The 56,472-nt window shown below is 71.9% G+C and carries 49 protein-coding genes, 2 pseudogenes and 1 riboswitch (1 of these 52 only partly in view); of the genes and pseudogenes, 35 read left to right on the plus strand and 16 right to left on the minus strand.

Annotated features, from left to right (window positions below):
* The first annotated feature begins 13 nt into the window (after positions 1-13).
* The gene (locus tag AB0J06_RS07465; RefSeq protein ID WP_357425974.1) at positions 14-1,330 is read left to right on the plus strand and encodes a pitrilysin family protein; all 1,317 of its coding nucleotides are present in this window, start codon (positions 14-16) and stop codon (positions 1,328-1,330) included.
* 224 nt (positions 1,331-1,554) lie between these two features.
* On the plus strand, positions 1,555-2,313 hold the full coding sequence (gene dapB / locus AB0J06_RS07470; protein ID WP_357425715.1) for a 4-hydroxy-tetrahydrodipicolinate reductase: 759 nt from the start codon (positions 1,555-1,557) through the stop codon (positions 2,311-2,313).
* A 262-nt stretch (positions 2,314-2,575) separates the two neighbouring features.
* On the opposite strand, the gene AB0J06_RS07475 is transcribed toward dapB, so the two are convergent.
* Positions 2,576-3,145, minus strand: a complete 570-nt coding sequence (locus AB0J06_RS07475) for a GNAT family N-acetyltransferase (protein WP_357425717.1) — start codon at positions 3,143-3,145, stop codon at positions 2,576-2,578.
* A 34-nt stretch (positions 3,146-3,179) separates the two neighbouring features.
* On the opposite strand from AB0J06_RS07475, the gene AB0J06_RS07480 reads away from it, so the two are divergent.
* The gene (locus tag AB0J06_RS07480; protein ID WP_357425719.1) at positions 3,180-4,517 is read left to right on the plus strand and encodes a glycosyltransferase family 87 protein; all 1,338 of its coding nucleotides are present in this window, start codon (positions 3,180-3,182) and stop codon (positions 4,515-4,517) included.
* Here AB0J06_RS07480 and AB0J06_RS07485 read toward each other — a convergent pair.
* A complete protein-coding gene (locus AB0J06_RS07485; protein WP_357425721.1) occupies positions 4,443-5,072 on the minus strand; it encodes a GNAT family N-acetyltransferase in 630 nt (209 codons plus the stop codon). The genes AB0J06_RS07480 and AB0J06_RS07485 overlap by 75 nt on opposite strands.
* Here AB0J06_RS07485 and AB0J06_RS07490 point away from each other — a divergent pair.
* The 8 genes from AB0J06_RS07490 (at position 5,071) to AB0J06_RS07525 (ending at position 13,920) form a co-directional block, all read left to right on the plus strand.
* A complete protein-coding gene (locus AB0J06_RS07490; protein ID WP_357425723.1) occupies positions 5,071-6,315 on the plus strand; it encodes a crosslink repair DNA glycosylase YcaQ family protein in 1,245 nt (414 codons plus the stop codon). The two genes, AB0J06_RS07485 and AB0J06_RS07490, sit on opposite strands and share 2 nt — an antisense overlap.
* Before the next feature lie 30 nt (positions 6,316-6,345).
* Positions 6,346-6,939 (plus strand): DUF2752 domain-containing protein, encoded by a 594-nt coding sequence (locus AB0J06_RS07495; RefSeq protein WP_357425725.1) that lies wholly within the window; start codon positions 6,346-6,348, stop codon positions 6,937-6,939.
* A 107-nt stretch (positions 6,940-7,046) separates the two neighbouring features.
* Positions 7,047-7,790 carry an FAD-dependent thymidylate synthase gene (gene thyX / locus AB0J06_RS07500; protein WP_357425976.1) on the plus strand — a complete coding sequence of 248 codons (744 nt, stop codon included), beginning with the start codon at positions 7,047-7,049 and terminating at the stop codon, positions 7,788-7,790.
* Between the two features lie 255 nt (positions 7,791-8,045).
* Positions 8,046-8,972, plus strand: a complete 927-nt coding sequence (gene dapA, locus AB0J06_RS07505) for a 4-hydroxy-tetrahydrodipicolinate synthase (protein WP_357425727.1) — start codon at positions 8,046-8,048, stop codon at positions 8,970-8,972.
* Entirely contained in the window at positions 8,969-10,657 is a 1,689-nt protein-coding gene (locus AB0J06_RS07510; protein WP_357425729.1) for a ribonuclease J, read from the plus strand. The genes dapA and AB0J06_RS07510 overlap by 4 nt, the downstream gene beginning before the upstream one ends.
* A 322-nt stretch (positions 10,658-10,979) precedes the next feature.
* Entirely contained in the window at positions 10,980-11,894 is a 915-nt protein-coding gene (locus AB0J06_RS07515; RefSeq protein ID WP_357425731.1) for a helix-turn-helix transcriptional regulator, read from the plus strand.
* Positions 11,895-11,970: 76 nt separating this feature from the next.
* Complete coding sequence (locus tag AB0J06_RS07520; RefSeq protein WP_357425733.1) at positions 11,971-12,168, plus strand: DUF397 domain-containing protein; 198 nt, start codon at positions 11,971-11,973, stop codon at positions 12,166-12,168.
* Between the two features lie 141 nt (positions 12,169-12,309).
* A complete protein-coding gene (locus tag AB0J06_RS07525) occupies positions 12,310-13,920 on the plus strand; it encodes a S1 family peptidase (RefSeq protein WP_357425735.1) in 1,611 nt (536 codons plus the stop codon).
* 101 nt (positions 13,921-14,021) lie between these two features.
* Here AB0J06_RS07525 and AB0J06_RS07530 read toward each other — a convergent pair whose 3' ends face one another.
* The 3 genes from AB0J06_RS07530 to AB0J06_RS07540 are packed head-to-tail and all read right to left on the minus strand — an operon-like array spanning position 14,022 to position 17,918.
* Positions 14,022-15,596, minus strand: coding sequence for a YbjN domain-containing protein (locus tag AB0J06_RS07530; RefSeq protein ID WP_357425737.1), 1,575 nt, complete (start codon positions 15,594-15,596; stop codon positions 14,022-14,024).
* Complete coding sequence (locus tag AB0J06_RS07535; protein WP_357425739.1) at positions 15,593-17,434, minus strand: HSP90 family protein; 1,842 nt, start codon at positions 17,432-17,434, stop codon at positions 15,593-15,595. Before AB0J06_RS07535 ends, AB0J06_RS07530 begins: the two co-directional genes overlap by 4 nt.
* A gap of 13 nt (positions 17,435-17,447) precedes the next feature.
* Positions 17,448-17,918 carry a YbjN domain-containing protein gene (locus tag AB0J06_RS07540; RefSeq protein WP_357425741.1) on the minus strand — a complete coding sequence of 157 codons (471 nt, stop codon included), beginning with the start codon at positions 17,916-17,918 and terminating at the stop codon, positions 17,448-17,450.
* A 208-nt stretch (positions 17,919-18,126) separates the two neighbouring features.
* Here AB0J06_RS07540 and AB0J06_RS07545 point away from each other — a divergent pair, with 208 nt between their 5' ends.
* A complete protein-coding gene (locus AB0J06_RS07545; RefSeq protein WP_357425743.1) occupies positions 18,127-20,625 on the plus strand; it encodes a DNA translocase FtsK 4TM domain-containing protein in 2,499 nt (832 codons plus the stop codon).
* Positions 20,626-20,631: 6 nt separating this feature from the next.
* Here the strand turns inward: AB0J06_RS07545 and AB0J06_RS07550 are convergent, their stop codons facing one another.
* A complete protein-coding gene (locus tag AB0J06_RS07550; RefSeq protein WP_357425745.1) occupies positions 20,632-20,898 on the minus strand; it encodes a hypothetical protein in 267 nt (88 codons plus the stop codon).
* A gap of 8 nt (positions 20,899-20,906) precedes the next feature.
* Positions 20,907-20,973: riboswitch (guanidine-III (ykkC-III) riboswitch) on the minus strand.
* Between the two features lie 85 nt (positions 20,974-21,058).
* Between AB0J06_RS07550 and AB0J06_RS07555 the strand changes: the two genes are divergently transcribed.
* The 8 genes from AB0J06_RS07555 to AB0J06_RS07590 all read left to right on the plus strand — a co-directional run bounded on the left by AB0J06_RS07555 (position 21,059) and on the right by AB0J06_RS07590 (position 29,582).
* Positions 21,059-21,982, plus strand: a complete 924-nt coding sequence (locus AB0J06_RS07555) for an ornithine cyclodeaminase family protein (protein ID WP_357425747.1) — start codon at positions 21,059-21,061, stop codon at positions 21,980-21,982.
* A gap of 70 nt (positions 21,983-22,052) precedes the next feature.
* The gene (gene rimO, locus AB0J06_RS07560) at positions 22,053-23,531 is read left to right on the plus strand and encodes a 30S ribosomal protein S12 methylthiotransferase RimO (protein ID WP_357425749.1); all 1,479 of its coding nucleotides are present in this window, start codon (positions 22,053-22,055) and stop codon (positions 23,529-23,531) included.
* 18 nt (positions 23,532-23,549) lie between these two features.
* Positions 23,550-24,164, plus strand: coding sequence for a CDP-diacylglycerol--glycerol-3-phosphate 3-phosphatidyltransferase (pgsA, locus tag AB0J06_RS07565; protein ID WP_357425751.1), 615 nt, complete (start codon positions 23,550-23,552; stop codon positions 24,162-24,164).
* Complete coding sequence (locus AB0J06_RS07570) at positions 24,161-24,724, plus strand: CinA family protein (RefSeq protein WP_357425753.1); 564 nt, start codon at positions 24,161-24,163, stop codon at positions 24,722-24,724. Before pgsA ends, AB0J06_RS07570 begins: the two co-directional genes overlap by 4 nt.
* 99 nt (positions 24,725-24,823) lie before the next feature.
* Positions 24,824-25,309, plus strand: a complete 486-nt coding sequence (locus AB0J06_RS07575; protein ID WP_357425755.1) for a helix-turn-helix transcriptional regulator — start codon at positions 24,824-24,826, stop codon at positions 25,307-25,309.
* Between the two features lie 216 nt (positions 25,310-25,525).
* The gene (locus AB0J06_RS07580; RefSeq protein ID WP_357425757.1) at positions 25,526-26,389 is read left to right on the plus strand and encodes a PspA/IM30 family protein; all 864 of its coding nucleotides are present in this window, start codon (positions 25,526-25,528) and stop codon (positions 26,387-26,389) included.
* Positions 26,390-26,436: 47 nt separating this feature from the next.
* Entirely contained in the window at positions 26,437-27,222 is a 786-nt protein-coding gene (locus AB0J06_RS07585) for a hypothetical protein (protein ID WP_357425759.1), read from the plus strand.
* 107 nt (positions 27,223-27,329) lie between these two features.
* Positions 27,330-29,582 (plus strand): APC family permease, encoded by a 2,253-nt coding sequence (locus AB0J06_RS07590; RefSeq protein WP_357425761.1) that lies wholly within the window; start codon positions 27,330-27,332, stop codon positions 29,580-29,582.
* 4 nt (positions 29,583-29,586) lie between these two features.
* On the opposite strand, the pseudogene AB0J06_RS07595 reads toward AB0J06_RS07590, so the two are convergent.
* Positions 29,587-29,889, minus strand: a pseudogene (locus AB0J06_RS07595) (zinc finger domain-containing protein); the annotation flags it as partial.
* Position 29,890: 1 nt separating this feature from the next.
* On the opposite strand from AB0J06_RS07595, the pseudogene AB0J06_RS07600 reads away from it, so the two are divergent.
* Together AB0J06_RS07600 and AB0J06_RS07605 are read left to right on the plus strand one after the other, a co-directional pair.
* Positions 29,891-30,211 (plus strand): annotated as a pseudogene (locus AB0J06_RS07600) (proteasome ATPase); the annotation flags it as partial.
* 154 nt (positions 30,212-30,365) lie between these two features.
* Positions 30,366-31,973, plus strand: coding sequence for a DUF2142 domain-containing protein (locus AB0J06_RS07605; protein WP_357425763.1), 1,608 nt, complete (start codon positions 30,366-30,368; stop codon positions 31,971-31,973).
* Between the two features lie 158 nt (positions 31,974-32,131).
* On the opposite strand, the gene AB0J06_RS07610 is transcribed toward AB0J06_RS07605, so the two are convergent.
* The 4 genes from AB0J06_RS07610 to AB0J06_RS07625 form a co-directional block, all read right to left on the minus strand.
* Positions 32,132-32,257, minus strand: a complete 126-nt coding sequence (locus tag AB0J06_RS07610; RefSeq protein WP_357425765.1) for a hypothetical protein — start codon at positions 32,255-32,257, stop codon at positions 32,132-32,134.
* Positions 32,258-32,309: 52 nt separating this feature from the next.
* Positions 32,310-33,104 (minus strand): DNA-formamidopyrimidine glycosylase family protein, encoded by a 795-nt coding sequence (locus AB0J06_RS07615; RefSeq protein WP_357425767.1) that lies wholly within the window; start codon positions 33,102-33,104, stop codon positions 32,310-32,312.
* 54 nt (positions 33,105-33,158) lie between these two features.
* Complete coding sequence (locus AB0J06_RS07620) at positions 33,159-33,398, minus strand: CPCC family cysteine-rich protein (RefSeq protein WP_357425769.1); 240 nt, start codon at positions 33,396-33,398, stop codon at positions 33,159-33,161.
* A 71-nt stretch (positions 33,399-33,469) separates the two neighbouring features.
* Positions 33,470-34,258 carry an SAM-dependent chlorinase/fluorinase gene (locus tag AB0J06_RS07625; protein ID WP_357425771.1) on the minus strand — a complete coding sequence of 263 codons (789 nt, stop codon included), beginning with the start codon at positions 34,256-34,258 and terminating at the stop codon, positions 33,470-33,472.
* 149 nt (positions 34,259-34,407) lie between these two features.
* Between AB0J06_RS07625 and AB0J06_RS07630 the strand changes: the two genes are divergently transcribed.
* On the plus strand, positions 34,408-35,334 hold the full coding sequence (locus AB0J06_RS07630; RefSeq protein WP_357425773.1) for an LLM class F420-dependent oxidoreductase: 927 nt from the start codon (positions 34,408-34,410) through the stop codon (positions 35,332-35,334).
* 140 nt (positions 35,335-35,474) lie between these two features.
* Positions 35,475-36,011, plus strand: coding sequence for an alpha/beta fold hydrolase (locus tag AB0J06_RS07635; protein ID WP_357425775.1), 537 nt, complete (start codon positions 35,475-35,477; stop codon positions 36,009-36,011).
* Here AB0J06_RS07635 and AB0J06_RS07640 read toward each other — a convergent pair.
* Positions 35,994-40,574, minus strand: coding sequence for an ATP-dependent helicase (locus AB0J06_RS07640; RefSeq protein ID WP_357425777.1), 4,581 nt, complete (start codon positions 40,572-40,574; stop codon positions 35,994-35,996). The two genes, AB0J06_RS07635 and AB0J06_RS07640, sit on opposite strands and share 18 nt — an antisense overlap.
* A 181-nt stretch (positions 40,575-40,755) precedes the next feature.
* Between AB0J06_RS07640 and AB0J06_RS07645 the strand changes: the two genes are divergently transcribed.
* Entirely contained in the window at positions 40,756-41,157 is a 402-nt protein-coding gene (locus tag AB0J06_RS07645) for a hypothetical protein (RefSeq protein ID WP_357425779.1), read from the plus strand.
* A gap of 146 nt (positions 41,158-41,303) precedes the next feature.
* Here the strand turns inward: AB0J06_RS07645 and AB0J06_RS07650 are convergent, their stop codons facing one another.
* Positions 41,304-41,816: a GNAT family N-acetyltransferase gene (locus tag AB0J06_RS07650; RefSeq protein ID WP_357425781.1), complete on the minus strand. Its 513-nt coding sequence runs from the start codon at positions 41,814-41,816 to the stop codon at positions 41,304-41,306.
* 287 nt (positions 41,817-42,103) lie between these two features.
* Between AB0J06_RS07650 and AB0J06_RS07655 the strand changes: the two genes are divergently transcribed.
* The 4 genes from AB0J06_RS07655 (at position 42,104) to AB0J06_RS07670 (ending at position 47,237) form a co-directional block, all read left to right on the plus strand.
* The gene (locus tag AB0J06_RS07655) at positions 42,104-43,603 is read left to right on the plus strand and encodes a M28 family metallopeptidase (protein WP_357425978.1); all 1,500 of its coding nucleotides are present in this window, start codon (positions 42,104-42,106) and stop codon (positions 43,601-43,603) included.
* A gap of 238 nt (positions 43,604-43,841) precedes the next feature.
* Positions 43,842-45,176, plus strand: a complete 1,335-nt coding sequence (locus AB0J06_RS07660; RefSeq protein WP_357425783.1) for a hemolysin family protein — start codon at positions 43,842-43,844, stop codon at positions 45,174-45,176.
* Positions 45,173-46,234 carry a hemolysin family protein gene (locus AB0J06_RS07665; RefSeq protein WP_357425785.1) on the plus strand — a complete coding sequence of 354 codons (1,062 nt, stop codon included), beginning with the start codon at positions 45,173-45,175 and terminating at the stop codon, positions 46,232-46,234. The genes AB0J06_RS07660 and AB0J06_RS07665 overlap by 4 nt, the downstream gene beginning before the upstream one ends.
* A 22-nt stretch (positions 46,235-46,256) precedes the next feature.
* Entirely contained in the window at positions 46,257-47,237 is a 981-nt protein-coding gene (locus AB0J06_RS07670) for a sporulation protein (protein WP_357425787.1), read from the plus strand.
* A 200-nt stretch (positions 47,238-47,437) separates the two neighbouring features.
* Here AB0J06_RS07670 and leuE read toward each other — a convergent pair whose 3' ends face one another.
* Complete coding sequence (gene leuE / locus AB0J06_RS07675; protein ID WP_357425789.1) at positions 47,438-48,106, minus strand: leucine efflux protein LeuE; 669 nt, start codon at positions 48,104-48,106, stop codon at positions 47,438-47,440.
* 2 nt (positions 48,107-48,108) lie between these two features.
* Complete coding sequence (locus AB0J06_RS07680) at positions 48,109-49,353, minus strand: bifunctional pyridoxamine 5'-phosphate oxidase family protein/GNAT family N-acetyltransferase (RefSeq protein ID WP_357425791.1); 1,245 nt, start codon at positions 49,351-49,353, stop codon at positions 48,109-48,111.
* A gap of 39 nt (positions 49,354-49,392) precedes the next feature.
* Between AB0J06_RS07680 and AB0J06_RS07685 the strand changes: the two genes are divergently transcribed.
* Together AB0J06_RS07685 and AB0J06_RS07690 are read left to right on the plus strand one after the other, a co-directional pair.
* Entirely contained in the window at positions 49,393-50,733 is a 1,341-nt protein-coding gene (locus AB0J06_RS07685) for an aminotransferase class I/II-fold pyridoxal phosphate-dependent enzyme (RefSeq protein WP_357425793.1), read from the plus strand.
* A 29-nt stretch (positions 50,734-50,762) separates the two neighbouring features.
* On the plus strand, positions 50,763-51,428 hold the full coding sequence (locus AB0J06_RS07690) for a UdgX family uracil-DNA binding protein (RefSeq protein ID WP_357425795.1): 666 nt from the start codon (positions 50,763-50,765) through the stop codon (positions 51,426-51,428).
* Positions 51,429-51,499: 71 nt separating this feature from the next.
* Here the strand turns inward: AB0J06_RS07690 and AB0J06_RS07695 are convergent, their stop codons facing one another.
* Positions 51,500-52,660 carry a glycoside hydrolase family 64 protein gene (locus AB0J06_RS07695; RefSeq protein ID WP_357425797.1) on the minus strand — a complete coding sequence of 387 codons (1,161 nt, stop codon included), beginning with the start codon at positions 52,658-52,660 and terminating at the stop codon, positions 51,500-51,502.
* Positions 52,661-52,828: 168 nt separating this feature from the next.
* Here AB0J06_RS07695 and AB0J06_RS07700 point away from each other — a divergent pair, with 168 nt between their 5' ends.
* The 4 genes from AB0J06_RS07700 to recA form a co-directional block, all read left to right on the plus strand.
* Positions 52,829-53,971: an acyl-CoA dehydrogenase family protein gene (locus tag AB0J06_RS07700; RefSeq protein WP_357425799.1), complete on the plus strand. Its 1,143-nt coding sequence runs from the start codon at positions 52,829-52,831 to the stop codon at positions 53,969-53,971.
* 189 nt (positions 53,972-54,160) lie between these two features.
* Positions 54,161-55,480: an MFS transporter gene (locus tag AB0J06_RS07705; protein ID WP_357425801.1), complete on the plus strand. Its 1,320-nt coding sequence runs from the start codon at positions 54,161-54,163 to the stop codon at positions 55,478-55,480.
* A 4-nt stretch (positions 55,481-55,484) separates the two neighbouring features.
* The gene (locus AB0J06_RS07710; RefSeq protein WP_357425803.1) at positions 55,485-55,685 is read left to right on the plus strand and encodes a DUF3046 domain-containing protein; all 201 of its coding nucleotides are present in this window, start codon (positions 55,485-55,487) and stop codon (positions 55,683-55,685) included.
* A gap of 209 nt (positions 55,686-55,894) precedes the next feature.
* Positions 55,895-56,472: the 5' portion of a recombinase RecA gene (gene recA / locus AB0J06_RS07715; RefSeq protein ID WP_357425805.1), read on the plus strand. The gene runs 469 nt beyond the window's last position; the window shows 578 of its 1,047 coding nt (coding positions 1-578); it begins with the start codon at positions 55,895-55,897; its stop codon lies off the right edge, out of view.

Genomic DNA, 56,472 nt, shown 5'->3' on the forward strand with positions numbered 1-56,472 from the left:
CAACTCGCGGGTCATCACGACCTCCGACGAGCTGCTGCATCGGACAGTGGCCGCCGATTCGCTCGGCGGCACTGTCCGGCGGACCGTGCTCCCCAACGGGCTGCGGATCCTCACCGAGGCGATCCCGACGATGCGCAGCGTCTCGTTCGGGGTCTGGGTCGCGGTCGGCTCGCGGGACGAGACGCCGGCCCAGTCCGGTGTCTCGCACTTCCTCGAGCACCTTCTCTTCAAGGGCACGCGCAAGCGGACCGCGCTGCAGATCTCGTCCGAGATCGAGGCGGTTGGTGGTGAAACCAACGCCTTCACCACCAAGGAATACACCTGCTACTACGCGCGGGTGCTCGACGAGGACCTACCGCTCGCCGTCGATGTGGTCTGCGACCTGGTCGCCGACTCGGTGCTCGACGCGGCCGACGTCGAGACCGAGCGGGGCGTGATCCTCGAAGAGATCGCCATGCACGACGACGAGCCCGGCGACGAGGTGCACGACCTCTTCGCCCGTGCCGTCTACGGCGAGCATCCGCTGGGCCGGCTCATCTCCGGCACCGAGCAGACCGTCTCCGCGATGACCCGCCGGCAGATCCAGGGCTTCTACCGGCGCCGTTACACCGCCCCCGCCATGGTGATCGCCGCGGCCGGGAACCTCGACCACGGCGAGGTCGTCAAGCAGGTGCGGCGGGCGCTGCAGGGCAGCCCGCTGGAGAGCGGAACAGCGGAGCCGGCGCCGCACCGTCCGGCCGGGGCCACCGTACGCACGGGGACCCGCACGGCCGTGCAGCACAAGGAGACCGAGCAGGCGCACGTCGTGCTCGGCTGCCCCGGCATCGGCCGCCTCGACGAGCGGCGGTTCGCCCTGGGCGTGCTCAACAACGTACTCGGCGGCGGCATGTCCAGTCGGCTCTTCCAGGAGATCCGCGAACGGCGTGGCCTCGCATACTCGGTCTACTCCTACTCCAGCCAGTACGCCGACAGCGGCCTCTTCGGCGTCTACGCGGGCTGCGCGCCGGGCAAGGTCGACGAGGTGCTCACGCTGATCCGGGCGGAGCTGGCCGAGGTCGCCGCGCACGGGATCACCGAAGCCGAGCTGGCGCGCGGCAAGGGCATGGCGAAGGGCTCGTACGTGCTCGGCCTGGAGGACACGGGCTCGCGGATGAGCCGGCTCGCCAAGGGGGAGTTCCTCTTCGGGGATCTGCTCTCCGTCGACGAGCTGCTGTCCCGGGTCGACGCGGTCACGGCCGACGAGGTCAACACGCTCGCGGCCGAGTTGCTGACCCGGCCGATGTCGCTCGCCGTGGTCGGCCCGTTCGACGAAGGCGACTTTGCGGGCTAGGTCCTGTCCTGCCGATCTTCTAACGGGCTGCGCCGGGCCCGGACGACGCCCGGCGCCGTCCTCGGACCCCCGGAAACAACACCGGTATCCAGGCGTCTGCGGCCACCACCGGATCGCCGCCTGGACTCCGTCCCGCTCCCGCAAGATCGGCAGGACAGGACCTACGCGCCGATTCGCCAGCGTGCCCTGCGTCGCCGTGCCGGCGGTGGGATAGGTTGTGCCCCGTGACTGACGAGCGTGATCCGATCCGGGTCGGTGTGCTGGGCGCCCGCGGCCGTATGGGGATCGAGGTGTGCCGGGCGGTCGACGCCGCGGCGGATCTCGAACTCGTGGCCATGGTCGATCAAGGTGACTGGTTGTTCAACGCCTCGGACGCCGGCGCGGAGGTCGTCGTTGACTTCACCAACCCGGATGTCGTGATGGACAACCTGCACTGGTGCATCGACCAGGGCATCAATGTCGTGGTCGGCACCAGCGGCTTCACCGAGCAGCGGCTCGACCGGGTGCGGAGCTGGTTGGCCCATAAGCCCGACGTCGGCGTGGTGATCGCGCCGAACTTCGGCATCGGCGCCGTGCTGATGATGCAGTTCGCCGCCCGCGCCGCCCGCTACTTCGAGTCGGCGGAGATCATCGAGCAGCACCATCCGAAGAAGCTGGACGCGCCGAGCGGCACGGCCACCCACACCGCCCGGCTGATCGCCGAGGCGCGCGCCACCGCCGGCCTCGGCGCCATGCCCGACGCGACGACCGACGAGCGGCCGGGCGCGCGCGGCGCGGACATCGACGGCGTACGCGTGCACGCGGTGCGCGCCGTCGGTCTGGTCGCGCACCAGGAGGTGCTATTCGGCACGACCGGCGAGACGCTGACCATCCGGCACGACTCGTACGACCGGGCCTCCTTCATGCCCGGGGTCCTGCTGGCCGTGCGCTCGGTGCTGAAGCGTCCCGGCCTGACCATCGGCCTCGACGCCCTGATCGACTGAGAGTTCGCCGGGCAGCGTGTCGGTCCGCGCCGTGCCGGCCGGGCCGACCGGACACCGACGGTCGCGCCGTCGCTCCGCAGCCCGCTCACGCTGACCGCGCCGAGCGGGCGGTGATGGGGCTCAGCAGCGGGCGTCCGCCCGGGCACGTCGGGGTCGAGCCCGACCGCCACGCGCACGATGGCGAGCGCGGCCGCGGCCGACCGGACCTGCGGGTGTCACCTTCCAGCCCCGGGTCGGCCCGACTACCAGGGATGATCCTGGATCACGGGGTGGGCGTCACAGAGACGTGCAGGCGGATCTGGGGGACCAACATGTCGTCCACGTCCAGCGCGCGTGCCGCCCCGTCCGGCTCCCACCCCGTCGAGGTGAGGAACGACCGCGTCGCCGGGTCCCCGTCGTACGCCCAGGCCACCGCCGTCGCGAAGCCGTCCTCGCGCCACAGGTCGACGCTCGCCGCGAGCAGCCGGCTGCCGTGTCCGCGCCGCCCCCACCGGGGCTCGACGAGCAGATCCGTGACCGCGACGACATCGTCGCCGATCGCCTCCGCGGGCTCCTCCGGCGCGAGCGCCTGCTCGTCGGCCGGCCCGGACGCGGCGAAACCCACCACGTACGATTGTTCGGCCTGCTCAATGGCGACCAGCACACGGTGCCGGGCGGACGGCGGTGTATCGATCGCGGCGCTCCACTGCCGCGTCAACCACGCCTCGTCCAGCCGGTCGAGCACATGCTTCGGCAGCAGCCGGCGATACGCCACCCGCCAGGTTTCCAACTGGACGCGGGCGATTTCGCCCGCATCCTCTGACCGGGCTGGACGGACAAATCCGAGCGACATGACTGGTCAGCGTACGGACTCAAGGGGGATGGCGATGTCGCAGGGGGCTGTCGGGCGGGCGCGTGCCCAAACCGGCCGGCAGGTCGTCATCGTCATCGTGCTCGCGCTCGCGGTCGGCGTCGCCCTTGCGGTGCTCGCCAGGCGCAACTACTTCTTCGATCTCCGCGTCTACTACGGCGCCCTCAACTACTGGGCGCGCGACGGCGGCGAGATCTACGACTATCTCAAGCCCTTCACCCCGTACGGCTTCACCTACCCGCCCTTCGCGGCGCTCGCGATGCTGCCGATGGCGCTCGTTCCACTCGGGCTCGCGCAGGTGATCAGCGTGACGCTCGCCGTGACGACGACCGGGCTGGTGCTGTGGTGGCTGGTCGACCCGATCGCGCGGCGACAGGGCTGGACGCGGTGGTTCGCCTTCGCGGTCGTCGCCTGCCTGGCCGCCGCCTTCGAGCCGTTGCGCGAGACGGTCAGCTTCGGCCAGGTCAACACCCTGCTGCTCTTCCTCGTGGCGGTCGATCTGCTGTGGTTCGTCCGCCGGGGCAGCCGGTGGGGTGGCGTGTGGATCGGCCTGGCGACCGCGATCAAGCTCACCCCCGGCATCTTCATCGTCTACCTGCTGGTGACCCGCCGCTGGCGGGCCGCGATGACCGCGATCGCCGCCTCGACCGTCGTCACGCTGTTCGCCGCCGCGGTGGCGCCCGACGCCAGCCGCGAGTTCTGGACCTCGGCGCTGCTCAACACGAACCGGGTCGGCTCACTGGCGTTCGTGTCGAACCAGTCGCTGCAGGGCATGCTCGACCGGCTCCACCTTCCGCACCTGTCCAGCGCGCTCTGGCCGCTGCTCGTCCTCGCCGTGCTCGTGGTCTGGGTGTGGCGGTTGCGGGCCGTGCCCCGCGCAATCGTGTCGGCGGTGGCGCGGCGGGTCCCGGCGCTGCGCCCGGCGACGGCCCGTCCGGTCGACGACGTCACCGGGCTGGCGCTCACCGGCCTCGTCGGTGTCCTGGTCAGCCCGGTCACCTGGGTGCATCACCTGGTCTTCCTGGTGCCGGCGCTGCTGCTGCTCGTCGACCACGCCTTCGCCGCTCCGGCGGGCAGCCGCCGGCGCCGCCGGCTGCTGGCCTTCGCGATCATCTCGTACGCCGTCCTGTCCAGCGGCATCGTCTGGATCTGGGAGCACAACGACAAGGGTGTGTTGGGTTTTGTGGGCAGCAGCGCCTACGTGTGGGTCACGCTCGCCCTGCTGATCGCCCTGCCGCTGCGGGAACGACCGCTGTCGGACGAACGCGGCGGTCGGTCGTCAGCCGGGCCCGAGCCGGCGCACGTAGCGCAGCTCGGTGAGGGTGACCGGCAGCCGTCCGGCCGCCCGCTGTAACTCGAAGGCGGAGCGCTCCCCGTCCGGCACCAGCCCGGCCCGCTCGTAGAACCGGCGCCCGCGGGTGTTCTCCTCGAGGACCCAGAGGCGCAACTCCGGCCAGTCGTGTCCGGCGGTCTCGGCCAGCACGGCCCCCATCAGGGCCCGCCCGACTCCGGTGCCCCACCGCGTCGGGTCGACGTACATGCTCAGGATCTCGCCGTACCGGGGGTCGAGGTCGTCGGCGTCCTGGCCGTTCCGGTACGGGCCGGCGGTGGCGAACCCGACCATGGTCCCGCCCTCCTCGGCGACGAGCGTGACGAACGGGTGATCGGGCTCGGCGGTGCCGACGTCGCGGCGGCGTTGTGCCCAGGCGGCGACGTTGAGCCGGGCCAGCACCTCGCCGGGCATGATGCCGGCGTACGCCGCCTGCCAGGTTCGTACGTGCACGTCGGCGACGGCCGCGGCGTCCTCGGGCCGTTCCCGGCGGATGATGAGCATCTGACCGTTGTATCCGCCCATGGCCGGCCGGTCCAGCGTGACGCGTCGTACCTGTGGGTTAGCCTGCTCGGCCATGACGGTTCCCGAGTCGTTGTCGCTGTCGCAGGCCCGCCGCATCGCGCTGGCCGCGCAGGGCTTTACCGACCCGCCGCCCGGCGGTGTGCCCGACCTGCGTCATCTGCGCCGGGTCCTGGGCCGGGTCGGCCTGCTCCAGATGGACTCGGTCAACGTGCTGCAACGCGCCCACTACCTGCCGCTGTACAGCCGGCTCGGGCCCTATCCGACGGCGCTGCTGGACCGGGCGGCCTACGGTCGCCCGCGTGAGCTGTTCGAATACTGGGGACACGAGGCGTCGCTGATCCCGGTGGCGCTGCAGCCGGCGCTGCGCTGGCGGATGGCGGCGGCGCACACGCACGCCTGGGGTGGCATGCGGCGCATCGCCGTCGAGCAGCCGGAGCTCGTGGCCTGGGTGCTCGACGAGGTACGCGCGAAGGGGCCGCTCACCGCGGCGGAGATCGAGCACGACGCGCCGCGCGAGACCGGCAACTGGGGGTGGAACTGGTCGGCGGTGAAGCGGGCGCTGGAGTTCCTGTTCTGGGCCGGCGAGGTGACCGCGGCGTCCCGCAACAGCGCCTTCGCGCGCGTCTACGATCTGCCCGAGCGGGTGTTGCCGCCGGCGGTGCTCGCCGCGCCCACGCCCGAGCCGGCCGACGCCTACCGGCGGCTCGTCGAGGTCGCCGCGCGTGCGCTCGGGGTGGCCGCCGAGCCGGAGCTGCGCGACTACTTCCGGCTGCCGCTGCGCGCCGCGCGGACCGCGATCGCGGAGCTGGTCGAGGCCGGCGCGCTGGGACCGGTGCGGGTGCAGGGCTGGCGGCAGCCGGCCTTTCTGCACGCCGACGCCCGGCTGCCCCGATGGGTCCGGGCCAACACCCTGGTCAGCCCCTTCGACCCGCTGATCTGGGAGCGGGCCCGCACGGAGCGGCTGTTCGGCTTCGCCTACCGGATCGAGATCTACGTGCCCGCGCCGCAGCGGGTGCACGGCTACTACGTGCTGCCGTTCCTGCAGGGCGACCGGTTCACCGCCCGGGTCGATCTGAAGGCCGACCGGAAGGCCGGGGTGCTGCGGGTGCCGGCGGCGTGGGGCGAGCCCGACGCGGCGCCCGCCGAGACGGTCCCCGCGCTCGCCGCCGAACTGCGCCGGCTCGCCGGGTGGCTGGGGCTGGCCGAGGTGGCCGGGCCGCTCGCCGGCGACCTCGCCGGCCCGCTCGCCGCCGCGCTCGCCGCCCCGGGGACCTGCGGCGGGTCCGGTGTACGGTGAGACGAGTCCCACGGACGAGGTGGAGTCGTGATGACGAGCGTGGTTGACCCGGCGGGGGAGCCGGCCACCCCCGAGTTGGCCGGCTCGACGGCCGTCGGCGGGGCGGACCCGCAGATCCCGTCCGGCGGTGCGCCGGGCGATGGGGCGGATTCCTACCCGCCCTACGTGATGCCCGAGCCGGACCGCCTGACCCGCTTCGTCAACCGCTGGTCCGCCCGGGCGCCCCGCTGGCTGGCGCCGGTCGCGGCGCTGGGCTGTATCGCCGGCGCGGTCGGCTACACGACGCTCGTCGACCCGACCGACAGCACCGCCGACGCGGCCCCGACCTGCCTGCTCAAGCTCACCACCGGGCTCGACTGCCCGGGATGCGGCGGCACGCGGGCGTTCTGGTACGTGCTCCACGGCGATCTGCCGGCGGCTGCCCGGCACCACATCCTCTTCGTTTTCGCGCTGCCGTTCCTGCTCTACCTCTACGTCGCCTGGGCGGGCGAGCGGATGTTCCGCTGGCGCCTGCCGCAGTTGCGGATCACACCCGCCGTGGTCGGTGTCTTCCTCGCCGCCTGGTTGGCCTTCTCCGTGCTGCGCAACCTGCCCTGGGCGCCCTTCGCCTGGCTCTACGTCTGACCTGGTCGATGCCGCGGGCCGGTGGCTCACCGTGACCCGCTCGACACGCGGCTCGCCCGTCTTTCGCCCGTCGAATCGGGGCCACTACAGTCCGAGGAATGCCGGACATGGTGGCCCCCCAGGTCAAACTCATTGGTTGGACGCAATTCGAGGCGCCCACGGACGTGCCGTGGTCGACGGACGCCGATGGCGGGGAGGCGCTGGCGGAGTTCGCCGGCCGCGCCTGCTACCAGTCGTGGCGCAAGCCCAACCCGGCGACCGCGACCAACGCCGGTTACCTGGCGCACATCCTCGAGGTCGGCCACCTGTCGGTGCTGGAGCACGGCAGCGTGACGTTCTACTTCACCGGGGTGTCGCGCTCGTTCACCCACGAGCTGATCCGGCACCGGCACTTCTCCTATTCGCAGCTCTCCCAGCGCTACGTCCCGGAGCGCGACGCGGCGATGGTCGAGCCCTCGGTGATCGCCGAGGACCCGGAGCTGCACAAGAAGTTCGTCGAGGCGACCGAGGCGAGCGTGCGGGCCTACAACGAGTTGCTCGAAGGGCTCGAGCAGAAGTTCGCCGACGTGGAGAACGCCACCCTGCGCCGTAAGCAGGCCCGTCAGGCGGCTCGCGCGGTGCTCCCCAACGCCACCGAGACCCGCATCGTGGTGACCGGTAACTACCGCGCGTGGCGGCACTTCCTCGCGATGCGCGCCACCGAGCACGCCGACGTCGAGATCCGCGAACTGGCCATCGAGTGCCTGCGTCAGCTGCAGGGGGTAGCGCCGAACGTCTTCGCCGACTTCGTTATCACCACGCTGCCCGACGGCACCGAGGTGGCGGCCAGCCCGCACGCTGAGCGCGCCTAGCGCGGAGCCGGCCGGCCCGACCCCGGCCGCAACATCCCCGGTGATCAGGGAGTACGTCCGGCGTGTTGTCGGCGTGCCGTTCATGGCGCTCCCTGATCACGGGGATCTTCGCCGCCCACAGCCGCCGCCGATGTTCGCCGGACGTCGTGCGTCGGTGCCTCTGTCCCGGGCGGTCGCGGCGCTCGCCGGACCCCACCCGATCGACTGCGCGAGGAGCGTCGGAAACCGGCTGGGCGCGTCCGATAAGTTGTGTGCATGACGCACGACCACCTTGCCCCTACCGGCCTCAGAGCCGGTGGACGGCCCTTCGGGCGGCTCATCACCGCCATGATCACCCCGTTCGCCGCCGATGGATCGCTCGACGTGGATGGGGCGGCCCGGCTCGCCACCTATCTCGTGGATGAGCAGTGCCACGACGGTCTGGTGGTCAACGGCACCACCGGGGAGTCCCCGACCACCACCGACGCCGAGAAGGACGCGGTGCTGCGGGCGGTGCTGGAGGCGGTCGGCGACCGGGCCTCGGTGATCGCGGGTGTCGGCACCAACGACACCCAGCACACGATCGAGCTCGCGCAGGCGGCGGCGAAGGCCGGCGCGCACGGGCTGCTGGTGGTGACCCCTTACTACAACAAGCCCCCGCAGAGCGGCCTGCTGCGCCACTTCACCATGGTCGCCGACGCGACCGACGTGCCCGTGATGCTCTACGACATTCCGGGCCGCAGCGGCACACCGATCGCCAGTGACACCATCTGCCGCCTCGCCGAGCACGACCGGATCGTCGCGGTGAAGGACGCCAAGGGCGATCTCGCCGCCTCCGCCTCGGTCATCGCCCGCACGGATCTGGCCTACTACTCGGGAGACGACCTGCTCACCCTGCCCCTGCTCGCGGTCGGCGCCGTCGGTGTGGTCGGCGTGCCGACCCACCTGTTCGGCGCGCCCACCAAAGACATGATCGAGGCGTACGGGCGCGGCGACGTCGCGGGCGCTCTCGCCCTGCACCAGCAGTTGCTCCCCGCGTACCAGGGCTTCTTCCGGACCCAGGGCGTGATCATGACCAAGGCGGCGCTGCGCCTGGCTGGCCTGCCGGCCGGGCCCGTGCGCCCGCCGCTGGTCGACGCCACCGATGAGCAGATCGCGCAGCTGCGCGCGGACTGCGCCGCCTCTGGACGGGAGCTCGCATGAGCCAGGCCCACGTTGAGCTCGAACTGCCGCCGCCGCTGCCCGAGGGGGGCCTACGGGTCATCCCGCTCGGCGGGCTCGGCGCGATCGGCCGCAACATGACCGTGTTCGAATACGGCGGCAAGCTGCTGATCGTCGACTGCGGGGTGCTCTTCCCCGATGTCGAGCAGCCCGGCGTCGACCTGATCCTGCCGGACTTCACCGCGATCCTGGATCGGCTCGCCGACGTGCAGGCGATCGTGCTCACCCATGGTCACGAGGACCACATCGGCGCGGTCCCCTACCTGCTCGCCCACAAGCCGGACATCCCGCTCGTCGGGTCGCAGTTCACCCTCGCGCTGGTCGAGGCGAAGCTCGCCGAGCGACGCATCGAGCCCTACACGCTGACCGTACGGGAGGGCGGGCGCGAGCGGCTCGGACCGTTCGAGTGCGAGTTCTTCGCCGTCAACCACTCCATCCCGGACGCCATGGCGGTGGCGATCCGGACCCCGGCCGGTCTGGTCCTGCACACCGGCGACTTCAAGATGGACCAGTTGCCGCTCGACGGTCGGATCACCGACCTCGCCGGCTTCGCGCGGCTCGGCGCCGAGGGCGTCGACCTGCTCCTCTCCGACTCGACCAACGCGGAGATCCCCGGCTTCGTCACGCCCGAGCGGGAGATCGGGCCGGTGCTCGACGCGATCTTCGCCAAGGCGAAGGGCCGGATCATCGTGGCGTCGTTCGCCTCGCACGTGCACCGCGTGCAGCAGGTGCTCGACTCGGCCAACGAGCATGGCCGCAAGGTGGCGCTGATCGGGCGGTCCATGGTCCGCAACATGGGTATCGCCCGTGACCTCGGGTTGCTGCACATCCCGCCCGGCCTGGTGGTCGGGCTCGACGAGGCGACCACGCTGCCGCCCGATCAGATCGTGTTGATGTCCACCGGGTCGCAGGGCGAGCCGATGAGCGCCCTGGGCCGGATGGCCACGGGCGACCACCGGCACATCACGATCGAGCCCGGCGACACGGTCGTGCTCGCCAGCTCGCTGGTGCCGGGTAACGAGACGTCGGTGTACCGGGTGATCAACCAGCTCTCCCGCGCCGGTGCGACGGTGATCCACAAGGACGTGGCGAAGGTGCACGTCTCCGGTCACGCCCCCGCCGGCGAGCTGCTCTACCTGCTCAACACCGTGCGACCGAGCAACCTGATGCCGGTGCACGGCGAGTGGCGGCACCTGCGCGCACACGCGCGGCTCGGCATCGAGTCCGGCGTCGAGGCCGATCGGGTGGTGCTCTGCGAGGACGGCGACGTGGTGGACCTGGTCGAGGGGCGCGCACAGCTCGTCGGCCACGTGAAGAGCCGCTACGTCTACGTGGACGGCCTCGCCGTCGGCGACGTGGGGGAGTCGCTCCTCACCGAGCGGCGCATGCTCGGCGACGGCGGCTTCATCGCGGCCACCGTGGTGGTCGACTCCGTCACGGGCAAGGTCGTCGGCGGTCCCACCGTGTCCGCGAAGGGCTTTTCGGAGGACCCCGAGGCGTTCAACGCGGTCATCCCGCTCATCACGGAGGCGCTGGGGCGGGCGGCCGCCGACGGCATCACCGATCCGCACCAGTTGCAGCAGGTCGTGCGTCGGATCGTGGGCCGTTGGGTGAACGACGCCTACCGCCGCCGCCCGATGATCGTCCCCACCGTGGTCGAGGTCTGACCGTCCGGCCCTTTTCGCCGTCGATCAAGGGCTTATTCGCATGGTTCGATCTCCATTCATGTGAATAAGCCCTTGATCGACGCGGAAGTCCTTGATCGGCGGGGGTGCGGGGGCGACGACGGGTCGACACGCGGTCACGGGGTGTAGCTTCCCCGTCCCGCCTCGCGCATACTGGGATGACGTCCATCAATAGTGTTCGTGGCGAGCGGAAAGCGTTGGCGGCCCGCCCGTTGAGCACGGAGCCGCATCAATTCCATCGTGGCTCACCAACCGCTCCGCCGGTTCAGCGACGGCGGCACAGTCTCCCCGCGGTGAGGCGCCAGTGGGATTCGAACATGGCCCCGGTGAATCGCCGGCGGTGGCCCGCCGACGAGTTCGGCTCGCGCTGCGCAGCGCCCGCGAGGCGGGTGGCCTGACGCGCGGGCAGGTGGCCGAGGCGCTCGACTGGTCGATATCAAAGGTCAACCGGATCGAAAAGGGCGACGTCACCGTCTCGACGACCGACCTGCGCGCGCTGCTGGAGCTCTGCGGCGTCACCGATCCCGAACACGTCCGCCAGTTGCTGGCCGACGCCCGCGCCTCGCGTCGCCGCGGCTGGTGGGACGAGCCGAGCTACCGGGAGCATCTGACGCCGGCGCTCATGCAGATGCTGCAGTTCGAGAGCGAAGCGACGGTCATCCGGCACTTCCACCCGACGCTGATCGCCGGGCTGCTGCAGACCCGGGCCTACGCCGAGTTCATCATGAATTTCTGGATCGCCGAGATGCCGGCGGCCGACCGGGCCGCACGGCTCGAGGCGCGGATGCGCCGCCCGGTCCAGGTCTTCGACCAGCCCGATCCCCCGCGCTACCTGTTCGTGCTCGACGAGTCCGTGCTCTCGCGGCTGGTGGGCGGCCCCCGCGTGATGGCCGAGCAGCTGCGTCACCTGCTCCACCTGATCGAAAAGCCGCAGATCACCGTACGGGTCGTCCCGCTCGCGGACGCGGCGCTCACCGGAATGCTGGGGCCGTTCACGATCTTCGACCTCGGCGACGAGGAGAACGCGGTGCTCTACCGGGAGACCATCCTCCTGGACGAGATCATGCACACCGGGGAGGCGATCCACCGCCATCGGGGCTATTTCGACCAGATGTGGGAGACGGCGCTCGGCGAGGAGGACTCGGCCCGCCTGATCGAAGCACGGGTGGAGGCCCTGCTGACCGGCTCGGGGCGAGTGTCCCGTGCGGACGCGCCGTAGGTGGCGTGTCGCCCGTGCCCCCGCGACGTTAACGGAGTCGGAACACCACGGGGGAATCGGAAGGAAACATCTGCCCATGTCTCGGTTGTCGGTTGATTGGCGCAGGAGTCGGCGCTGCGATTCGAACACCTGCGTGGAGGTCGCGTCCGCGGGCGCCGCCGTCGCCATGCGTGATGGCAAGGATCCCGACGGAGTGATCCTGGTCTTTTCGCGCGACGATTGGGCGGCGTTTGTCGCGGGGCTGCGGGCCGGTGATTTCGACGCTGACCGATGAGGTTCTACGCGTCACGGCCACGACCGGTTCAACCTGCCGCTTGTGAGATTGTCCATCGCCGATCCGTTCATCCATTGACGCTCTTCACCCGTACCCCGCCACGGCGCCGACCGGCGTCGGATCGGCGGAAGGAGATACGGGATGGAGCGCAGACGAGCCATCGCGGGTGCGGTGATGCTGGTGACCGTGGGAGCCGCAGCGGCGATCACGCTCCCGGCGATCGCCGACGACGGGCCCGGGCGTAACCGACGGCCCGGAGCGAGCGCGGCCGGGGCGCCGGATCCCGAGTTGGTCGCCGCCCTCCGCCGTGACCTGCGGCTCACCACCGATCAGGCGCGGCAGCGGCTGAGCAAGGAGGAATGGGCGGGACGGACCGCGCAGCAGCTCCGCGGCGATCTCGGCGGCGGGTTCGGGGGGACGTGGCTCACCGCGGACGGCCGCCAACTGGTGGTCGCGGTGACGGACCCGGCGATGGCCCAGAAGGTACGCGCCACCGGCGCCGAGCCGAAGATGGTCACCCGCAGCGAGCGGCAACTGGACACGGTGAAGCAGAACCTCGACCGCAACGCCGCCGGCGCCACCCCGGACATGCCCGGCTGGTACGTCGACGTCGCCAGCAACAGCGTCGTCGTGCTCGCCCAGCCCGGCACCGAAGCGGCGGCGCGGCGGTTCGTGACCGCCAGCGGTGTGCCGGCGAGCTCGGTGCGCGTGGTCGCATCGACCCAGGTGCCGCTGCCGCTCTTCGACGTCCGCGGTGGCGACCCGTACTTCATCAACCGCAGCGCGCGCTGCTCGATCGGCTTCTCCGTCGTCGGCGGGTTCGTCACCGCGGGACATTGTGGACAGACTGGTAGCCCCACGACCGGTTTCAATCAGGCGGCCCAGGGCACGTTCAGCGCGTCGTCCTTCCCCGGCGATGACTGGGGCGTGGTCCGGGTGAACGGGGAGTGGAACCCGCGTCCCGTCGTCAACGACTTCAACGGCGGCGAGGTGAGCGTGGCCGGCGCCCAGGAGGCCCCGATCGGCGCCTCGGTCTGCCGTTCCGGCTCCACCACGGGCACCCGCTGCGGGGTCATCCAGGCCAAGAACGTGACGGTGAACTACCCGGAGGGGGCGGTCTCCGGGCTGACCCAGACGAACGTGTGCGCCGAGGGTGGCGACTCCGGTGGCTCGTGGCTGTCGGGCAACCAGGCGCAGGGCGTCACGTCCGGCGGCTCGGGCAACTGCACGGTCGGCGGCACGACGTTCTTCCAGCCGCTCGCCGAGATCCTCGCGGTCAACAACCTCACCCTGGTGACAACGGGCTCCGGCGCGCCGCAGCCGAGCGCTCCGGCCGTGACCGCCCCGCCGGCGACCGTCCCGCCGACCACGGCCCCGCCCGCGGCCCCGGAACCCACCGCGACGCCGACCAGCGTCCCGCCGACCTCGGCCCCGCCGGCCGCATGTGACAAGCAGCAGGCGGTCCGGAGCGGCACGCTCGGGCGGACCGGCAGCGTCCAGGTGCAGCCGAACGGCCGCTACTTCCGGGCCAGCGCCGGCGAGCACAGCGCGTGCCTGTCGGCTCCGGCCGGCGTCGACTTCGACCTCGTGCTGCAGCGGTGGACCGGCAGCGCCTGGCGCACGGTCGCGCAGGCGACCGGGCCGGCCGCGGGCGAACAGCTCACCCACTCCGGCAGCGCCGGCTTCTACCGCTACCAGGTCCGGTCCGAGCGCGGCGCCGGCCGCTACACCGTCGGCTTCTCGGTCCGCTGACAGGACCGTCTGACAGGGCCGGTCATCGCGTCGCCGCCAGCTCGGGAGCGGCCACGCGGTGACCGGCCCGCAACACTTTCGTCTGCGGCCGGCGGGAAAGGTCAGGGGAGGGCGGCGACCGCGGCGGCGAACGTCGCGCCGGTCGCGATGGTGGCGTTGATCAGTACGGCGAGCTGCGCGCCGGTGACGCCGTGCTCCAGATCGGTGGTGACGTCGCCGGCCAGCATCAGCTCCCCCTCACCCGTGTCATGCACGTACGCCTTGGGCAGCACCTTGTCGTGGTTCCACGCGTTGCAGAACTCCAGCGCGTCGGCGATCCGGTCGCCGGGGAGACGACGCCCGGCCACGATCCGCGAGTGCAGGATCTCCTGCCGTTCGCCGAGGCGTTCGAAATGGATGTGCGCCGCTCCCCAGGTGCCCGCGACCACGCCGTGCTCGTCGACGACGTAGCGGTCGTCGCGGTCGTTGAGGGTCGCCACGATCGCCTCGACGGTGAGCGGGGCGAGCACCTCCTGCCAACCCTCCGGCGGCAGCCCGACCGCCAGGGCGAGGTCGACGTCCGGCTCATCGGGTGGCAGCTCGAACGGCGCGGTCAGCGGCTGCGCCCCCAGCCACGACTCCATCCGCCGCGACTGGTGGTCGGTGCCGTTGCGGGCGTCGAAGCGGCGGGCCGTCCGGCGGGCGGTGCCGGCGAGTTCGGCGCCGAGCCCGGCCACCACGACGTCCCCTTCCGGCCGGTCGGTGTCTTCCGGCCGGTGCAGCCGTCGCGCGCCGAGCCCGTTCTCGTGGGCTAGGCGGCAGACCAGCGCGCCGGCGGCGGCGAACTCCATCGCCGACGCCTCGTCATAGGGCCGGTCGAGCCAGCCCAGGTGTTCCTCGAGGATGTCCAACCCGCGCTCGTGATGCCCGGTCAGCGCGCAGAACCGGAGATGCTCGGCGAGGAATCCGAACGAGTCGCGCTCGAACCGGTGTCGGCGGTAGGCGCGGACGTGGGCCTGCGCCGCCTCGGAGTGCCGGCCGAGATGCAGGTACGGCAGCATGACGGTGACGAGCGCCTTCTCGGGTTGTTCGGTGCAGCCGAGCACCCCGCTGAGCACGGGTTCGACGGTGCTCACCGCCGCTTCCCAGTCGCCCCAGCCGGCGAGCAGCTCCGCCTGCCGCGACGGATCGCAGCCGGCGCAGTCGCTGTTCTCGTCGCGCGGCGTGGTGCGCCACCTGGCCAGCCAGTCCCGTGCGGCGGCCTCGTCGCCGAGATGGTCGGCGATCTTGCAGCGCAGGTTGTAGATGGTCTGCAAGCTCTGCCCGGTCTCCCGGAACCGACGCTCCATGTCGTCGAGCGCGGCCCGGGTCTGCGCCAGCCCGACCTGTGGTGTGCTGCGCAGCGTCGCCACCGCCCATTTGTGGTACCAGCGCAGCATCTCCGCGTCCCGGGCGTCGAACATCGACGGGTCGCGGTCGAACGCCGCCAGGCACCAGCCGAACGGGGGCAGCATCCGCCACCGCTCGGTGTGGTTGTTGTAGGCGTCGATCAGCTCGAACCGGGTGTCGAAGCCGAGCCGGAGATCGTCGACGGCGTCGGCGTGGGCCACGATCCGCTCCAGCTCGGCGATCTTCCCGTCGCCGTCCGGCAGGTCCCGGGCGTCCTCGAGCGCCTCGAGCAGTTCATCCCTGGTCATGGCAGCTCCTCGGACGGGGCGTCACCGGTGCCGGGGCGCGGCTCGCGCTCGTGCCCGGCGGTGAACGCGCGGTCGAGCAGCGCGAGGAACGACCGGTTGAGCGCGGCGGTGTCGACCGCGCGCAGCGGGTGGTGGCCGGCGAGCAGGGCCTGACCGTAGAGCGCCTCGACCGCGTGCCGCAGCGCGGGACCGGCCGGGTAGGAGGCGATCTTGCGGATCAACGGGTGTCGCCAGTTGAAGACCAACTCGGGACGGTGTTCGACCGTCACGTCGTTGAAGGCCGAGAGCACATCGGACCACAGCTCGTCGACGGTCTCCAGGCTGCGCCGCACGCTGTCCTGGCTGCGCGCCTGCTGGCTGGCCACGTAGAGGGCGGGCACGGTGACCGGGTCGAACTGCCGCAGCAGCGGGGTGCAGCCGAGATCGGCGAGGGCCGCCCGCGCGGTGTCCAGGAAGCCGTGCAGCGTCGCTTCCTGGCCGCCGGGAAGCGGTTCGAGGCGGGCCGCGAGCTCACCGGGGTCGAGTCGACGCGTCCGGATGGCGGGATCGAGCCGGCCGAGTCGTTGCAGGATCTCGCTGTCGTACGCGTAGCCGGCGTTGACCAGCGGCGTCCCCGCGGCGCTGGAGATCGCCGCGAGGGCGCGGAACTCGTCGACCGTCTCGACGTAGCGGATCATCGACAGGCCGCGGCGGAACGCCCGCAGCGGCATCGAGCCGCGGCTGGTCTCGAACGGTAGCCACGCGTCGACCAGACGCAGCATCTCGTCGTCGCGGACCGCGAGCGCCTTGACGCCCAGATGGTGCACGCGCAGGAAGGCGGCGAGCCGTTCGGGATGGTTGACCGAGAGGTCGAGCAGCCAGCCCCGCACCTGTTCGCCCAGCGAGTCGCGGACCGAGGCGAGCAGGTCGTCCTCGTAGAGCGCCTCGCGGCTCGCGGTGGGGCGCAACAGGGCGGTGTCGACCACGCAGCGCACGAAGAAGGCCCACTCGGGCAGCAGCTTGCCGGCGTCCTCGGTGAGCAGCATCCGCTTGAGGTGGACCCGGTGCCCGCCCTGCCCGACCGAGGAGGCGGTGGCCAGCACGAAGCCCACGCCGACCAGACCGGCCTCCGGGACCCGCAGGTCGATCACGTCCATCGGTCGGCTGCCCAGCAGCTGTGTCCCGTAGTCGAGCAGGGCGCTGCGGCGGGCCTCCGGGTCGCCGTACGCGATCTCCCATGGCGCCAGCGGCTCGGTCAGCCGGACGGGGCCCGCGTCGGTCGGCTGGAAGGTGATCTCGACGTCGAGCAGCTGTGCGTACGTCCGGACCAGCTCGCGGACCCGCTCCGGCGCCAGCCACTGCCCGGCGCCGGGGCGCGGCCGCAGCGTCACCGTGGTGCCGATCGACGTACGGGCGTCGTCGTCGACCTCGATCGTGTAGTGGCCGTCGGCGTACCCCGTCCAGCGCACCGCGGGTCCGCCCCGGGCCGACCGCGAGACCACGTCGATGGCGTCGGCGACCATGAAGCAGGAGAGCAGGCCGATGCCGAACTGGCCGAGGAAATCCTGCCGGGCGAAGCCCAGTTCGTCGCGTTTGGAGGTGCGACCCATGCTGGACAGGAAGAGGTGCAGCTCGGGCTCGGTCAGGCCGATGCCGTTGTCGTGCACCCGCAGCTCGCCTCCGGGCAGCGGCTCGACGACGATCCGACCCGGCTCGCCGCCATCGAGGGGGCGGCGCGCGGTTATCGCGTCGGCCGCGTTCTGCAGCAGCTCCCGCAGGTAGACCCGGGGGCTGGCGTAGAGGTGATGGCTGAGCAGGTCGACGATGCCGCGCAGGTCGACCTGGAACCGGTGCTCCATCCTGGACCCGCCTTCAGGACCGCAGCTCGGCGGCGGCCTCGGCGAGCTGGCAGCCGGTGGCGATGCCGCAGTTCAGCAGCTGGTCGAGCTGCGCGGTGGTGACGCCCCGTTCGAGATCGGCGACCACCTCGCCGCAGATCCGCGCCGTGCCGTCGTCGTCGACGTGCACGAACGCCTTGGGCCAGAGCCGGTCATGGTTCCACGCGTTGCAGAAGGCATAGAGCCGTGGCACGTCGTCGATGTCGAAGGAGGTGGCGGCCATGGTGCGGACCTGGAGAAGCTGCCCGGTCTCACCCAGGCGGAAGAAGTAGATGAGATTCTCCTGCCACCGGCCGAAGAGATCACCGTCGTGGTCGGTGGAGAAGTTGTAGTCGTGGCGCCGGAGCACGCTGGCGATCAGCTCGTTGGTCAGGCGCAGGAGCGTCTGCAGGTCCCCACCGCGCGGACCCGAACCGGACGGATCGCCGATATCCGACGGTGGCATGCGTCGTCCTCCTGGATGAGGTGCGGTGGTACCCGGCACCGTAAAACCCTGCCGCCAGCGACTGCCCCGTCGCGCTGGGGGATGAGCGGTTGATCCGCCCGTGATGGTAGGCCGATGAGGGGGGACGGCACAGCCCGCGCAGACCCGTGTTCGGACACGAGCCGCAAAAGCGAGGATTAGTCAGGCGGCACCGCTACCGTGTGACCTTATGGCGGGCCGTACCTCTCAGACGAGCCGGCGCCGGAACACGTCATCGACGCGCGGCGCCGCTGCCACGCGTGCCCGTACGCCCGCCAAGCCGCGTACACCGGCCAAGTCCCGTGCGGCGACGGCGGCCCGCCGCCGTCCGGCGGGCCCCGGCCCGGCGGTCTGGATCGGCCGCGCCCTCGGCGCACTGTGGATGGGCATCGCCCACGGCCTCGGCTGGGTGGTCCGCGCGGTGGGTCGGCAGGCCGCCACCGCGCGCGAGCTCGACCCGGGTCACCGCCGTGACGGCGGTGGCCTGCTCATGTTCGGCCTCGCGATCCTCACCGCGATGGCGGTCTGGTTCTCCTCCGCCGGTCCGGTCGGTGAGCGGCTCGCGGACACCATCCGGCTCTTCTTCGGCGCGGTCGCCGTGGCTCTCCCGCTGCTGCTGCTCGTCGGCGCCATCCGGTTGATGCGCGAGCCGGTCGATCCGGAGCATCGTGGTCGCGGCGTCGTCGGCTGGACCGCCCTGATCGTCTCCACGGACGGGCTGCTGCATCTGGCCCAGCACCCGATCGACACGGTCCAGCGTGACTACGCCGGCGGTCTGATCGGGGCGGGGGTCGGCGCACTGCTGGAGAAGGCGTTGAGCGCGTGGGTCGCGATCCCGATGCTCGCCCTGCTCCTGCTCTTCGGCCTGCTGGTGGTCACAGCCACGCCGATCAACAAGGTGCCCGAGCGGCTGGGGCTCTTCGCCGGCGCGATCCTCGGACGCGAGCCGGAGGATTCCACTGAGGATGGCGACGGCGAGGAGGAGGCCGAGAAGACGCCGGCCCGCCGCCGCCCGTCCCGCCGCCGTCAGGGGAGCATGGCCACGGGCGGCGCGACCGCCGAGACGGGCGACGAGGAGGGCGGCCATGAGACGGTCGCGCTGCCGCGTACGCCGCCGTCGAAGGTGCCGGTCCGTAAGGTTCCGGAGCCTCCCGAGCACACCACGCCGCCGACGCGGGCCGAGCAGCTCGCCATCACCGGTCTGGCCGGCGACTACACGCTGCCGCCGGCCAACCTGCTGAAGCAGGGCACCCCGGCCAAGACCCGCAGCAAGGCCAACGACGAGGTGATCGCCGCGCTGCAGGGCGTGTTCGAGCAGTTCGACGTGGACGCCGCGGTCACCGGCTTCACCCGTGGCCCGACCGTCACCCGCTACGAGGTCGAGCTCGGCCTCGGCGTGAAGGTCGAGCGGATCACCCAGCTCTCCCGCAACATCGCCTACGCCGTGAAGTCGCCCGACGTCCGCATCCTCAGCCCGATCCCGGGCAAGAGCGCGGTCGGCGTGGAGATCCCCAACACCGACCGGGAGGACGTGTCCCTCGGCGACGTGCTGCGCTCCCGGGCGGCGACGAGCGACCACCACCCGATGCTGGTGGCGCTGGGCAAGGACATCGAGGGCGGCTACGTGGTGGCCAACCTCGCCAAGATGCCGCACATCCTCATCGCCGGCGCCACCGGCGCGGGCAAGTCGTCCTGCCTCAACTCGCTGCTGGTGTCCATCCTGAGCCGTGCCACCCCGGACGAGGTGCGGCTGCTGCTGATCGACCCGAAGCGGGTCGAGATGACCGGCTACGAGGGGATCCCGCACCTGGTCACGCCGATCGTGACCAACGCGAAGAAGGCGGCCGACTCGCTGGAATGGGTCGTGCGCGAGATGGACATGCGCTACGACGACCTCGCGGCCAACGGTGTGAAGCACATCGACGACTACAACCGCAAGGTGCGCTCCGGGGAGATCAAGGCGCCCCCGGGCAGCGAGCGGGAGATGCGCCCCTACCCGTACCTGCTGGTGATCGTCGACGAGTTGGCCGACCTGATGATGGTCGCGCCCCGCGACGTCGAGGACTCGGTGGTCCGCATCACCCAGTTGGCCCGTGCCGCCGGCATCCACCTGGTGCTCGCCACCCAGCGCCCCTCGGTCGACGTGGTGACCGGTCTGATCAAGGCCAACGTCCCCTCCCGGCTGGCGTTCGCCACCTCCTCGCTCGCCGACTCGCGGGTCATCCTCGACCAGCCCGGCGCGGAGAAGCTGATCGGCCGCGGTGACGGGCTCTTCCTCCCGATGGGCGCCTCGAAGCCGGCCCGCATCCAGGGCGCCTGGGTGAGCGAGTCGGAGATCAACGACATCGTCAAGTTCTGCAAGGACCAGCGCGAGCCCGAGTTCCGGCCCGACGTGCTCACCCCCGCGAAGGAAACCAAGAAGAAGGCCGACGAGGAGATCGGCGACGATCTCGATCTGCTCGTGCAGGCGATCGAGCTGGTGGTGACCTCGCAGTTCGGGTCGACCTCGATGCTCCAGCGCAAGCTGCGGGTCGGCTTCGCGAAGGCCGGTCGGCTGATGGACCTGATGGAGACGCGGGGGATCGTCGGCCCGTCCGAGGGCTCCAAGGCGCGCGAGGTGCTGGTCAAGCCCGACGAGCTGGAAGCGGCCTTCGCCGCGCTGCGCGGTGACGGGGATCCTGAGGAGTGACGGCGGTCAGCCGGGGTGTCGCGCCGTGCGCCGCTCGCGCCGGCGCGCGGGGCTGATCAGGGCGACCAGCGAGACGATCGCCCAGGTCCCCTCCAGCAGGAGGAACCCCCAGGAGCGCTGCGTGACGGCGATCCCGGCGAGCGTGCCGGCGCCGATCACGTTGAGCACGAGGTAGCTGGTCGCGTGCGGGTCCATCCGGCGCAGCTGGGTGGCGGCGAATGCGGCGAGCACGAAGAGCGCGCCGATGATCTCGATGAAGTCAAGAAAAGTCATGGCTATCCGCGCGCCGTCTTTGCAGGCCGGGTACGGCAGCGCTCTCGTCCGGGGCGGCGCGGGTGTCGCCGCCGCGGACACGATAGTCGCCACGACCGCGGGTGGGGAAGCTCACCGTCACCTTGACCTCAAGTGAACTTCACCTTGAAGGATGCATCCCATGCCGATGCTCTTCACCGATGCCGAGGTCGCTGCCCGTCTCGACGCGCCGACCTCGGTCGCCGCCATGCGGGCCGCCATCGTGGCCGCCCACGAGGGGCGGCTGGTCGCGCCGCCCCGTGCCTCCGCCCCGCTCACCGGTGGGCGGCTCGTGATGACGGCCGGGCAGCTGGCCGACGAGTGGTACGGCTTTCGGTCCTACGACACGTTCGGTCACCGCCAGGGCGAGCAACTCGTCGTGCTCCACGACGCGGCCTCCGGCGGGATCCGGGCCATCGCCGTGGGGGAGGAGATCGGGTCGCGTCGCACGGGGGCGATCGGCGGGGTGGCGGTGGACGCCCTCGCCCGTCCCGACGCGGCGACCATCGGGGTGATCGGCGCCGGTCATCAGGCCTGGACGCAACTCTGGGCGGCCGCCGCCGTACGCCCGCTGCGCGAGGTGACGGTGTACACCCGTACGCCCGGCTCCCGCGAGGCGTTCGCGGCGCGGGTCCGGGCGGAGCTGGGTCTGCCGGCCCGGGCGGTGGAGAGCGCAGCGGCCGCGACGCGGGATCGCGACATCGTGGTGCTCGCCACGACGAGCAGGACCGCGGTGATCGACGCACGCGACCTGGCGCCCGGCACCCACGTCAACACGGTCGGCTTCAAGCAGCGCGGGCGCTCCGAGTTCGGGCTCGACCTGCCGGAGCGGGCGGCGGTCATCGCCACCGACTCGCCGGCGCAGGCGGCGGCCTACGAGCCGCCGATGATCATTGTCGGCACGCCCGCGGCAGAGCGGATGCGCCACCTGGGCGCGATCCTCAGCGGCGCGCTCCCCGGCCGGGCCTCCGCCGACGAGATCACCCTGTTCTGTTCGGTCGGACTCGCCGGGACCGAGGTGTTCCTGCTGGACCGGCTGGCGCAGAGCGTCGCCGTCCCGGTGTGACCCGCGCCGCGGCCGGCGCGCTGGCGCACGGACAGCCGCCGGTGTTGTCCGCGCGGCCCGGTACCCTCGGGTGGTGTCTGCATCTTCCCCCTCTTCGCCGGACGGCCGCCGGGTCGCACTACTCACGCTCGGCTGCGCCCGCAACGAGGTCGACTCGGAGGAGCTGGCCGCGCGCCTGCACGCCGACGGCTGGCAGGTGACGACCGACGGCGAGGGCGCCGACGTGGTGCTCGTCAACACGTGCGGCTTCGTGGAAAAGGCCAAGCAGGACTCGATCCAGACGTTGCTCGCCGCCGCCGAGACGGGCGCCAGGGTCGTAGCGGCGGGCTGCATGGCGGAGCGTTACGGTCGTGAGCTCGCGGACAGCCTCCCGGAGGCGCAGGCCGTGCTCGGCTTCGACGATTACCCGGAGATCTCGGCCCGGCTCGGCTCGGTCCTCGCCGGCGAGCAGGTCACGGCGCACACCCCGCGGGACCGCCGGAAGTTGCTGCCGCTGACCCCGGTTTCCCGCCGGGAGAGCGCCGTGGTGGTGCCGGGGCACGCGACCGTCGACGAGCACACCCCCGCCCATCTGCGCGGCGTGCTGCGCCGCCGGCTCGACACGGGTCCGGTCGCGTCGCTCAAGCTGGCCAGCGGCTGCGACCGGCGCTGCTCGTTCTGCGCCATCCCGGCGTTCCGCGGCGCGTTCGTCTCGCGTACGCCCGACGAGCTGCTCGCCGAGGCCGAATGGCTGGCCAAGACCGGCGTGCGGGAGCTGGTGCTGGTCAGCGAGAACTCCACCTCCTACGGCAAGGACCTGGGTGACCCGCGGGCGCTGGAGAAGCTGCTGCCGCAGCTCGCCGCGGTCGACGGCATCGTCCGGGTCCGGGCGAGCTACCTGCAGCCGGCCGAGACCCGCCCCGGCCTGGTCGAGGCGATCGCCACCACCCCCGGGGTGGCCCCTTATTTCGATCTGTCGTTCCAACACTCCAGCGAGCCCGTGCTGCGCCGGATGCGCCGGTTCGGTTCCACCGCCCGCTTCCTCGAGCTGCTGGAGTCGGCGCGCGCCCTGGCGCCCGACGCGGGTGCGCGGAGCAACTTCATCGTCGGGTTCCCCGGCGAGACGCGCGCTGACGTCGACGAGCTGATCCGCTTCCTCACCGCCGCGCGGCTCGACGCGATCGGCGTCTTCGACTACAGCGACGAGGACGGCACCGAGGCGGCGTCCCTGTCGGGCAAGGTTTCCGCGGCAGCGATCAAGCGGCGGTACGACAAGCTCAGCGCCCTCGCCGATGAGCTCTGCTCGCAGCGCGCCGAGGACCGTCTGGGAACGACGGTTGACGTGTTGGTCGACTCGGTCGAGGGTGGGATCGTCGAGGGGCGTGCGGCGCATCAGGCCCCTGAGGTCGACGGCTCGACGACCCTGGTGGCACCCCCGGCCGGCGGTGTGGATCTGGCGGCGCTGCGCCCCGGCGACCTGGTGCGCGCCACGGTGACCGGCACGGAGGGCGTGGACCTGCTGGCCGTGCCGGAGGAGATGCTCTCCGCCGCGCCGACGGTGCGGCGATGACCAGGGCGGGGTGACGACGTGACCGAGACCACTGAACCCGTCTCCGTCCCCGCCGCCGTGGTCCGCGCCGTGCCGGTCGTCAACGCCGCGAACGCGCTCACCGCCCTGCGGCTGGTGCTGATACCGGTGTTCCTGGTGTTCGTCATGTCGTCGGAGATGAGCCATCCCGGGTGGCGGATCGTGGCGTGTCTGACCTTCGCGGTGGCGTCCATGACCGACCTGGCCGATGGGTGGATCGCGCGCCGGTTCGGGCTCGTCACGGCGTTCGGGAAGGTCGCCGACCCGATCGCCGACAAGGCGCTGACGGGCACGGCCCTGTTGCTGCTCTCCTGGTACGACCACCTGCCCTGGTGGGTGACCGTGGTGATCCTCGTCCGCGAGTTCGGTGTGACGGCGATCCGGTTCTGGGTGATCCGCTACGGAGTCATCGCGGCCAGCCGCGGTGGCAAGGTCAAGACTGCGCTGCAGATCCTCGCGATCGTCTGGTACCTGTGGCCGTTCCCGTCGGCGCTCGCGGCGGTCGGCCCGTGGATCATGGGCGCGGCTGTGGTGGTGACCGTCGTCACCGGCCTCGACTACGTGCTGCGGGCGCTGCGACTGCGCCGCCGGCCCACGACAGAGCTTCCCCGATGAGCGCCACCCCGGCTGACGTCGTGCCGCCGTTCGGTGCCGAGGCCGCCGCGGTCGTGCACGCGCTCGTCGAGCGCCGGGAGACCCTGGCCGTCGTCGAGTCGCTGACCGGGGGGATGCTCGCCACGGCGATCGTCGACATCGCCGGGGTGAGCGCCGTCTTCCGCGGCGGGCTGGTGGTCTACGCGACCGACCTGAAGGCGTCCCTGGCGGGGGTGCCGAGCGCCCTGCTGGCCGAGCGCGGGCCGGTCGATCCCGATGTCGCGGTGGCGCTCGCCCAGGGGTGCCGGGAGCGTTGCGGCGCCGACTGGGCGCTCGCGACGACCGGGGTGGCGGGCCCTGAGCCGCAGGGCGGCAAGCCGGTCGGCCTCGTCTACGTCGCGGTCGCCGGTCCTGAGGGCAGCACGGTACGCGAGCTGAAGCTCGGTCCCGGACGGCTGGTCGTGCGGGACGGGGCGGTGCGCGGAGCGCTGCACCTGCTCGCCGACCGCCTCCGCGGTGACGACCGCCCCGGTGATCACGCGCCTGTCGGGCGCTCCGGCGGCGCGGGTCGTGGTCGGTAAAAGGGCCGGCGGGGCGGGGTGTCGATCGGCGTCGCAGCGGATATGGTTGCGGGAAGCCTCCGGTAGCCGCCGGCTGGCCCCGTGTCAGGGGGAGGTGCGATGGTCCTGCTACGCCGCGTGATCGGCGATGCACTGCGTGCGCGCCGGCAGGGTCAGCAGCGCACTCTACGCGAGGTTTCCACGGCGGCCAACGTCAGTCTCGGTTACCTCTCCGAGGTCGAGCGCGGCCAGAAGGAAGCCTCCAGCGAACTGCTCGCCTCGATCTGTGACGCGCTCGGCGCGCGCCTCTCCGAGCTGCTCAGCGAGGTGAGCGACACGGTCGCGCTGGCCGAGCAGGTGCAGGGCGTGCTGGCCGGGCTGCCCGAGGAGTCCGCGCAGCCGGCCGCCGGGACGCGGACCGCCCGCCCGACACCGGTCGACGCCGGGGTGCGCGCGGTGGCGATGGACGCTCCCGTCCGCCAGGTCACGACCGACGGCAATGTGACCGTCTCCGTCCGGCAGGATTCCCCGCTCAAGGCGACCCTGCGGACAACCCGCCGGGTCCGCGGCTCGGGACGCGACCGCGACGTGGTCTGCGCCGCCTGAGCGATCAACCAGCCCCGCCCGGCGTGCTCGCTCCGGGTTGCCGGTGGCGCGTAGGGTTGATCTCCGGAGGGGCACGATCCCGGATATCCCCCCTGACGCCCGATGACGAGCTGGCGTCGGCCTGGGACGATGGAGAGAATGCCGCACCGCTGCCCGTGGTCGGGCCGCGTTTCAGCGGTCGACCAGTGCGCTGAGATTTGAGGGGATACCGCGGAAATGGCGAACCCGTTCGTCAAGGGCTGGCGCTACCTGATGGCGCTCTTCGGCGCGCAGATCGATGAACACGCCGACCCGAAGGTGCAGATCCAGCAGGCGATCGAGGACGCGCAGCGCCAGCACCAGGCGCTCGTGCAGCAGGCGGCGGCGGTCATCGGCAACCAGCGACAGCTGGAGATGAAGCTGTCGCGCCAGATGTCCGAGGTCGAGAAGCTGCAGTCGATGGCGCGTCAGGCGCTGGTGCTGGCCGACCGGTCGCGCGCGTCGAACGACGAGGCCGAGGCCGGCAAGTACGAGCAGACCGCCCAGACGCTCGCCGCCCAGTTGGTCGCGGCCGAGCAGTCGATGGAGGACCTCAAGTCCCTCCATGACCAGGCGCTCTCCGCCGCCGGCCAGGCCCGGCGAGCGGTGGAGAACAACGCGATGATCCTCCAGCAGAAGCTCGCCGAGCGCACCAAGCTGCTCAGCCAGCTTGAGCAGGCCAAGATGCAGGAGACCGTCGCCCGGTCACTCGAGTCCATGTCGTCGCTCGCCGCGCCCGGCAACACGCCGTCGCTGGACGAGGTGCGCGACAAGATCGAGCGACGCTACGCGACCGCCATGGGGCGTGCGGAGCTCGCCGGCAACTCGGTCGAGGGCCGCATGCTGGAGATCCAGAAGTCGTCACTCGACATGGCCGGTTCGTCGCGCCTGGAGCAGATCCGGGCCAGCATGGCCGGGGAGAAGCTCGGCGGAACGACGGCGCAACCCGGCGTCGAGCGGGGCGCCGCGGCGGCCGATACGGCCGGGGTGGCGCGCCTCGACGAACTGCGTGCCAGCATGGCCAAGGAGAAGAACGCCGGCGACGCCAGCGCCGCCAGCTGACGCGGTGGCCGACCGGGGCTGACGCCAACGCGGGGAGGGAGCACGACGTGGCAGACCCACGGGCCCGCTACTTCCGTAAGTTGCGCCGGGTCCGGCGTGCCGCCCGGCGCTGGAGTGTGCTCGCCGGCGGCTTCGGTGGCGCGGCGGCGGTCCTCACCCCGTACGCGGGGATCGGGCTTGCGGACGCGGCGTGGGCGGCGGCCGCCGGGAGTTCCCTGACGCTCGCCCTGTGGCGCTGGTCCGACCTGCGCGGGCTGACCGCGCAGGCGCCGCCGTCCGCGCCCGATCCGACCCTCGCGGCCGACCAGGCCCGGGCCCGGCTGCTCGCCACCGTGCGGCGGGTGCCGGCCGGCCGGGCGGCGATCGATGAGCTACGCCGGCAGCACGCCCGGTTCATCCTGCGCGGCTCGGCGGCCGCAGGTCCCTGGGCGCGGCTCGACCGGGCGTCGTTGACCCTGACCGGGCTCGCCGGCCGCCTTTCCGGTCCGGCCGAGCCGGCCGCGCTGGAGGCGGCGATCGCCGAGCGGTCGTTGCGGGACCTCGCGCAGCGGGTGGCGAGCGTCGAGAAGGCGCTCCGCTTCGCGCCCGTCGACGCCCGGCCCGACCTGGAGCGGGCGCATCGCACGCTCGTCGACCAACTCGACGGGGGAGTGACGGCCTACGAGCGGCTGGTCGCGGCGGCGGCCAGCTACATCGCCGAAGACGGGCGCTCGGCCAGCGAGCATCCCGCGGTCTCCCGCCTCACCGAGGCCAGTGACCTGCTGCACGGCGTCGCCGCCGGCCTTGCCGAACTGCGCGGCGAGTGCACCCATCCGCTGCACACCCCGACGTAGTCCCCGGCCTCGGCTCACACACCCCCCGGCGCACCCCCCGCCCCGAGATCACCGTCTCGTGGTTGGCGACAAATCCAAGATCGTTTCGATCTTGTAGGGGGCGGCACATGGGTGAGCAGGACGAAGAGGCCACCCCGAGCCGCACGCTCAGCCCGTCGGCGGAGTTCCCCCCGCCCGGTGAGGAGGAGCGGGAGGCGCTGCGGCAAGCCGGCCGGCAATGGGGCGCCGTGCTGCAGGGGCAGACCACTCCGCTGCCGCTCGACCCGGATCTGGGCCGCTACAGCGGCACCCCCGCGCCCAGTCGCTTTGCTCGCCTCGCCCCGGTCGAGATGTTCCGGGCCGAGGAGCCCGACCAGTTGGTGGCGACCGAGTCGGCGACGGTGCCCCAGTCGCGAGCCGGCCGCGTCCTCACCCGCGCCCGCCGGCTCGTGCTCGGTCCGCCGTTGGCCAGCGCCGCCGTCGTCCAGGAGCGGATGCGCAAGCTCGTCGCCCTGCCGGTGCTCTCCTCGGACCTGCTCTCCTCGGTGGCGTACGGCCCGGAGGCCATGCTCACCGTCCTGGTGCTGGCGGGGACCGCCGCGCTCGGCCTGTCGCTGCCGATCGCCGGGGTGCTGGTGGTCATGATGATCGCGGTGGGGCTGTCGTACCGGCAGACCGTCACCGCCTATCCGCACGGCGCCGGCTCCTACCTGGTGGCCAGCGACAATCTCGGCCCCCGCCCGGCGCTGACCGCGGCGGCCGGCCTGATGGTGGACTACATCCTCACCGTGTCGGTGTCCGTCGCCTCCGGCATCGCCGCGATCACCTCGGCCCTGCCGACGTTGCGGCCGTTGACCGTGCCGATGGGCCTGGCGGTGATCGCGCTGCTGCTCGCCGGCAACCTGCGGGGCATACGGGCAGCCGGAAACCTCTTCGCGGCCCCGACGTACGCCTTCATCCTCGCGGTCGTCGTCCTGTTCGGTTTCGGTCTGGCGCAGGCGGCGCGGCGCGGCTTCGTCCCCGTACCCCCGCCGGACGTGACGGCGACCGAGGGGATCGGAGTCCTCCTCGTGCTCCGCGCGTTCGCCTCGGGGGCGGTCTCGATGACCGGCATCGAGGCGGTTTCCAACGCCGTCCCCATCTTCCGGCCGTCGGAGTGGCGCAACGCCCGCACCACGCTGACCTGGATGATCGCCCTGCTCGTGGTGCTGTTCTCCGGGCTGACCCTGCTCAGCCACCTCTACGGGGTGGTTCCCGGGCCGGAGGAGACGCTGCTGTCGCAGCTGGCCGACCGGACGTTGCCGGCGCCGCTCTACGCCTACGTCCAGGCGACCACCGCGCTGGTCCTGCTGCTCGCCGCGAACACCGCGTTCAACGATTTCCCGCGGCTGCTCTACTTCGTCGCCCGCGACGGGTACGTCCCCCGGATCTTCCTGCACATGGGGGATCGGCTCGCCTTCCGCAACGGCATCGCGGCGCTGGCTGTGCCGGCGGCGGTGATCTTCGTTGCCTTCCACGGTGTCACCGAGTCGCTGATCCCGCTCTACGCGGTCGGGGTCTTTCTGGCCTTCACCCTCTCGCAGACCGGGATGGTGATCCACTGGCGTCGGGTGCGCGGCGCCCATTGGCGCCGGAGCATGGCCATCAACGCCTTCGGCGCCGTGCTGTCGGGTCTGGTGCTGATCATTGCCGCCGTCACCAAGTTTCACGAGGGCGCCTGGGTCGTGCTCGTCACCGTGCCGCTGCTGATCCTGCTCTTCCTGCGGATCCGCCGCCACTACGACAAGGTAGGGGCGGCGCTGTCGCTGCGAGGGCCGCCGCGCGGCTCCGTACAGCCGGTGCTCCCGCAGCGACCCGCACCCGCGCCTCCCGAACCGCCTGCCTACCCGTCCGACGGTGCGCCCGCCGAACCCTCCCGAGGCAGGGAGTCCGACGGCGAGGGGCAGCAGGAGATCGAGGACACTCCGCAGGAGGTGCGGCATCTGGTGGTCGTGCCGGTCGCCCGGCTCGACCTCGCGGCGCTGCGCGCGCTGGCGTACGCGGCATCGCTGGGCCAGCCGACCTTCGCCGTGCACATCAGCCCGGAGGAGGAGGAGGCCGACCGCTTCCGCCAGGAGTGGACGGACTGGGGTGACCATCTGCGGCTGGAGATCATCGTGTCCCCGTACCGGGCGATCATTCCACTGCTGGCGCACTACTTCGAGGCGCTGCACGCGCTCCGGCCGGACCTGGCGGTCACCGTGATCGTCCCCGAGGTCGTCGTCCCGCACTGGTGGCAACGGCTGCTCCGCAGCGGCACCGGCCGGCGTCTGCGCGTCGCCGTGCGGCAGTTGCCCGGCGTCGTGATCACCAGCGTGCCGATCCATGTCTTCCGCGACTGACGGGTCAGCCTGGACGGGGCTGGCAGCGCGGGCACCAGAAGGTGATCCGCTCATCCTGCTCGGCCTTCTCGATCAACGTCCCGCACCGGCGACAGGGGCGACCGCGGCGACCGTACACGTACGTCGTTTCGCCCTTGCGCAGGGAGCCGGTGGTGCTCTGCGTCCAGCGCCCGCGGTTGGCGGCGACCAGGCGCTGCCCTGCGGCCACGATGGTCGGCAGGTCGGCGACCTCGGCGACGGAGGTCCACGGCCAGACGCCGCGGAGGAACAGCGTCTCGGCCTTGTAGAGGTTGCCGATCCCGGCGAGCAAGGAGGTCCTGTACTTCAAGGACTTCAACTCGGGCGCGATGATCCAGAACATCGTCGACCGGGGCAAGAAGATGGCCATCAAGGACTTCCTGTCCAACGGCCAGGAGGGGCTGCGCCTGCAGCACCTCCTGGACGCCTGCGTCGACGAGTTCCGTGAGAACGAGGACCTGCCGAACACGACCAACCCGGACGACTGGGCCCGTATCTCGGGCAAGAAGGGCGAGCGGATCGTCTACATCCGCATGCTCGTGTCGGGCGGCAAGGGAGCGGAGTCGGGCCGGTCGACAGAGACCGCCACCAACACGGGTCAGTACCTCTAGCAGGCAACGCGGCGAAGGGTGCGGCAGGCAACTGCCGCACCCTTCGCCGTATCTGCACAGCCGCTATGCCAGTTATGCGTGGTGCACAGCTTCCGCTGCTTGTCGCAAGTCGTAAATATCCTTACTTACCGGATTGCTCTGCTACCGTCGCACCGTGTTCGCGCAGCTTCGGTCGACGTATGTCCGGTTACCTCGTCCTGGAGGCAATACCGGCAGCCGGCCGCTTCGGCTCTGGTTCCTCGCATTCGTCGGCTTCGGCCTGACTATCGGTGGCTGGGCCCTGGCTGCGCCGTACGACGGCAGCGGCGACGAGTCCTGGCATACGCTGCGCGCGTACCAGGTGGCGAGTGGGGACATCGCGCCCGAACCGGCCGCCGCAGTCGGCGGCACCGGCGCCTACCAGTGGGGGCCAAACAACCTCTACGTGTCGAACTGCTGGAGAACGTTCCCGGATAGATCCGCCGCGTGTACCCGGGATCGCACTTTCCCGTCCACCCTGGTCCGGTTCGGTAACCCGGCCGGTCGGTACAACCCCGCCTACTACGCCCTCGTCGGCGGTCCGATCAAGATCTGGCCGAACATGACAGGAGTCATCCTGGCTCGGCTGATCAGCGCGGCCCTGGCAGCGGCGCTGCTCGCGGCCGCCCTGGTGAGCGTCGTGCAGTACTCCCGGCACCGGCTCATGCTCGGCGCGCTGCTGTTGGGCGCCACGCCGATGGCCATCAGCATTTCCGGCGCTATCAACCCCAACGGTGTGGAAATCGCGGCGGGTATCGCGTTCTTCGCCTCGGCCATCCCGTTGCTGATCGGCGCCGCCCGGGAACGCCCGCCGACCTGGCTGGTCTGCGTCACCGTCGTCAGCGCCGTCGTCCTCGTCACGGTACGCAGTGGCGGCCCGGTCTGGCTCGCGCTTGGCGCCTTTGCCCTGCTGCTGCCATTGCGGCTCCGCACCTTCAGGCAGGTGCTCCGGCCGGTGGCGCTGCGCTGGGGTGTCCTTGTCGTGGCGGGGGCCGGGGTCGCGTCCGTGCTGTGGATTTTGATCATGAAATCCACCGTGCTCGCCACGTTCCGGGTCAACGTCCAGCTCGACGATGATCAGATCTTCCTCATCGAGCTTGAGCGCTGGCCGTACCTCGTCCACCAGATGGTGGGAGTGCTGAGCTGGGTCAACGCCTACATGTTCGGGCCGGCCTACCTGCTCTGGGAGTTTCCGGTAGCCGCGCTGCTGCTGGTCGCTCTCGTCGTCGGGTCCCGCCTGGACCGCGCCCGGCTGCTCATCGTCATCGGCGGCACCGTTGCGGTCGCGGCGATCACGGAGATGAACGGCGCCACCCGGGTCGGCTTCGTCAACCAGGGCCGCTACCTGCTGCCGACACTCAGTGGCGCGCTCCTACTCGCCGCCTGGGTCATCGAACAGCGCGGCGCCATCACCGCGACGCGTGCCCGCCTGATCACCAGATTCGTCGTCGTCGTCACGCTGCCCATCCAGCTCCACGCGCTCCAGGTGGCCATGGTCCGCTTTCAGCGCGGCATCCCGAAGAACCCCTACCTCAGCTTCTACAACCCGTTCGTCGGCAGCTGGCACCCGCAGGTCGGCTCGGTGCTGCCGATCCTGTCCGCGACGCTCGGCCTCCTCCTGCTGGGCGTGCTGTGCTGGCGGCACGCCGCCGGACCGGGCGAGCCGCTCCCGGCCGAGCAGGCCGCCGGGACGGAAGCGTCGTCAGATCAGCGGGACCTATCGACCTCCCATGCTGTCTCCTGACAACGAGGCCCACCTGACGCCATACCGGCAATGGAAGAAGTGGCGTGCCCGGACCGAGCCGTCACCGCCTATCCGCACGGCGCCGGCTCCTACCTGGTGGCCAGCGACAATCTCGGCTCCCGCCCGGCGCTGACCGCGGCGGCCGGCCTGATGGCGGACTACATCCTCACCGTGTCGGTGTCGGTCGCCTCCGGCATCGCCGCGATCACCTCGGCCCTGCCGACGTTGCGGCCACTGACGGTGCCGATGCGCCTGGCGGTGATCGCGCTGCTGCTCGCCGGCAACCTGCGGGGCGTACGGGCCGCCGGAAACCTCTTCGCGGCCCCGACGTACGGGTCAGCCTGGACGGGGCTGGCAGCGCGGGCACCAGAAGGTGATCCGCTCATCCTGCTCGGCCTTCTCGATCAACGTCCCGCACCGGCGACAGGGGCGACCGCGGCGACCGTACACGTACGTCGTTTCGCCCTTGCGCAGGGAGCCGGTGGTGCTCTGCGTCCAGCGCCCGCGGTTGGCGGCGACCAGGCGCTGCCCCGCGGCCACGATGGTCGGCAGGTCGGCGACCTCGGCGACGGAGGTCCACGGCCAGACGCCGCGGAGGAACAGCGTCTCGGCCTTGTAGAGGTTGCCGATCCCGGCGAGGTTGCGCTGGTCGAGCAGGGCCTCGGCGATGCTCTGCCGCGGGTGGGCGGCGATCCGGCGCACCGCCTCGGCCGGGTCCCAGTCGGGGCCGAGCACATCGGGGCCGAGGTGTCCGACGAGGCGCTCCTCGTCGGCGCGCGGCACCAGCGCCAGGTCGTGCAGGTGGTAGCCGACGGCGACCGCGTCGGCCGTCCGCAGCACCACCCGGATCAGATGGGCCGGGCGGGCCCCCCAGCGCTCGCCCGGCGCGTACGCCCGCCAGGCCCCGTCCATCCGCAGGTGCGAGTGGAGCGTGTGGTCGCGGTCGCCGTCCGGGTGGCGCATCCGCAACAGCAGGTGCTTGCCGCGGCTCACCGCCTCCAGCACGGTCCAGCCGGCGAGATCGGTCGTGGCGAGCTGCGGCACCCGGAAGTCCGACGCGGTGAGCCGGCCGCCGGCGAGCGCACGGTGCAGCACGCGGGCGGTGTTCCAGACGGTATCCCCCTCAGGCACGCGTCCATCCTGCCCGTACGGTCCGGCGTCGCCCAGCCCGCCCCGCGTCGCGTCCTACGGGTATTCGTCGGGTCGCGGCGCGCGGACCATCTCCTGGTAGCGCAGGTGACTGGCACCGTAGATGGCGAAGTTGAGCCGGGCGTGCGAGAGACTCAGCTCCCCGTTGGCGCCGCCGATCACATCGCCGGCGGTGCGATCATCGGAGCCGTCGTCGGTCCAGAAACAGACCGGGCAGGTGGCGCACCCGGTCCGATAGCCGCAGCAGAGACATTGATCGACGACCGGCTGACCCACCCGGTAAGCCTTTCACAGCAACGTTTCCCCGTGTTGTCCGGATTCCACGATCCGGCGGGCGGCGTGGTCGCTCACCGCGTGGTGGTCACCCGCAGCAGGTCACCCGGGGTGACGGCGAGCACGACCGCCGCCCGGCCGCCGTTGACGGCGACCGCGACCTTTCCCGCCGAGTCGACGAAGACGACCAGGCCGCCGAGCTGCGTGGCCCCGAAGGTGGTACCGCGTACCGCGTGGAGCCCGCCGACGGTCAGCGCCGGGCCCAGCGCGTCGAGCGTCGGGCCGGGCGCCGCGAGCTGCACATTGCCGAACCGGTCGACGGTCAGCACCTCCGCTTCCAACCACCCGTCGCCGACCGCGACCACCGGCTCAGGGAGCCGGACCAGGATCCCCGGGTCGACGGCGGGCCCCGCGTCGACCAGGTCGGCGCCGGCCGCCAGCCGGGCGGCGACGGGGGCGAAGATGTCGCGGCCGTGGAAGGTGCGGGACACGTCGGGCGCGAACCAGTCGGGGTTCACCAGTTCGACGGCGCCGTCGACGCCGCCCAGCGCGTCAGCGGCCCACGGCAGCAGTCCGTTGTCGGGACCGACGAGCAGGCCGCCGGGGGCGCGGATCGCGATCCCGCGCCTGGCGGTGCCCACCCCCGGATCGACGACGGCGACGTGGACGGCGGGCGGCAGGTGCGGGACGGTCTGCGCGAGCACCGCCGCGCCCCGGGCCACATCGCCCGGCTTCACGCCATGCGTCACGTCGATGACCCGGACGGTGGGGGCCAGCCGGGCGATCGCGCCGTGGCAGGCCGCGACGAAACCGTCGGAGAGCCCGTAGTCGGTGGTGAAGCTGATCCACGCGTAGCCGCCCATGACGGAACGCTAGCGTGATCTCCCTGCGCGTGCCGGGTCCGCGGGCCCGTTGGCGCCGACACGGCACCGGCCGAGCCCGCCTCGTTTGTGCTCCCGGCGATGCCCGCGCCGCCGGCACCGTCACCGGTCCGAGCTGACAGGATTGGCACATGCGGCTGTGCATCATGACCGAGCCTCAGCTCGGCGCGTCCTACGACGATCTGCTGCGGATCGCCCGGCGCACCGAGGAGTGCGGCTTCGAGGGTTTCTTCCGCTCAGACCACTATCTGACCTTCGAGGGCAGCGGCCTGCCCGGCTCCACCGACGCGTGGCTGACCCTGGCCGCGCTCGCCGTGCAGACGTCGCGGATCCGGCTCGGCACACTGGTCAGTTCGGCGACGTTCCGGCTCCCCGGGCCGTTGGCGATCAGCGTCGCGCAGGTCGACGCGATGAGCGGTGGACGGGTGGAGTTGGGGCTCGGCACGGGCTGGTTCGAGGCCGAGCACCGGGCGTACGGGATCCCCTTCCCGCCGTTGCGGGAGCGCTTCGACCGCCTCGCCGAGCAACTCGAGGTCATTACCGGGCTCTGGTCGACCCCGCTCGGCGAGACCTTCTCCCACCACGGACGCCACTACGACGTGGAGAACTCCCCGGGCCTGCCGAAGCCGGTGCAGTCGCCCTACCCGCCGGTGATCGTGGGCGGCACCGGCCTGACCCGCACCCCGGCGCTCGCGGCCCGCTTCGCCGACGAGTTCAACCTGCCGTTCGTCTCCGCGGCGGACGCCGCCGTCCGGTACGCGGCGGTGCGTCGCGCCTGCGAGGTCGGCAACCGGCAAGCTCCGCTGGTGCTGTCGGCCGCGGTGACCGTCGTGTGTGGACGGAGCGACGCGGAGCTGCGACGCCGGATCGACGCGATCGGCGCGGATCCCGAGGCGCTGCGCGCCGGGGGCGGCGTCGTGGGGACGCCGGGGGAGGTCGTGGAACAACTGCGGGAGTACGCGGCACATGGCGCGTCCCGCTTCTTCCTGCAGGTCCTCGACCTGGCCGACCTGGACCACCTGGACCTGATCGCGTCCGAGGTGGCCCCGCAGCTCTGAGCCCTGCCCGTGGACCGATCCCGGTGACCCTGGGTGGCCGACGACTGGTCGAAGCGGCCCCCGCCGCGCCCGCACCCGCACCCGCGGCACGCCCGCGCACCGTCATCGCCGCCGCCCAACTCCCGGTAGCCTCGCCCGCGATGACCCGTGTGTTGCTCGTACCCGGAGTCAGCGCGCCCCTGCCGGAGCACTGGATGGCGCGGTGGAGCCGCGAGCGGCCCGACTGCCGCCCGGTGCGCCATCCGCCCAACGAGGACTACGACCTCCACGAGCGGGTAACCGCGCTGGACGCCGCCGTCGCCGCCACCGACGAGCCGGCGGTGCTTGTCGGGCACAGCGCCGGTTGCATCACGGTCGCCGCGTGGGCCGCCGAACACGATCGCCCGGTCTCCTCGGCGCTACTCGTCACCCCGCCCGATCTCGACCGCTGGGCGCTGCCCCGCACCGGCCCCCGGATCGGGATGCCCCGGCAGCGGCTCCCGTTCCCGGGCATCCTGGTCGCGAGCCGGACGGACGAACTCATGTCGTTCGCGCGCGCGGTGGTCTGCGCGCGGGACTGGGGCTGCGAACTGGTCGACGCGGGGGCGGTCGGGCACCTCAACACCGCGGCCGGATTCGGCCCGTGGCCCGCCGGAGAGACGCTGCTCGCCCGCCTGGTCTCAGCCGCGCAGGCGTAGCCCGCGCGGTGTGGCTCGGAACCCGGCCGCCGTGAGCGCGTCGCGCAGCGGCGAGGTGTGCACCGCCTCGCCGTCGGCGCGTTCCACCGAGATCGCCCCGAGGGCGCCGGAATGGACCGCGTCGGCGAGCGCCTTCGCCCCCACCGCCAGCGCGTCGTCGTCATCCACAAAGGACAACAGGGTTCGGCCGCCGCGCTCCACGTAGAGGGTCAGCTCGCCGGAGACGAGCACGACCAGCGCGCCCGCCTTGCGCCCGGCGCGGTGTCCGGTCGCCGCGGCCGCCCGGCCGTCACCGGAGTCGATCACCCGCTCGGGCCAGGGCAACGCCGCGCCGTACGGGTTGGCCGGGTCGGTGGCGGCGAGGACGAGTGTCGACCCGCTGGCGAGCCGGGTCGCGTCGACCGGCTCGGAGAGCGCCCGCAGCCGGTCCACCGCGCCCGGGACGGCGAACTGCGCCGCCCCCAGCCCTTCGACGAAGTAGCCACGGCGGGCGGCGCCCCGCTCCTCCAGGGCGGCGAGCACCGGATAGACGGCCGAGAACCCGCCGGTGACGCCTTCGGCGACCACCGCGCCACGGGTGACGACGCCGTGCCGTTCGAGCAGGCTGTCGGCGAGCGCAGCCGCGCGCCGCGTCGGGTCGTCGTCCCGGTCCGGCAGCCGTGACCACCGTCCGGCGACGGTCGGTGGACCGGTTCGCGACGGCATCGCCACCCGTCCGGGCCGCCGGAACCGGGTGCGGGGCGCCGCTCCGGTCTTCGTCCGGTGCGCGCCCCCGCCACCCAGCATCGCCCGGAGCGGCGCGATCGTGTCGTTGGTCAGCCAGCCCGCCCACACGAGGTCCCAGATCGCCGCGACCATCGCCGCGTCATCGGTGGCGCCCACCCGATCCGACAGCGACCGGAAGAACATCGCCTGCCCACCGTCGAGGGCGTCGAGGATGCCCTCGTGCAGCGGGGTCAGGGCCAGCGCCTCGTCGGGGACGGGGAGCAGCAGCGGGGCCGTGTCGACGTAGGCGAGGGTGACCCAGCCGTCGCCGCCGGAGATCGAGCCGGATCCGGCCCAGAGCAGCTCGCCGCTGGCGCAGAGTTCGTCGAGGTAGGCCGGGGAGTAGTCGGCGACGCGGTTGGGCAGCATGAGCCGTTCCAGCGCCGAGGCGGGGACCGCCGCGCCCTGTAGCTGATCGATGGCCGCGGCGACCGCCTCGACGCCCCGGGCGGAGGAGCCGACCTGCTGCCAGCGCGAGAGGAACCGGGCCAGCACCCGTGGCGGCACCGGCTCGATCTCCCGGCGCAGCGCGGCCAGCGACCGGCGGCGCAGCATCCGGAGCACCTCGGCGTCGCACCATTCGGTGCCGGCGCCGCCGGGGGAGAACTCGCCGGAGACGACGCGGCCGGTCGCGGCGAGCCGGCGCAACGTCTGCTCGACGACGAACACCCCGAGCCCGAACCGGGCCGCGCAGGTCGCCGCCGCGAACGGGGCGTGCGTCCGGGCGTAGCGGGCGATCAGATCGCCGAGGGGATCGGCGACCGGCTCGACGTACGCCTGCGCGAGCCCGACCGGCAGCGCGACGCCGAGCGCGTCGCGGACCCGGCCGGCGTCCTCGATGCCGATCCACCGCTCCTCGCCGGCGATGCGCACCCGCAGCGCGCGTCGCGCGGCCTCCAGATCGGCGAGCCAGGCGGCGGAGGCGCCGCGCGTCTCGAGCTCGGCGGTCGAGAGGTCGCCGAGGAGGCGCAGCAGCTCCACGGCGTCCTCGGCGTCTCGCGGGCGCCGCTCCTCGGTCAGCCACTGCAACTGGCGTTCGGTCTCGCTCACCACGGCCGGGTCCAGCAGCTCGCGCAGGTCGACCCGCCCGAGCAGCTCGCCGAGGAGCGCCGAATCGAGAGCGAGGGCCGCGGCGCGTCGCTCGGCCAGCGGCGCGTCGCCCTCGTACAGGAACGCGCCGACATAGCCGAAGAGCAGCGACCGGGCGAACGGCGACGGCCGGGGCGTCTCCACCTCGACCAGCCGCACCTTGCGGGCGGCCAGGTCGCGCATCAGCCCCGAGAGACCGGGTACGTCGAAGACGTCCTGCAGGCATTCGCGGGCGGCTTCGAGCGTGATCGGGAAGTCCGCGTATTCGCGTGCCACGTCGAGCAGTTGCGCGGCGCGTTGGCGCTGCTGCCACAGCGGCTGACGGCGGCGCGGATCACGGCGCGGCAGCAGCAGCGCGCGGGCGGCGCATTCGCGGAAGCGCGAGGCGAACAGCGCCGAGCCGCCGACCGCCTCCTCCACGATCTGCGCGATCTCGTCGGGGTCGAACGCGACGAGATCGGCGCCGGGCGGCTCTTCCGCCATGTCGGGAAGGCGGACGACGATCCCGTCGTCGGCCGGCATCACCTGGGCGTCCACGCCGTACCGTTCGGCCAGGCGACGCCCCACCGCCAGGGCCCACGGACCGTTGATCCGGGCGCCGAGGACACAGTGGACGGCCAGTCGCCAGTCGCCGAGCTCGTCGCGGAAGCGCTCGACGACGACGGTGCGGTCGTCGGGGAGCGCCCGGGTCGCCTCGCGCTGCTCCCGCACGTAGGCGACGAGGTTGCTCGCGGCCCAGTCGTCGAGGCCTCCCTCGCGCAGCGCCGCGGTCGCCGCCTCGTCGTCCTGCCGCGCGATGCCGCGCAGCCGGGCCCCGATCGCCCGCCCCAGCTCGACCGGGCGCCCCAACTGGTCGCCCTTCCAGAACGGCATCCGGGCCGCCTGACCCGGCGCGGGGGAGACGAGCACCCGGTCCGGGGTGATGTCCTCGATGCGCCAGGAGGTCGAACCGAGCAGGAAGACGTCGCCGACCCGCGACTCGTAGACCATCTCCTCGTCGAGCTCGCCCACCCGCGCGGCGCGCTCCGCGCCCGACAGGAAGACCCCGAACATGCCCCGGTCGGGGATGGTCCCGCCGCTGGTGACGGCGAGGCGTTGCGCGCCGGGGCGGCCGGTCAGCAGGTCGGCGGCACGGTCCCAGACCAGCCGGGGACGCAGCTCGGCGAAGGCGGTCGACGGGTAGCGGCCGGAGAGCATGTCGAGCACCGCGTGCAGCGCCGAGTCCGGCAACTCGGCGAAGGGCGCCGCCCGGCGGATGAGGACGGCCAGATCGCCGACGTTCCACTGGTCGAGCGCGACCATCGCGACGATCTGCTGGGCCAGCACGTCGAGGGGGTTGCGCGGGTAGCGCAACTCCTCGATCGCGCCGTCGGTCATCCGTCCGGCCACCACGGCGCAGGAGACCAGGTCACCGCGGTGCTTGGGAAAGACCACGCCCCGCGAGACCGCACCGACCTGGTGCCCGGCCCGGCCGACCCGCTGCAACCCGGCGGCGACGCTCGGCGGGGCCTCGATCTGCACGACCAGGTCGACGGCGCCCATGTCGATGCCGAGCTCCAGGCTGGAGGTGGCGACCACGGCCGGGAGCTGCCCCGATTTGAGCGCTTCCTCGATGTGCTTGCGCTCCTCGCGGGAGACGCTGCCGTGGTGGGCGCGGGCGATAACCGGTGCCGCCCCGGTGGCCGCCCCGGACTGCGCCATGATCTCCGCGGGCAGGCGGCCGGGGGGCGGCGCGCCGCGTGGCCCGGGCGGGCGGGTGGGCGCCGTGCCGTCAGCGAGTTCGGCCCGCTCGACGGCCAACTCGTTGAGGCGTGCGCAGAGCCGCTCGGCGCCGCGCCGTGAGTTGGTGAAGACGATCGTGGAACGGTGGCTGTTGATCAGCTCATAGACCCGCTCCTCGACGGCGGGCCAGATCGACGGTCGACGCGGACCGCCCAGATCGTCGTCGCCCGGCGCGTTCTGCTCGTCGAGGCGGGTCATGTCCTCCACCGGAACCTGCACGCTGACCTCGATGGTCTTGGCGGCGGCCGGTTGGACGATCTCGACCGGGTGGGAGCCGCCGAGGAAGCGGGCGGTCTCGTCGATCGGCCGCACGGTGGCCGAGAGGCCGACCCGCTGGGCCGGCCGCGGCAGCAACTCGTCGAGGCGCTCCAGCGAGAGCGCCAGGTGGGCACCGCGCTTGGTGCCGGCCACCGCGTGCACCTCGTCGACGATCACCGTCTCCACGCCGCGCAGCGAATCCCGCGCCGCGGAGGTGAGCAGCAGGAACAACGACTCGGGGGTGGTGATCAGAATGTCGGGCGGGGTCTTCGCGAAGGCCCGCCGCTCGTCGGCGGGGGTGTCGCCGGTGCGCATGCCGACCGTGATCTCCGGCTCGGGGATGCCCAGCCGGGTGGCGGCGTGCCGGATGCCGGCGAGCGGAGCGCGCAGGTTGCGTTCGACGTCGACGGCGAGCGCCTTGAGCGGGCTGACATAGAGCACCCGGCAGCGCTGGCGTGGCTCCGCCGGAGCCGGCTCACGGGCCAGTCGGTCCAGCGACCAGAGGAACGCGGCCAGCGTCTTGCCGGAACCCGTCGGGGCGACCACCAGCGCGTTGCGTCGCGCTCCGATCGCCCGCCACGCTCCCACCTGGGCATCCGTGGGCGCGGCGAAGGCGGCGGCGAACCACTCCCGCGTCGCCACCCCGAACCGCTCCAGCACGTCCGCCATGCCTCAATCCTGCCTGGCGGGTTCGACATCGCCCCATACGCGTGGCGGACATAACGCTGCCGGACATCACCTTTAAGTCGCCGTTTTCCTGCCGATCTGGATCGTAGAATGTAACTACTTGCCGGTTTGCACTGTATGGAGTAGCTTCGCCGGCAACCGGGTGGTACGGAGGGGGACCGGAATGACCGGTGTTGAGCGGGGGTTCCAGCACGACACGGACGTTCTGGTCCGGCTGGTCGACAGCCAGCTCGCGATCCTGCGTAACCGGTGTCGCGGTGCTGACCTCGCGCTCGCCGACGCCATCGCCGCCTCGCTGCGCGAGTTGATCGTCTGCACGACCCGGGCGAGCGCGGTCGACCGGGCGCGGGTCCGGGCCGGCGTGCACTACTTCGTGCTGCGCGAGGGGCGCCCCGGGCGCCGGGGCGGGCGCTCGCTCAGCGCCGACCAGCGAGTCGTCAACGAGATCGCGTTGCGCCTCGGCCGCCCCGACCTGGTGGTCGCCGACCTTGCCGTCGACGCTCTCGCCGGCGCTGTCCCGGGCGCTGCCCGCCCCGTCGATCAAGGGCTTCTTCACACGGTTTGATCTCCGATCGTGTGAATATCTCCGTGATCGGCGCGCTATTCCTTGATCGACCTCGAGCCGTACGTGGTGGCCACGCTCGACTTCGGCATCGCGTACGAGCAGGCCGTGGTCGAGTGGTTCGACCGGCTTCCGCCGGCGATCACGGGCTAGCCGGGCAGGCGGTAGACGGGGGAGTGGGCGCCCTCGTACTCGATGATGTCGGTCGCGACCAGGCCGGCGCGCTCGGCGACCCGGCGGGATGGTTCGTTGGTCTGGTTGATCAGCGCGACCACCGGCGGGCCGCCCGGCCGCCGCCCGAACTCGATCGCCGCCTTCGCCACCTCCAGCGCGTAGCCCTGCCCCCAGGCGCGGGGGCTGAACCGGTAGTAGAGGTTCAGCACGGCCTCGCCGTCGAGGTCCTTGTGGCGCAGCCCGCCGAAGCCGAGCACCGCGCCGTCCTCCGCGCGCAGCACCGTCCAGTAGCCGAAGCCGTGCCGCTCCCAGTGCGCGATCCAGTCGGTGAGCAGCTGCCGGCTCTGCTCCAGCGAGGTGGGGCCGGACGGGTTGTAGCGGTTGGTGGCCGGGTCTCCGTGCACCTCGTGTACGGCGTCGAGATCCTCGGCCACGGGTCGGCGCAGCACCAGCCGCTCGGTGCGCAGTTCGGCGGTATCGGCGTTCATGACGTGGAGCGTAGCGGGTGGTAACGACCAATAGGCCTAGGGGCCACTTACGAGCCGCGCCGGCTGGGCGAGTCGGAACGGCCGTCGTTATTCGGATCATCTGACGATTTCGACGTCTCGCTATTGCCTGGCCAACCCGTGGTGGTGAGCCTGCCGAAAGGCGTCCGTCGAATTTTGGACGACCGCCTCCGGCACACTCACCGGTGACGCCGGATCCGCCACTCCCACACCCCCGGGGAGGACATGTGAGATCCCGCCTGCTCGCGGCCGCCGGTGCCGCGACCCTCATCGCCGTCGGCGCCCTGACGGCTGCCGCACCGGTCGCCGCGGCCAGCGTCGCGCCGACCGCGGCACCCGCCGCGCCACCAGATATCGCGCTCGCGAACGTCAAGGCGCACCTGACACAGTTCCAGTCGATCGCCACGGCCAACGGCGGCAACCGGGCGCACGGCCGTCCCGGCTACCTGGCCTCGGTCAACTACGTGAAGGCGCAACTCGACGCGGTCGGCTACACCACCACGGTGCAGTCGTTCACCTACGGCGGCGCCACCGGCTACAACCTGATCGCCGATCGGCCCGGCGGCGACCCCAACAGCGTGCTGATGGCCGGCGCGCACCTCGACAGCGTCACCGCCGGACCCGGCATCAACGACAACGGCTCCGGCTCAGCCTCCATCCTGGAGGTGGCGCTCGCGGTGGCCCGTACCGGATTCCAGCCGGAGAAGCACCTGCGCTTCGGCTGGTGGGGCGCGGAGGAGTTGGGCCTGCGCGGGTCGCAGTACTACGTCACGAACCTGCCCGCCAGCGAGCGGTCGAAGATCAAGGGCTACCTCAACTTCGACATGGTCGGCTCGCCCAACGCCGGCTATTTCGTCTACGACGGTGACAACTCCGACGGCGTGGGCTCGGGCCCCGGGCCGGCCGGCTCCGCACAGATCGAGCAGACACTGCAGGCGTACTTCACCTCCATCGGCGTCCCCACCCGCGGCACCGACTTCGATGGCCGGAGCGACTACGGCCCCTTCATCAACGTGGGCATCCCGGCCGGCGGCACCTTCACCGGCGCCGAGGGGATCAAGTCCAGCACCCACGCCTCGCTCTGGGGTGGCACCGCGGGCGCCGCCTTCGACCCCTGCTACCACCGCTCGTGCGACACCTCGTCCAACATCAACGACACCGCGCTGAACCGCAACGCCGACGCCGTCGCGTACGCCGTCTGGAGCCTGGCCGGGGCGGCGCCGCCACCCGGGACGACGGTCTACAGCGACACGTTCGAGACCGCGACCGGCTGGACGGCCAACCCGTCCGGCACCGACACGGCCACGCTCGGGCAGTGGGAGCGCGGGGACCCGGCGGCCACGAGCTCCGGTGTCGTCACCCAGCTCGGCGCGACGGTGAGCGGCAGCTTCGACCTGGTGACCGGGGCACCGGCCGGGAGTAGCGCCGGGGCGTATGACCTGGACGGCGGGGTCAGCAGCATCCGGTCCCCGGCGATCACGCTGCCGGCCAGCGGGACGTTGACCCTGACGTTCTCCTGGTACCTGGCCCACCTCAACAACGCGACCAGCGCCGACTACCTGCGTGTACGGGTGGTGGGCGCGAGCACGACGACGGTGCTCGACCAGGTGGCGGCGGCATCCGATCGCGCTGCCGCGTGGCAGGTGGCCAGCGCGAACATCTCAGGGCACGCGGGACAGAGTATCCGGATCCTGGTGGACGCGGCCGACGCCTCGGGCGCCAGCCTCGTGGAGGCCGCCATCGATGACGTGAAAATCACTCAGAGCTGAGGTGTACGGTGGACCGGTCCGCCCCGCCCGCATCGTCGAGCGGGTCCGGACCGGTCGCCGGGTCCTGTCGCATCGGACGCGGTGCACTTCCGCGCACCGGCTTTCAGCAATTTTCCAGCGTCGCTGGATAGAATCCGACCATGATTTCCGCTCCTGCCCAGGAGGGCAGCAGTAGCCGGCCGGGTAAGACCCGGCCCCGCACGCACCGTTCATCGATCCGCGGAGCGCTGAGCCACCCGTGTTGATCCTGTTCGGCCTCCTCATGATCATTCTGCTCACGGTGGCGACCGGTTACTTCGTCGCCCAGGAATTCGGCTACGTCGCGGTTGACCGCGGCAAGCTGCGCAAGTTGGCGGACGACGGGGACGTGGCCGCCGCCCGGGCACTCACCGTCACCGGCCGGCTGTCGTTCATGCTTTCCGGCGCCCAACTCGGCATCACCGTCACCGCGCTGCTGGTCGGCTACGTCGCCGAACCGTTCCTCGGCGCCGGCCTCGCCGACCTGCTCGGCACGGCCGGCGTCTCGCAGTCGCTCAGCCTGCCGCTCTCGGTCGGGCTGGCGCTGGTCATCTCGACCATCGTGCAGATGGTGCTCGGCGAGCTCGCGCCCAAGAACCTGGCCATCGCCCGCGCCGAGTCCCTCGCCAGGGCGCTCAGCCGCTCCACGCTGATGTACATGGCCGTGGCCGGACCGGTGATCCGCATGTTCGACGTGGCCTCCACCCGGCTGCTGCGTCGCGTCGGCATCGAGCCGATCGAGGAGCTGCCCAGCGGTGCGACCGCGGAGGACCTCGAGCAGATCATCGCCGAGTCGCGGGAGGAGGGGCATCTCAACACCGCGATGTCCGATCTGCTCGACCGGGGTCTCGACTTCCGCCAACTCAGCGCCGACGAGGTGATGGTGCCCCGGGTGGACGTGCACACCGTGCGGGCCGACGAACCGCTGACCCGCATCGTCGAGCTGCTCGACACCGGCCACTCCCGCTTCCCCGTGCGCGGGGCCGAGGGGGTCGACGACGTGGTCGGCGTCGTCGGCATCTCCGACGTGCTCGCCGTACCGCCCGCGGAGCGTGGCACCACCCTGGTCGCGTCCGTGATCACCGCACCGCTGCTCGTGCCGACGACGCTGCCGCTGCCCGCGGTCCTGGACCGGCTCCGCAAGGGGCACCGTCAGCTGGCGTGCGTCGTCGACGAATACGGCGGCTTCGCCGGGGTGATCACCCTGGAGGACATCGCCGAGGAGCTGGTGGGTCCGATCCGCGACGAGGACGACCCGCCCGAGCCGACGCCGACCCGACAGGATGACGGGTCGTGGCTGGTGCCGGCGCGCTGGCGGATCGACGAGGTCGCCGACACCACCGGCATCGAACTGCCCGAGGCGCCCGAGTACGACACCCTCTCCGGCCTCGTGATGCGCGAGCTCGGCCGGGTGCCACAGGTCGGTGACCGCATCTCCATCGATCTCGGCGACATGGCTCACGCTGACGGGGACGCGATGCCCCGCGCCCTCATCCAGGTGATCTCGGTCGATCGGCACGTCGCCGACTCGGTCCGGGTGGAGGTGATCGCATGAACTTCACCCCCCTGCTGATCTCCGTGGTGCTGCTCGCGCTCAACGGGTTCTTCGTGGCCGCCGAGTTCGCTCTCGTGGCCAGCAAGCGCTACCGCCTCGAGCAGGCCGCCGCCGGCGGCAGCCGGGCCGCGCGCGCCGCCGTCGAGGCCTCGCGCGAGCTCTCGCTCATGCTGGCCGGCGCGCAGCTCGGCATCACCGTCTGCACGCTGGGGCTCGGCGCGCTCGCCGAACCCGCGATCGAGCGGCTGCTCAGCCCGCTGCTGACCGCGGTCGGGCTGCCGACCACCGCCAGCCACGTCATCGCGTTCCTCTTCGCCCTGGTCGTCGTGGTCTTCCTGCACCTCGTGGTGGGGGAGATGGCGCCGAAGTCGTGGGCCATCACCGACCCCGAACGCTCCGCGTTGCTGCTCGCCCTGCCGTTCCGGGCCTTCGCCCGGGTGGCCCGGCCGGTCCTCTCGCTGCTCAACGCCCTCGCCAACACGACCCTGCGGCTGTTCAAGGTGCAACCGCACGAACAGCTCGCCCAGGTGCACGGGCCGGAGGAGCTGCGGATGCTGCTCGAGGCGTCGCGCGAGCACGGGCTGCTCCCCGCCGACCAGCACGCGATGCTGGCCAGCATGCTGCAACTGCAGCGCACCACGGTCGGCGACATCATGGAGCCGATCGACCGGCTCGTCGCCGTACGGGCGCGCGACGGCGCCGACCGGATCGAGGCGCTGTCCCGCGACAGCGGCCGCTCCCGGCTCGGCGTGCTGGACGACGCCGGCGCGCTCGTCGGTGTCGTGCACGTCCGCGAGGCGGTCCGGGCCACCACCCTCGGTCGGAGGGTGACCGCGGGTGAGCTGATGAGTGGGGCGTTCACCGTGCCGATCACCGCGACGGTGACCGAGGGTGTTGCCGCTATGCAGGCCGACCAGGCACAACTCGCCCTCGTGGCCAACGGCGCCGGCAGCGACCGGCCCGTGGGCTTCGTCGCGCTCGAGGACCTGCTCGAAGAGGTCATCGGCGAGTTCGACGACGAGACCGACGCCGTACCGCGCGGTCGGCGGATGCGATGACCGATCAGCACACGACAGGAGGATGACCCGCGTGGTCTTCAAGAAGATGATGCGGCGGTTCGGTGTGGGCGGCCCGTCCGTCGACACCGTCCTGACCAACCCGAACACCCGGCCGGGCCTCGCGCTGCAGGGCCTGGTCAACATCGTCGGCGGCGACCACGACGTGGTCATCGAGCACGTGGCGCTCGGCCTGGTGACGCGGGTCGAGGTGGAGAGCGGCGACAGTCAGTACGACAGCACGGTGGAGTTCCACCGGGTGCCGGTGGCGGGTACGTTCACGCTGGCAGCGGGGGAGCAGCGGCAGATCCCGTTCACCTTCCCCGTGCCGTGGGAGACCCCGGTCACCGACGTCTACGGTCAGCGCCTGCCCGGCATGACCATGGGCCTGCGTACGGAGCTCGCGGTCGCCAAGGCGGTCGACAAGGGTGACCTGGACGCCGTCTTCGTGCACCCGCTGCCGGCGCAGGAGCGGATCCTGGAGGCGTTCAACCGGCTCGGCTTCCGGTTCAAGAACGCGGACCTGGAGCGCGGCCGGATCCAGGGTGTGAACCAGACGCTGCCGTTCTACCAGGAGATCGAGTTCTGGCCGGCGCCGCAGTACGCCAACGGGATCAACGAGCTCGAGCTGACCTTCGTGACCGACCCGCACGGCGTGGACGTGATCCTGGAGTTCGACAAGCGCGGCGGGTTCTTCACCGGCGGGCATGACAGCTTCGGCCGGTTCCGGGTCGACCACGCTTCGGTCGACCAGACCGACTGGGCCGCGGTGGTGGACGGCTGGGTACGCCAGGCGACCGAGCGTTACGCCGGCTTCCGCGCCAGCCACGGCTACGGTCCGGGCATGCACGGCGGCCACGGGAAGAGCGGCGGGCACGGCCGTGGCATGGGCGCGGGCGGGATGGTCGCCGGTGCGGCGGGCGGCCTGCTCGGCGGCATGATGCTCGGCGCGGCGATGGACGACATGTTCGATGGTGGCGGCGACTTCGGCGACTTCGGCGAATAGCCACATCGGTTCCGCGATGAACAGCCCCGGGCTCCTGGAGTCCGGGGCTGTTCGCGTTCCGGCGGGTCGCGCGGTCGATCAAGGACTTGCGCGTCGATCAAGGGGGTATTCACACAATTGAAGATCAAACCGTGCGCATACGTCCTTGATCGACGGGGAGAGCCGCGACGGGGGGGCGATGGGGCGCGCCGCGAGGGGGGTCAGCCGATGCTGGCGGTGGCTAGCTTGAGGCTGAAGCCGAGGAAGAGCACGCCGATGCCGGTGGTCACGCCCACGGCGAGGCGCTGGCGCTGGCGGAACTGCATCGCCAGGTAGGTGCCGGCGAAGATCAGCACGGACAGGTAGACGGCGCTGAACAGCTGCAGGATCGACCCGAGCAGCAGGAACGACAGCGCCGGGTAGGGGTAGGTCGGGTCGACGAACTGGATGAAGAAGGAGATGAAGAAGAGGATCGCCTTCGGGTTGAGCAGGCTGATCACCGCGGACCGCCGGAACGGGTTCCGCATGGTCGCCGGCTCGGCGGCGTCGATGAGGCGCGGGGTGCTCGGGTCCTTGCGGTCGCGCCAGCGCCGCCAGGCGCCGCGCAGCAGGCTGAACCCCACGTAACCGAGGTATGCCGCGCCGGCGAACTTGACCACGAAGAAGATCGGTGGGTACGCCTTGAGCAGGGACGCCACCCCGGCGGCCGAGAGCACCATGAGCACGGCGTCGCCGAGGAACACCCCCGCGGCCGCCTGGTACCCGGCGCGCACGCCCCGCCGGGCCGCGGTCGAAAGCACGAAGAGCGAGTTCGGCCCGGGCAGCAGGATGATCGCGGCGGTGCCCACCACGTAGGTCCAGAAGTCGGTGATCCCCAGCACGGAAGACATCGTCACGCCGCCCCGGCCCGCGCGTGAAGCATTTCCCGCAGTCTGACCTGTGCGTTCGGCCACTCGTCGACGATCATCGAGTACTGCGCGGTGTCCCGCCACGATCCGTCCGGACGCTGCCGGTGCATCCGCAGGACCCCCTCGCGGCGCGCGCCGAGCCGCTCGATGGCCCGCTGTGAGCGCTCGTTGCGGATGTCGGTGTGCCACACCACCCGCTGCGCGCCGAGTTCCTCGAAGGCCCGGGTGAGCAGCAGCAGTTTCGCTTCGGTGTTGATGCCGGTGCGCCACCACGGGCTGCCGAGGATGGTGTGCCCGATGGCGATCGAGCGGCTCGTCTCGTTGATCTCGTAGTACGAGGTGGTGCCGACGATCTCCCCGGTGACCGCGGAGCGCTGGACCCAGGGCAACCGCTCGCCCCGGTGCTCGGCGCGGAGCGCGTCGGCGACGATGGCGGCGAGTTCGTCGCGGTCCCGGGGCTCCCGGTGCCCGAGGTGCTGCCACACCTGCGGGTCGCGGGTGGCCGCGTAGAGGCCGTCGACGTGCGTCATGTCGAGGGGTTCCAGGATGGCGTGCGCCCCGGCGAGCGGCGCCGCGGTGAACCACGGCGAGCGGGGGGCCCGCAGGTAGTCGGGGAGCGGGACGGTGACCCCCGCGTCGGGCTCGGGGGCGCCGGGCACGAGGCGCAGCGGTACGACGCCGGCCCAGTGCGGCAACGCGTGATCCTCGGGTTCCTCGTTGACGCCGCCGACCCGCGCCTTGACGGAGACCTCGTGCAGTGGCAGGGCCAGCACCGCGGTCTCGGCGAGTTCCCTGCGGGTCGGCGGCCGGCTGTCGGCGGCTCGTCCCCGCCCGACCTTTTCCACCAGGGCTGTCATCGCGGCCGTCTTCTCGGTCTCGTCGGTGACCAGCCGGGCGGTGCCGTGGGCGATGACCGAGCGGTAGTTGGCGCTGTGGTGGAACTGCGAGCGCGCGTAGACCAGGCCGTCGAGGAGCGTGACGGTGAGGCAGACCGCCAGCCCCTGCGGATCGCGGGCGGCGAGCAGTGGCCGGCTTCCGGTGGAGCCGTGCAGGTAGACCGTGTCGCCGACCCGTACGTGCAGCGTGGGCAGGATGCGGGGCTCGCCGTTGACGGTGAAGCCGACGGCGCAGTGCAGGGCCTCGTCGAGGATCGCGTGCGCCGCCGCCTGCTCGTAGCCGATCCGTCCCCGGTCGCGCATCGCGGTGGTGCGCTCGGTCTTCGCGTACATGTCGACATCCCAGCTTTGTTCTAGTACGATATGCTAACTGTGACAGCACATTATCAGATCTCTGGGCGTACGGCGGTCGAGATTTCGGCCAGCATCGAGGCGGGCGTGCGCACCGACCACCTCCCCGCGGGCACTCCGCTGCCCGCCGTCCGGTCGCTCGCCGGGGAGCTCGGCGTGAGTCCGGCGACGGTGGCGAAGGCGTACCAGGCGCTGCGCCAGCGCGGCGTCGTCGAAACCGCCGGCCGTAACGGCACGCGGGTGCGTCACCGCCCGCCCGTCGCGGCGATCCGCTCCGCGCTGCGGCTGCCCCCGCCGCCCGGCGCGCTCGATCTGTCGGCCGGCGACCCCGATCAGCGGCTGCTCCCGTCGCTCGCGCCGCACTTCGGCGCGCTCGCCGCCGAGGCCGGCGCCCCGGTGGGCTACGCCGACGCCGGCGTCCTGCCCGACCTGGAAGCCCTCGCCCGGCAGCGGCTCACCGCCGACGGTGTGCCCGCCGACGCGATCACGGTCACCGGAGGGACGCTCGACGGCATCGACCGGCTGCTCGCCGCCACGCTGCGACCCGGGGACAAGGTCGCGCTCGAGGACCCGGGCTGGGCCAACCTGCTCGACCTGGTCGCCGCGCTCGGCCTGGAACCCGTCCCGGTGCCGGTCGACGACGACGGACCCACCGAGGAAGGGCTGCGCAACGCGCTCGCGGCCGGCGCCCGCGCGCTCGTGGTGACGACGCGGGCGCACAATCCCACCGGAGCGGCGCTGACCCGCGCCCGGGCCGCGGCGTTGCGGACCGTGCTCGCCGCGCACCCCGAGCTGCTGCTCATCGAGGACGACCACGCGGCCGAGCTTTCGCCCGTACCCCTGCACTGCCTCGCCGGCGCGACGCGCAGCTGGGCGTTTCTCCGCTCGGCCAGCAAGCCCTACGGCCCCGACCTGCGGCTGGCGGTGCTCACCGGCGACGAGGCCAGCGTCGCCCGCGTCGCCGGCCGGATGCGGGTCGGACCCGGCTGGGTCTCCACCGTCCTGCAGCGCCTGCTGCTGCGGCTCTGGCAGGACCCGGCGACGGGCGCGGCCGTGGCGACGGCGCGCGACAGCTATGAGTGGCGCCGCAGGTCGCTGCGCTCGGCACTGACCGCCCGGGGTCTGGCGAGCCACGGCCGCACCGGAATCAACATCTGGGTCCCGGTCCCGGACGAGACGCAGGCCGTGACCGCGCTGCGCGACGCCGGCTACGCGGTCGCGCCCGGCGCCCTCTACCGCCTCGCGTCCCGGCCCGCCATCCGGATCACCGTCAGCCCGCTCGCCGACGAGCAGATGGAGCCGCTGGCCGACGCGGTGGTCCGGGCCGTCGGCGGTGCGGCGCCGGGGGCCTTCAGCGCGTGACCCCGGCGGTACGGGGTAGAACTTCTTCCATGGCCGAGACCGAGACCCCGCCCGGCGCGCAGAGATTCATCCCCGCCGACGCCGCCAGCCTCGACGATCTGCGGGGCGCCGCCCCCGGGTGCCGGGGCTGCGAGCTGCACTCCGACGCCACGCAGGTGGTGTTCGGCCGGGGTGACGCCACCGCGCGGGTGGTGATGGTCGGCGAGCAGCCCGGTGACCTGGAGGACCAGAAGGGGCTGCCCTTCGTCGGGCCGGCCGGGCGACTGCTGCGCACGGCGGTCGGCGACGCCGGGATCGATCCGGGCCAGGTCTACCTCACCAACAGCGTGAAGCACTTCCGCTTCCAGCTGCGTGGCAAGCGTCGGATCCACCAGACCCCCGACCGCGTCCACATCGTCGCCTGCCGCCCCTGGCTGGTCGCCGAGTTCGCGCTGCTGCGACCCGACGTGATCGTGGTGCTCGGGGCGACGGCGGCGAAGGCGCTGCTCGGCCCGTCGTTCCGGGTGACCCGGTCGCGCGGGGTGCCGCTGCCCTGGCCCGACTCGGCGCAGCGGGCCCAGGACTTCCCGATCGGGCCGGCGCAACTGGTCGCCACCATCCATCCATCGGCGGTGCTGCGCGCCGACGACCGCGACACGGCCTACGACGGACTGGTCGCCGATCTCACCGTCGCCGGGCGGCTGCTCGCGGCCTGACCCCCGGCCCCTGAGTGGGGATCTCGCGCCCGCCCGCATCCGCCCGGCGCGAGATCCTCACCTCGCGTGGGCTACGCGCCGAACGGGGTCAGCGTCACGGTGAACGCGGTCGGTGCCAGATCCTGCACGTACGAGGCGAAGTCGACCACGTCGTCGAAGGCGAAGCCGTACGCCTTGCCGTCGACGGTGTTGTCGTGCAGCGCCTTCGCGTAGTGGTTGCTCACCGGGTGGCGGTAGAAGCCGGCCGGATCGGTCGTCGGCTGGGTCGGCTGGTCGCGCAGGGTGGAGCGGTTGAAGGCGGCGCCCAGGATCGCCGCGACCGGGCCGGTGATGCCGTCGTTCGGCGCGGCCAGCGCGCCGTCGCAGAAGAAGACGTCCCGGGTGCTCGGGCGCCGTACGGGGGCGACACCACGATCGAAGACGAGCTGCCCGCCGGTGACCCGGCCGGTGAAGGCGCCGGCGTTGGTGGTCACCCGCAGATCGGTGCCGGCGTAGCGGGCCCACACCTCGTTGACGTAGCCGTCGTAGTAGGTGGGTGAGAAGAGGCCGCTGTCGATGCCGTGACCGGGGGCGATGACCCGCAGGCGGTCGCCGACGACCAGCCGGGCGAAGTCGGGCTGCGCGGCGATGGCGTCGAAGATCCGGTCCCGGCCGCCGCTGACCAGGGCGCCGGTGGTCTGCGTGCTGTTGCCGGCGAGTCGGATGGCGAGCGGGATGCTGAACATGTCGACGGCCGTGGTGTTGCAGAACATGCCCGCGCCGTTGAACGTGAACTCGACGCAGTCGTGCAGGACGGCGTAGTTCGGATCGCTGGCGACCCAGCCGGCGGGGTACTGCAGGGCGGGGCGGCCCGCGCCGTCACTGACCACCTTGAACTTCAGCTTCTGCCCGATGGAGAAGTAGACCCGGCCGGACATGTTGGGCAGGCTCAGGCTGGTGTCGCCGTTGCCGGAGAGCGGGACCGACAGGTCGGCGAAGCCGTCGGGGCCGTTGTCGGAGAGTTGACAGGGGCTGAAGACGCCGCCGTTCTTCACGTAGCCCTGCCGGCCGGTGGGGTCCACGCCGACGACGTACATCCAGATCTGGCTGTTGGCGAAGCGCCGGGTGTTGTTGACGACCGTCATGGGCAGGGCGGTCGCCGCGTCCGCCCGGGACAGGAACGCCGAGGCGACCAGGGGTGCGCCGGCCGTGACGGCGAGGGCGCCGCCGAGCAGGGTCCTTCTCGTGAGCATCAAGAAGTGCCTTTCGTGGGGGAATAGGGTCAGTGAGAGCGCTCTCTGCGGCCCCATAGTTACGGTCTTATGAATGCCTGTCAATCCCTTGACCCACCGGACGCCGTTACCGGTTCGTTGAGATCGACCCGTTTCGGCAGCCCGGTGCGGCAGTGCAGACTGAGCCGCATGGAGCAGCACCTCTACGAGCCGGTACACGATGAGTTCCGGGCACTGTGCCGCGCGTTCCTCGCCCGCGAAGCCGTTCCCCATCACGGCCGGTGGGAGGCCGAGGGCATCGTCGACCGGGAGGTCTGGCGCAAGGCGGGCGCGGCCGGGCTGCTCGGCATGGACGTCGACTCCGAGTACGGCGGGGGAGGGGAGCGCGACTTCCGCTTCAACGCGGTCCTCGCGGAGGAGGTCGTCGCGGCCGGCTGCTCCGGGCTCGGATTCGGGCTGCACAACGACGTGGTCGCCCCCTATCTGACCGAGCTCACCACCGATGACCAGCGCAAGCGGTGGCTACCCGGCTTCTGCTCCGGCGACATCGTCACGGCCATCGCGATGAGCGAGCCGGGAGCCGGCTCCGACCTCGCCGGCGTCCGCACCACCGCCGTCCGGGACGGCGACTCGTACGTCCTCAATGGGCAGAAGACCTTCATCACCAACGGGGACATGGCCGACCTGGTGGTCGTGGTGGCGAAGACCGCGCCGGACCGGGGGTCGCACGGAGTCAGCCTGATCGCCGTCGAGCGGGGCACGGCCGGTTTCACCCGGGGTCGGCGGCTGGAGAAGATCGGGCTGAAGGCCAACGACACCGCCGAACTCTTCTTCGACGACTGCCGCGTCCCCGCCGACAACCTGCTCGGCACGGAGAACCACGGCTTCTACCACCTCATGGCCAACCTGCCCCGCGAGCGGCTCAGCATCGCGGTCGCCGCCGTCGCCGTCGCTGAGCGGCTGCTCGCGATCACGCTCGACTACGCCCGGTCGCGGGAGGCGTTCGGCCGGCCGATCGGTGCGTTCCAGCACAACCGTTTCCTGCTGGCCGAGCTCGACACCGAGATCACCATCGCGCGCACCTTCGTCAACCACTGCGTGCGCGAGTTCGACGCGGGCCGGCTCTCCGTGGTCGACGCGGCGAAGGCCAAATGGTGGACCACCGAGCTGCAGAACAAGGTCGCGGACCGCTGCGTGCAACTGCACGGCGGCTACGGCTACATGCTCGAATACCCGGTGGCGAAGGCGTGGCTGGACAGTCGCGTCCAGACCATCTACGGCGGCACCACCGAGATCATGAAAGAGATCATCGGCCGCAGCCTCAACCTCTGACCGCCACCCGCACACCCGCCGCCGCGCGATCACGCGCGATCACGCGCGATCACGCGCGGTCTTGTGCGTCGATCAAGGACGTATTCGCATGAGTCGATCTCCTGGCGTGTGAATACGTCCTTGATCGACGGAGGAGTCCTTGATCGACGGGGGGAGGGTGAGTCCGCGCCGTCGCACCGGAGGAGACGCATGATCCCGTCCACCGCCGCACCCACCCGCGACCCCGTCGGCGCTGACGGCCACGTTGCCGCAGTCGTGCAGCGGCGTACCCTCCGGTTGCTCGTCGCCACCCAGATCATCGGCGGCATCGGCATCACCACCGGCCTCTCCGTGGGCGCGCTGCTCGCCGCCCGGCTGGCCGGCACCGGCATCTCCGGCCTGGCCCAGAGCGCCGGGGTCGTGGGGGCCGCCCTGCTCGCCGTCCCCGTCACCCGGCTGATGAACGTCCGCGGTCGGCGTCCCGGGCTGGCCCTCGCGTACGCCGTCGGGGCGGCCGGCGCCGCGCTCGTGGTCGCCGCCGCGGTCACCCGCTGGGTGCCGCTGCTCTTCCTCGGCATGCTGCTCTTCGGCGGTGGCACCGCGGCCAGCCTGCAGGCCCGCTACGCCGCCGTCGACCTGGCGGAGCCGCGACGGCGGGCCCGACAGCTCTCGCTCGTCGTCTGGGCGACCACGATCGGGGCGGTCACCGCGCCGCATCTCGCCGCGCCCGCCGACGCCGCCGTGCACGATGTCGGGCTACCGCCGCTCTCCGGCCCGTTCGTGTTCAGCGCCGTCGCGTTCCTCCTCGCCGGCGGCGTACTCCTGGTCTTTCTCCGTCCTGACCCGCTGCTGACCGCGCGGCACGCCGCGGCGGGCGCCGGACCGGCGCCGGTCGCCGCCGCACCCGCTCTGCGGACGGCGCTGCGTGCCGTCGCGGCCCGGCCCGCCGCGCGGCTCGGCATCGCCGCCGTAGCGGTCGGCCATCTGGTCATGGTCGCGGTGATGGCGATGACCCCGGTGCACCTCGGCGAATCCCACAGCGATGCCGACGTCCTGCGCGTGGTCGGCATCGTGCTGAGCCTGCACATCGCCGGCATGTACGCCCTGTCGCCGCTGGTCGGCTGGCTCACCGACCGACTGGGCCGACGTCCGGTCATCCTCGGCGCCGTCGCGTTGCTCCTCGCCGCGTCCGGGGTCGCCGGCACCGCCGGTCATGACGTGACGCGGCTCTCGCTGGGGCTGGTCCTGCTCGGCCTCGGCTGGTCCGGCACGATGGTTGCGGGCTCGACGTTGCTGTCCGAGTCGGTCCCCGCCGAGATACGTCCCACAGTGCAGGGTCTCTCCGACCTGGTGATGGGGCTGGCCGGGGCGGCGGCCGGCGCGGTCAGCGGGTTTATCGTCCTGCTGGTCGGATATCCCGTGCTCAACCTGCTCGCCGCGATCGCCACCGTGCCGCTGGTGGCGCTAGCGTTGCGGCCATTGCCGACGGCGTCGCGCCGGTCGGCAGCGGAAACGGGGACCGAGGGGTGACGCAGTGCGGCTGACGGACTTCTGGACGCGGCTGGAGCAGACGTTCGGGCCTGGATACGCCGCGAGCATCGCCGCCGACCAGGTGCTGCCGCAGCTCGGTGGCCGCACGATCGAGCAGGCGCTGGCCGCCGGCGAGCAGACCGTGGTGGTCTGGCGGGCGGTGGTGGCGGCCTATCCGGACCGGGTGCCGGCCCGGTTGCGCTGACTCCCGGCCGGCGCGCTCCGTTCGTACGCCTGTTCTGGCGTGTTGCTTCTTGCGTCGTACACCTGTTCGGCTATTGTCCACACGGTGGTGCTTGTCCACAGCTCACGGCCTGGCGGCTGTTTTCTGTCGGACCCAGCGCCTAGCGTGTCCGCGTGAGCAGAAGTTCAGCGAAGACGCCCGCGAAGTCGGCGAATGTAGGGGTGGCAGCAATGGCGGCAGGGCCTGACCGGGAGAAGGCGCTCGACCTCGCTCTCGCGCAGATTGACAAGCAGTTCGGCAAGGGCTCCGTGATGCGGCTGGGTGAGCGGCCGGTCGTGCAGACCGCGGTGATCCCGACCGGCTCCATCGCGCTCGACGTGGCGCTCGGCGTCGGCGGGCTGCCGCGTGGCCGGGTGGTCGAGATCTACGGTCCGGAGTCGAGCGGTAAGACGACTGTCGCGCTGCACGCGGTCGCCAGCGCCCAGCGGGCCGGCGGCATCGCGGCGTTCATCGACGCCGAGCACGCGCTCGACCCGGAATACGCCAAGGCGCTCGGCGTCGACACGGATGCGATGCTGGTCTCCCAGCCCGACACCGGTGAGCAGGCGCTGGAGATCGCGGACATGCTGATCCGCTCCGGGGCGATCGACGTCATCGTCATCGACTCGGTCGCCGCCCTGGTGCCGCGCGCCGAGATCGAGGGCGAGATGGGCGACAGTCACGTCGGTCTGCAGGCCCGGCTGATGAGTCAGGCGCTGCGGAAGATCACCGGTGTGCTGAGCAACACCGGCACCACGGCGATCTTCAT

The organism is Micromonospora sp. NPDC049679 (assembly GCF_040659735.1).
Taxonomy (GTDB): Bacteria; Actinomycetota; Actinomycetes; order Mycobacteriales; family Micromonosporaceae; genus Micromonospora_I.

What these genes read in the sequence shown, in the direction of transcription:
- AB0J06_RS07545 (WP_357425743.1), top strand. Translation starts at nt 18,127, where the DNA reads ATGGCGGGCCGTACCTCTCAGACGAGCCGGCGCCGGAACACGTCATCG.
- AB0J06_RS07590 (WP_357425761.1), top strand. Translation starts at nt 27,330, where the DNA reads ATGGGTGAGCAGGACGAAGAGGCCACCCCGAGCCGCACGCTCAGCCCG.
- AB0J06_RS07530 (WP_357425737.1), bottom strand. Translation starts at nt 15,596, where the DNA reads ATGACCAGGGATGAACTGCTCGAGGCGCTCGAGGACGCCCGGGACCTG.
- AB0J06_RS07670 (WP_357425787.1), top strand. Translation starts at nt 46,257, where the DNA reads ATGACCCGCGTGGTCTTCAAGAAGATGATGCGGCGGTTCGGTGTGGGC.
- AB0J06_RS07535 (WP_357425739.1), bottom strand. Translation starts at nt 17,434, where the DNA reads ATGGAGCACCGGTTCCAGGTCGACCTGCGCGGCATCGTCGACCTGCTC.
- thyX (WP_357425976.1), top strand. Translation starts at nt 7,047, where the DNA reads ATGGTGGCCCCCCAGGTCAAACTCATTGGTTGGACGCAATTCGAGGCG.
- AB0J06_RS07650 (WP_357425781.1), bottom strand. Translation starts at nt 41,816, where the DNA reads ATGAACGCCGATACCGCCGAACTGCGCACCGAGCGGCTGGTGCTGCGC.
- AB0J06_RS07525 (WP_357425735.1), top strand. Translation starts at nt 12,310, where the DNA reads ATGGAGCGCAGACGAGCCATCGCGGGTGCGGTGATGCTGGTGACCGTG.
- AB0J06_RS07480 (WP_357425719.1), top strand. Translation starts at nt 3,180, where the DNA reads ATGTCGCAGGGGGCTGTCGGGCGGGCGCGTGCCCAAACCGGCCGGCAG.
- AB0J06_RS07700 (WP_357425799.1), top strand. Translation starts at nt 52,829, where the DNA reads ATGGAGCAGCACCTCTACGAGCCGGTACACGATGAGTTCCGGGCACTG.
- AB0J06_RS07680 (WP_357425791.1), bottom strand. Translation starts at nt 49,353, where the DNA reads ATGTACGCGAAGACCGAGCGCACCACCGCGATGCGCGACCGGGGACGG.
- leuE (WP_357425789.1), bottom strand. Translation starts at nt 48,106, where the DNA reads ATGTCTTCCGTGCTGGGGATCACCGACTTCTGGACCTACGTGGTGGGC.
- AB0J06_RS07665 (WP_357425785.1), top strand. Translation starts at nt 45,173, where the DNA reads ATGAACTTCACCCCCCTGCTGATCTCCGTGGTGCTGCTCGCGCTCAAC.
- AB0J06_RS07640 (WP_357425777.1), bottom strand. Translation starts at nt 40,574, where the DNA reads ATGGCGGACGTGCTGGAGCGGTTCGGGGTGGCGACGCGGGAGTGGTTC.
- AB0J06_RS07485 (WP_357425721.1), bottom strand. Translation starts at nt 5,072, where the DNA reads ATGGCCGAGCAGGCTAACCCACAGGTACGACGCGTCACGCTGGACCGG.
- AB0J06_RS07635 (WP_357425775.1), top strand. Translation starts at nt 35,475, where the DNA reads ATGACCCGTGTGTTGCTCGTACCCGGAGTCAGCGCGCCCCTGCCGGAG.
- AB0J06_RS07510 (WP_357425729.1), top strand. Translation starts at nt 8,969, where the DNA reads ATGAGCCAGGCCCACGTTGAGCTCGAACTGCCGCCGCCGCTGCCCGAG.
- AB0J06_RS07625 (WP_357425771.1), bottom strand. Translation starts at nt 34,258, where the DNA reads ATGGGCGGCTACGCGTGGATCAGCTTCACCACCGACTACGGGCTCTCC.
- AB0J06_RS07630 (WP_357425773.1), top strand. Translation starts at nt 34,408, where the DNA reads ATGCGGCTGTGCATCATGACCGAGCCTCAGCTCGGCGCGTCCTACGAC.
- AB0J06_RS07580 (WP_357425757.1), top strand. Translation starts at nt 25,526, where the DNA reads ATGGCGAACCCGTTCGTCAAGGGCTGGCGCTACCTGATGGCGCTCTTC.
- AB0J06_RS07645 (WP_357425779.1), top strand. Translation starts at nt 40,756, where the DNA reads ATGACCGGTGTTGAGCGGGGGTTCCAGCACGACACGGACGTTCTGGTC.
- AB0J06_RS07520 (WP_357425733.1), top strand. Translation starts at nt 11,971, where the DNA reads ATGTCTCGGTTGTCGGTTGATTGGCGCAGGAGTCGGCGCTGCGATTCG.
- AB0J06_RS07540 (WP_357425741.1), bottom strand. Translation starts at nt 17,918, where the DNA reads ATGCCACCGTCGGATATCGGCGATCCGTCCGGTTCGGGTCCGCGCGGT.
- AB0J06_RS07495 (WP_357425725.1), top strand. Translation starts at nt 6,346, where the DNA reads ATGACGAGCGTGGTTGACCCGGCGGGGGAGCCGGCCACCCCCGAGTTG.
- AB0J06_RS07555 (WP_357425747.1), top strand. Translation starts at nt 21,059, where the DNA reads ATGCCGATGCTCTTCACCGATGCCGAGGTCGCTGCCCGTCTCGACGCG.
- AB0J06_RS07550 (WP_357425745.1), bottom strand. Translation starts at nt 20,898, where the DNA reads ATGACTTTTCTTGACTTCATCGAGATCATCGGCGCGCTCTTCGTGCTC.
- AB0J06_RS07570 (WP_357425753.1), top strand. Translation starts at nt 24,161, where the DNA reads ATGAGCGCCACCCCGGCTGACGTCGTGCCGCCGTTCGGTGCCGAGGCC.
- dapA (WP_357425727.1), top strand. Translation starts at nt 8,046, where the DNA reads ATGACGCACGACCACCTTGCCCCTACCGGCCTCAGAGCCGGTGGACGG.
- AB0J06_RS07575 (WP_357425755.1), top strand. Translation starts at nt 24,824, where the DNA reads ATGGTCCTGCTACGCCGCGTGATCGGCGATGCACTGCGTGCGCGCCGG.
- AB0J06_RS07695 (WP_357425797.1), bottom strand. Translation starts at nt 52,660, where the DNA reads ATGCTCACGAGAAGGACCCTGCTCGGCGGCGCCCTCGCCGTCACGGCC.
- AB0J06_RS07490 (WP_357425723.1), top strand. Translation starts at nt 5,071, where the DNA reads ATGACGGTTCCCGAGTCGTTGTCGCTGTCGCAGGCCCGCCGCATCGCG.
- AB0J06_RS07690 (WP_357425795.1), top strand. Translation starts at nt 50,763, where the DNA reads ATGGCCGAGACCGAGACCCCGCCCGGCGCGCAGAGATTCATCCCCGCC.
- AB0J06_RS07475 (WP_357425717.1), bottom strand. Translation starts at nt 3,145, where the DNA reads ATGTCGCTCGGATTTGTCCGTCCAGCCCGGTCAGAGGATGCGGGCGAA.
- AB0J06_RS07705 (WP_357425801.1), top strand. Translation starts at nt 54,161, where the DNA reads ATGATCCCGTCCACCGCCGCACCCACCCGCGACCCCGTCGGCGCTGAC.